Annotated in this window: 61 protein-coding genes and 2 tRNA genes (1 of these 63 running past the window's edge); 5 read left to right on the top strand and 58 right to left on the bottom strand. The window is 32.2% G+C overall.

Annotated features, from left to right (window positions below; genetic code table 11):
- From N3C_RS01975 to N3C_RS01890, 18 genes are all read right to left on the bottom strand, one after another.
- On the bottom strand, positions 1 to 580 hold the beginning of the coding sequence (locus N3C_RS01975; RefSeq protein ID WP_074364399.1) for a penicillin-binding transpeptidase domain-containing protein. Its footprint begins 2,258 nt before the window's first position; only the first 580 of its 2,838 coding nucleotides appear in the window; the start codon lies at positions 578 to 580; its stop codon lies beyond the left edge, outside the window.
- A gap of 12 nt (positions 581 to 592) precedes the next feature.
- The gene (gene mreD / locus N3C_RS01970) at positions 593 to 1,081 is read right to left on the bottom strand and encodes a rod shape-determining protein MreD (RefSeq protein ID WP_074364398.1); all 489 of its coding nucleotides are present in this window, start codon (positions 1,079 to 1,081) and stop codon (positions 593 to 595) included.
- Positions 1,078 to 1,941 carry a rod shape-determining protein MreC gene (mreC, locus tag N3C_RS01965; RefSeq protein ID WP_074364397.1) on the bottom strand — a complete coding sequence of 288 codons (864 nt, stop codon included), beginning with the start codon at positions 1,939 to 1,941 and terminating at the stop codon, positions 1,078 to 1,080. Before mreC ends, mreD begins: the two co-directional genes overlap by 4 nt.
- 2 nt (positions 1,942 to 1,943) lie before the next feature.
- Positions 1,944 to 2,957, bottom strand: a complete 1,014-nt coding sequence (locus tag N3C_RS01960) for a rod shape-determining protein (protein ID WP_074364396.1) — start codon at positions 2,955 to 2,957, stop codon at positions 1,944 to 1,946.
- 17 nt (positions 2,958 to 2,974) lie between these two features.
- The gene (gene radC, locus N3C_RS01955) at positions 2,975 to 3,661 is read right to left on the bottom strand and encodes a RadC family protein (protein ID WP_074364395.1); all 687 of its coding nucleotides are present in this window, start codon (positions 3,659 to 3,661) and stop codon (positions 2,975 to 2,977) included.
- Between the two features lie 13 nt (positions 3,662 to 3,674).
- Positions 3,675 to 4,250: a Maf-like protein gene (locus N3C_RS01950; RefSeq protein ID WP_074364394.1), complete on the bottom strand. Its 576-nt coding sequence runs from the start codon at positions 4,248 to 4,250 to the stop codon at positions 3,675 to 3,677.
- A 13-nt stretch (positions 4,251 to 4,263) separates the two neighbouring features.
- Positions 4,264 to 4,527, bottom strand: coding sequence for a DUF4321 domain-containing protein (locus N3C_RS01945; RefSeq protein WP_143312572.1), 264 nt, complete (start codon positions 4,525 to 4,527; stop codon positions 4,264 to 4,266).
- Positions 4,528 to 4,733: 206 nt separating this feature from the next.
- Positions 4,734 to 5,450 carry a hypothetical protein gene (locus tag N3C_RS01940; protein WP_074364392.1) on the bottom strand — a complete coding sequence of 239 codons (717 nt, stop codon included), beginning with the start codon at positions 5,448 to 5,450 and terminating at the stop codon, positions 4,734 to 4,736.
- A gap of 171 nt (positions 5,451 to 5,621) precedes the next feature.
- Positions 5,622 to 6,143: a GNAT family N-acetyltransferase gene (locus N3C_RS01935; protein WP_074364391.1), complete on the bottom strand. Its 522-nt coding sequence runs from the start codon at positions 6,141 to 6,143 to the stop codon at positions 5,622 to 5,624.
- Between the two features lie 79 nt (positions 6,144 to 6,222).
- The gene (locus N3C_RS15550) at positions 6,223 to 6,402 is read right to left on the bottom strand and encodes a hypothetical protein (RefSeq protein WP_441294404.1); all 180 of its coding nucleotides are present in this window, start codon (positions 6,400 to 6,402) and stop codon (positions 6,223 to 6,225) included.
- 87 nt (positions 6,403 to 6,489) lie between these two features.
- Positions 6,490 to 6,572, bottom strand: a tRNA-Leu gene (locus N3C_RS01925).
- A gap of 295 nt (positions 6,573 to 6,867) precedes the next feature.
- Positions 6,868 to 7,443 carry a lytic transglycosylase domain-containing protein gene (locus N3C_RS01920; protein ID WP_074364390.1) on the bottom strand — a complete coding sequence of 192 codons (576 nt, stop codon included), beginning with the start codon at positions 7,441 to 7,443 and terminating at the stop codon, positions 6,868 to 6,870.
- A gap of 17 nt (positions 7,444 to 7,460) precedes the next feature.
- The gene (gene coaE / locus N3C_RS01915; protein ID WP_074364389.1) at positions 7,461 to 8,063 is read right to left on the bottom strand and encodes a dephospho-CoA kinase; all 603 of its coding nucleotides are present in this window, start codon (positions 8,061 to 8,063) and stop codon (positions 7,461 to 7,463) included.
- Between the two features lie 53 nt (positions 8,064 to 8,116).
- On the bottom strand, positions 8,117 to 10,756 hold the full coding sequence (polA, locus tag N3C_RS01910; RefSeq protein ID WP_074364388.1) for a DNA polymerase I: 2,640 nt from the start codon (positions 10,754 to 10,756) through the stop codon (positions 8,117 to 8,119).
- 362 nt (positions 10,757 to 11,118) lie between these two features.
- Positions 11,119 to 11,301 (bottom strand): nucleotidyl cyclase domain-containing protein, encoded by a 183-nt coding sequence (locus tag N3C_RS01905; RefSeq protein ID WP_074364387.1) that lies wholly within the window; start codon positions 11,299 to 11,301, stop codon positions 11,119 to 11,121.
- Positions 11,301 to 11,585, bottom strand: coding sequence for a hypothetical protein (locus tag N3C_RS01900; RefSeq protein WP_074364386.1), 285 nt, complete (start codon positions 11,583 to 11,585; stop codon positions 11,301 to 11,303). The genes N3C_RS01905 and N3C_RS01900 overlap by 1 nt, the downstream gene beginning before the upstream one ends.
- Before the next feature lie 243 nt (positions 11,586 to 11,828).
- Positions 11,829 to 12,830, bottom strand: coding sequence for a GGGtGRT protein (locus tag N3C_RS01895; protein WP_074364385.1), 1,002 nt, complete (start codon positions 12,828 to 12,830; stop codon positions 11,829 to 11,831).
- 20 nt (positions 12,831 to 12,850) lie between these two features.
- The gene (locus N3C_RS01890) at positions 12,851 to 13,543 is read right to left on the bottom strand and encodes an iron-sulfur cluster assembly scaffold protein (RefSeq protein ID WP_074364384.1); all 693 of its coding nucleotides are present in this window, start codon (positions 13,541 to 13,543) and stop codon (positions 12,851 to 12,853) included.
- Positions 13,544 to 13,841: 298 nt separating this feature from the next.
- Between N3C_RS01890 and N3C_RS01885 the strand changes: the two genes are divergently transcribed.
- Positions 13,842 to 13,925: transfer RNA gene (locus N3C_RS01885), tRNA-Leu, on the top strand.
- A 100-nt stretch (positions 13,926 to 14,025) separates the two neighbouring features.
- Here N3C_RS01885 and N3C_RS01880 read toward each other — a convergent pair.
- From N3C_RS01880 to N3C_RS01840, 9 genes are all read right to left on the bottom strand, one after another.
- Entirely contained in the window at positions 14,026 to 14,391 is a 366-nt protein-coding gene (locus tag N3C_RS01880) for a hypothetical protein (protein ID WP_074364383.1), read from the bottom strand.
- Between the two features lie 83 nt (positions 14,392 to 14,474).
- Positions 14,475 to 15,134, bottom strand: coding sequence for a flagellar brake protein (locus N3C_RS01875; protein ID WP_074364382.1), 660 nt, complete (start codon positions 15,132 to 15,134; stop codon positions 14,475 to 14,477).
- Between the two features lie 213 nt (positions 15,135 to 15,347).
- A complete protein-coding gene (gene ehuA / locus N3C_RS01870) occupies positions 15,348 to 16,121 on the bottom strand; it encodes an ectoine/hydroxyectoine ABC transporter ATP-binding protein EhuA (RefSeq protein WP_074364381.1) in 774 nt (257 codons plus the stop codon).
- A 13-nt stretch (positions 16,122 to 16,134) separates the two neighbouring features.
- Positions 16,135 to 16,800: an amino acid ABC transporter permease gene (locus N3C_RS01865; RefSeq protein WP_074364380.1), complete on the bottom strand. Its 666-nt coding sequence runs from the start codon at positions 16,798 to 16,800 to the stop codon at positions 16,135 to 16,137.
- Positions 16,801 to 16,855: 55 nt separating this feature from the next.
- Entirely contained in the window at positions 16,856 to 17,668 is an 813-nt protein-coding gene (locus N3C_RS01860; RefSeq protein ID WP_074364379.1) for an amino acid ABC transporter substrate-binding protein, read from the bottom strand.
- Between the two features lie 183 nt (positions 17,669 to 17,851).
- Complete coding sequence (locus tag N3C_RS01855) at positions 17,852 to 18,808, bottom strand: acyl-CoA dehydratase activase (RefSeq protein WP_074364378.1); 957 nt, start codon at positions 18,806 to 18,808, stop codon at positions 17,852 to 17,854.
- Positions 18,796 to 19,887: a 2-hydroxyglutaryl-CoA dehydratase gene (locus tag N3C_RS01850; RefSeq protein WP_074364377.1), complete on the bottom strand. Its 1,092-nt coding sequence runs from the start codon at positions 19,885 to 19,887 to the stop codon at positions 18,796 to 18,798. Before N3C_RS01850 ends, N3C_RS01855 begins: the two co-directional genes overlap by 13 nt.
- Positions 19,829 to 20,779 (bottom strand): acyl-CoA dehydratase activase-related protein, encoded by a 951-nt coding sequence (locus N3C_RS01845; protein WP_074364376.1) that lies wholly within the window; start codon positions 20,777 to 20,779, stop codon positions 19,829 to 19,831. Before N3C_RS01845 ends, N3C_RS01850 begins: the two co-directional genes overlap by 59 nt.
- 145 nt (positions 20,780 to 20,924) lie before the next feature.
- Positions 20,925 to 21,875 carry an N-acetylmuramoyl-L-alanine amidase gene (locus N3C_RS01840; RefSeq protein ID WP_074364375.1) on the bottom strand — a complete coding sequence of 317 codons (951 nt, stop codon included), beginning with the start codon at positions 21,873 to 21,875 and terminating at the stop codon, positions 20,925 to 20,927.
- A gap of 156 nt (positions 21,876 to 22,031) precedes the next feature.
- Between N3C_RS01840 and N3C_RS01835 the strand changes: the two genes are divergently transcribed.
- Complete coding sequence (locus N3C_RS01835) at positions 22,032 to 22,505, top strand: DUF4883 family protein (RefSeq protein WP_074364374.1); 474 nt, start codon at positions 22,032 to 22,034, stop codon at positions 22,503 to 22,505.
- Between the two features lie 95 nt (positions 22,506 to 22,600).
- Positions 22,601 to 23,431: a PHP domain-containing protein gene (locus N3C_RS01830; protein ID WP_074364373.1), complete on the top strand. Its 831-nt coding sequence runs from the start codon at positions 22,601 to 22,603 to the stop codon at positions 23,429 to 23,431.
- Positions 23,432 to 23,462: 31 nt separating this feature from the next.
- Here N3C_RS01830 and N3C_RS01825 read toward each other — a convergent pair whose 3' ends face one another.
- The 22 genes from N3C_RS01825 to N3C_RS01720 form a co-directional block, all read right to left on the bottom strand.
- Entirely contained in the window at positions 23,463 to 24,398 is a 936-nt protein-coding gene (locus N3C_RS01825) for a magnesium transporter CorA family protein (RefSeq protein WP_074364372.1), read from the bottom strand.
- 17 nt (positions 24,399 to 24,415) lie between these two features.
- Positions 24,416 to 24,964, bottom strand: coding sequence for a 5-formyltetrahydrofolate cyclo-ligase (locus tag N3C_RS01820; RefSeq protein WP_074364371.1), 549 nt, complete (start codon positions 24,962 to 24,964; stop codon positions 24,416 to 24,418).
- On the bottom strand, positions 24,957 to 25,874 hold the full coding sequence (gene hprK, locus N3C_RS01815; RefSeq protein WP_074364370.1) for an HPr(Ser) kinase/phosphatase: 918 nt from the start codon (positions 25,872 to 25,874) through the stop codon (positions 24,957 to 24,959). The genes N3C_RS01820 and hprK overlap by 8 nt, the downstream gene beginning before the upstream one ends.
- A 43-nt stretch (positions 25,875 to 25,917) precedes the next feature.
- Positions 25,918 to 26,097 (bottom strand): DUF896 domain-containing protein, encoded by a 180-nt coding sequence (locus N3C_RS01810; RefSeq protein WP_074364369.1) that lies wholly within the window; start codon positions 26,095 to 26,097, stop codon positions 25,918 to 25,920.
- A gap of 565 nt (positions 26,098 to 26,662) precedes the next feature.
- Positions 26,663 to 27,064, bottom strand: a complete 402-nt coding sequence (locus N3C_RS01805) for a hypothetical protein (RefSeq protein ID WP_074364368.1) — start codon at positions 27,062 to 27,064, stop codon at positions 26,663 to 26,665.
- A 22-nt stretch (positions 27,065 to 27,086) separates the two neighbouring features.
- Positions 27,087 to 27,335, bottom strand: coding sequence for a DUF1292 domain-containing protein (locus N3C_RS01800; RefSeq protein WP_074364367.1), 249 nt, complete (start codon positions 27,333 to 27,335; stop codon positions 27,087 to 27,089).
- Positions 27,336 to 27,550: 215 nt separating this feature from the next.
- Complete coding sequence (locus N3C_RS01795) at positions 27,551 to 28,045, bottom strand: hypothetical protein (RefSeq protein ID WP_074364366.1); 495 nt, start codon at positions 28,043 to 28,045, stop codon at positions 27,551 to 27,553.
- A gap of 135 nt (positions 28,046 to 28,180) precedes the next feature.
- A complete protein-coding gene (gene def, locus N3C_RS01790) occupies positions 28,181 to 28,642 on the bottom strand; it encodes a peptide deformylase (RefSeq protein WP_074364365.1) in 462 nt (153 codons plus the stop codon).
- 181 nt (positions 28,643 to 28,823) lie between these two features.
- The gene (locus tag N3C_RS01785) at positions 28,824 to 29,471 is read right to left on the bottom strand and encodes a V-type ATP synthase subunit D (protein ID WP_074364364.1); all 648 of its coding nucleotides are present in this window, start codon (positions 29,469 to 29,471) and stop codon (positions 28,824 to 28,826) included.
- A gap of 2 nt (positions 29,472 to 29,473) precedes the next feature.
- A complete protein-coding gene (locus tag N3C_RS01780; protein WP_074364363.1) occupies positions 29,474 to 30,856 on the bottom strand; it encodes a V-type ATP synthase subunit B in 1,383 nt (460 codons plus the stop codon).
- Positions 30,849 to 32,621: an ATP synthase subunit A gene (locus tag N3C_RS01775; RefSeq protein ID WP_074364362.1), complete on the bottom strand. Its 1,773-nt coding sequence runs from the start codon at positions 32,619 to 32,621 to the stop codon at positions 30,849 to 30,851. Before N3C_RS01775 ends, N3C_RS01780 begins: the two co-directional genes overlap by 8 nt.
- Before the next feature lie 37 nt (positions 32,622 to 32,658).
- Positions 32,659 to 32,982 (bottom strand): V-type ATP synthase subunit F, encoded by a 324-nt coding sequence (locus tag N3C_RS01770; RefSeq protein WP_178377752.1) that lies wholly within the window; start codon positions 32,980 to 32,982, stop codon positions 32,659 to 32,661.
- A complete protein-coding gene (locus N3C_RS01765; RefSeq protein ID WP_074364360.1) occupies positions 32,969 to 33,970 on the bottom strand; it encodes a V-type ATP synthase subunit C in 1,002 nt (333 codons plus the stop codon). The genes N3C_RS01770 and N3C_RS01765 overlap by 14 nt, the downstream gene beginning before the upstream one ends.
- A 43-nt stretch (positions 33,971 to 34,013) precedes the next feature.
- On the bottom strand, positions 34,014 to 34,613 hold the full coding sequence (locus tag N3C_RS01760; protein WP_074364359.1) for a V-type ATP synthase subunit E: 600 nt from the start codon (positions 34,611 to 34,613) through the stop codon (positions 34,014 to 34,016).
- A 33-nt stretch (positions 34,614 to 34,646) separates the two neighbouring features.
- A complete protein-coding gene (locus N3C_RS01755; RefSeq protein WP_074364358.1) occupies positions 34,647 to 35,129 on the bottom strand; it encodes a V-type ATP synthase subunit K in 483 nt (160 codons plus the stop codon).
- Between the two features lie 14 nt (positions 35,130 to 35,143).
- Positions 35,144 to 37,108: a V-type ATP synthase subunit I gene (locus N3C_RS01750; protein ID WP_074364357.1), complete on the bottom strand. Its 1,965-nt coding sequence runs from the start codon at positions 37,106 to 37,108 to the stop codon at positions 35,144 to 35,146.
- Positions 37,095 to 37,421, bottom strand: a complete 327-nt coding sequence (locus tag N3C_RS01745) for a hypothetical protein (RefSeq protein ID WP_074364356.1) — start codon at positions 37,419 to 37,421, stop codon at positions 37,095 to 37,097. The genes N3C_RS01750 and N3C_RS01745 overlap by 14 nt, the downstream gene beginning before the upstream one ends.
- Positions 37,422 to 37,567: 146 nt before the next feature.
- A complete protein-coding gene (locus N3C_RS01740; protein ID WP_074364355.1) occupies positions 37,568 to 39,256 on the bottom strand; it encodes a B12-binding domain-containing radical SAM protein in 1,689 nt (562 codons plus the stop codon).
- Positions 39,225 to 39,800 carry a hypothetical protein gene (locus N3C_RS01735; RefSeq protein WP_074364354.1) on the bottom strand — a complete coding sequence of 192 codons (576 nt, stop codon included), beginning with the start codon at positions 39,798 to 39,800 and terminating at the stop codon, positions 39,225 to 39,227. Before N3C_RS01735 ends, N3C_RS01740 begins: the two co-directional genes overlap by 32 nt.
- Before the next feature lie 171 nt (positions 39,801 to 39,971).
- Positions 39,972 to 41,288 (bottom strand): PQQ-dependent sugar dehydrogenase family protein, encoded by a 1,317-nt coding sequence (locus N3C_RS01730; RefSeq protein ID WP_074364353.1) that lies wholly within the window; start codon positions 41,286 to 41,288, stop codon positions 39,972 to 39,974.
- A 90-nt stretch (positions 41,289 to 41,378) separates the two neighbouring features.
- Positions 41,379 to 41,900, bottom strand: a complete 522-nt coding sequence (locus N3C_RS01725; protein ID WP_074364352.1) for a hypothetical protein — start codon at positions 41,898 to 41,900, stop codon at positions 41,379 to 41,381.
- Between the two features lie 208 nt (positions 41,901 to 42,108).
- On the bottom strand, positions 42,109 to 43,224 hold the full coding sequence (locus N3C_RS01720; protein WP_074364351.1) for an aminopeptidase: 1,116 nt from the start codon (positions 43,222 to 43,224) through the stop codon (positions 42,109 to 42,111).
- A 221-nt stretch (positions 43,225 to 43,445) separates the two neighbouring features.
- Here N3C_RS01720 and spoVB point away from each other — a divergent pair, with 221 nt between their 5' ends.
- Positions 43,446 to 44,951 carry a stage V sporulation protein B gene (spoVB, locus tag N3C_RS01715; RefSeq protein WP_074364350.1) on the top strand — a complete coding sequence of 502 codons (1,506 nt, stop codon included), beginning with the start codon at positions 43,446 to 43,448 and terminating at the stop codon, positions 44,949 to 44,951.
- A gap of 1 nt (position 44,952) precedes the next feature.
- Here the strand turns inward: spoVB and N3C_RS01710 are convergent, their stop codons facing one another.
- The 5 genes from N3C_RS01710 to N3C_RS01690 form a co-directional block, all read right to left on the bottom strand.
- Entirely contained in the window at positions 44,953 to 46,563 is a 1,611-nt protein-coding gene (locus tag N3C_RS01710; RefSeq protein ID WP_074364349.1) for a putative polysaccharide biosynthesis protein, read from the bottom strand.
- A gap of 67 nt (positions 46,564 to 46,630) precedes the next feature.
- A complete protein-coding gene (locus tag N3C_RS01705; protein ID WP_074364348.1) occupies positions 46,631 to 47,584 on the bottom strand; it encodes an RluA family pseudouridine synthase in 954 nt (317 codons plus the stop codon).
- A 21-nt stretch (positions 47,585 to 47,605) separates the two neighbouring features.
- Positions 47,606 to 48,808: a M20 metallopeptidase family protein gene (locus N3C_RS01700; protein WP_074364347.1), complete on the bottom strand. Its 1,203-nt coding sequence runs from the start codon at positions 48,806 to 48,808 to the stop codon at positions 47,606 to 47,608.
- A 47-nt stretch (positions 48,809 to 48,855) separates the two neighbouring features.
- A complete protein-coding gene (locus tag N3C_RS01695) occupies positions 48,856 to 50,943 on the bottom strand; it encodes a cell division FtsA domain-containing protein (protein ID WP_074364346.1) in 2,088 nt (695 codons plus the stop codon).
- A gap of 194 nt (positions 50,944 to 51,137) precedes the next feature.
- On the bottom strand, positions 51,138 to 53,135 hold the full coding sequence (locus tag N3C_RS01690; protein ID WP_083604387.1) for an ATP-dependent helicase: 1,998 nt from the start codon (positions 53,133 to 53,135) through the stop codon (positions 51,138 to 51,140).
- A gap of 152 nt (positions 53,136 to 53,287) precedes the next feature.
- Here N3C_RS01690 and N3C_RS01685 point away from each other — a divergent pair, with 152 nt between their 5' ends.
- Complete coding sequence (locus tag N3C_RS01685; RefSeq protein WP_074364344.1) at positions 53,288 to 54,763, top strand: nicotinate phosphoribosyltransferase; 1,476 nt, start codon at positions 53,288 to 53,290, stop codon at positions 54,761 to 54,763.
- 55 nt (positions 54,764 to 54,818) lie between these two features.
- Here N3C_RS01685 and ndk read toward each other — a convergent pair whose 3' ends face one another.
- The 4 genes from ndk to N3C_RS01665 form a co-directional block, all read right to left on the bottom strand.
- Complete coding sequence (gene ndk / locus N3C_RS01680; protein ID WP_074364343.1) at positions 54,819 to 55,220, bottom strand: nucleoside-diphosphate kinase; 402 nt, start codon at positions 55,218 to 55,220, stop codon at positions 54,819 to 54,821.
- Positions 55,221 to 55,245: 25 nt separating this feature from the next.
- The gene (locus N3C_RS01675) at positions 55,246 to 55,467 is read right to left on the bottom strand and encodes a hypothetical protein (RefSeq protein ID WP_074364342.1); all 222 of its coding nucleotides are present in this window, start codon (positions 55,465 to 55,467) and stop codon (positions 55,246 to 55,248) included.
- A gap of 260 nt (positions 55,468 to 55,727) precedes the next feature.
- Positions 55,728 to 57,188, bottom strand: coding sequence for an aminoacyl-histidine dipeptidase (locus N3C_RS01670; protein WP_074364341.1), 1,461 nt, complete (start codon positions 57,186 to 57,188; stop codon positions 55,728 to 55,730).
- A gap of 149 nt (positions 57,189 to 57,337) precedes the next feature.
- A complete protein-coding gene (locus tag N3C_RS01665) occupies positions 57,338 to 57,649 on the bottom strand; it encodes a hypothetical protein (protein ID WP_074364340.1) in 312 nt (103 codons plus the stop codon).
- Positions 57,650 to 57,671: the final 22 nt, after the last annotated feature.

Genomic DNA, 57,671 nt, shown 5'->3' with positions numbered 1-57,671 from the left:
AATAATAAAATACGTCTTCAGCACTTATCTTCATTAGTTTTTCATTTATTTTTTCCTTCTGTTCGTCAGTGAGTTCATTAGAAGAAATTTTGGGATATAATTCTGCTCTAACAACATCATTTAATCCTCTTTCAGTTTTAAAAAACAACTCTAAAGCTCTTTTCGTATCTGGATCATCGGTATTAAATTCAAATCTAAAGGGTTCTACCTGAAGCTGAAACTCATCTAATAATTGATCTTGAGCTCCATCTGATTCTGTATTATCCTTTGAAGCTTCATCTAATAGTCTAAAAACCTCTTTAAAGGTATTAAAAAACTGTTCTTTTCCTTCTTCACTTTCCATATAAACTAAATTGTAACTTTGTATGTTTGTAGCTAAAACTTCACCATTTTTGTCCAATATTTTCCCTCTTGGAGCAGCTTCAGGTACTTGTCTAATAGATTTGGTATTTGCTCTATCGGTATAATCTTCACCTTTAATTACTTGTAAGTAGAATAATCTTAAGATTATTAAGGAAAAGAATATCGCCATAATAACTATCAATCCAGTATATCGATTAAATTTCTTATTTATCTTCATGGAGTATCCCCCTTAAAACTTCCATTGTTTTTTCATAAAAGGTTTTTGTAACAACTTGTAAAGGAACTTATATAAAAATATACCCAAAACCATAGTATATATGGAAGTAAATACTACAGAATAAATTTCTATTGTTATTCCAATAATGTGAAAGATACCAAAAACTAAAACTCCTTTTAACATGGAAAGTCCAAAAAGTGACAAAACAGGAATCAATAATTTTTCTCTAAATATGTTATCTCCTATTAGCACTGATAATATACAAAGGAGGATATTTACTAAAGGATTTATTCCTATTACTTGACATAAATATAAATCTTGAAGTAATCCTGAAATAACGCCTACTTCTATGGCATCCCAATAATCATTGTTTATCGAATAAAAAATTATAAACATAAACAAAGAACTAGGGTAATAATCTTTGATCGCAAAAAAAGGCAGAAGTGTATTATCTATTATAAATAGACATACACATATTAAAATCACCATTAGTCTTCTCATTGTTGTAATTCCTCCCCTATATACTTTTCAGCGGACCTATCTTTAGGAAGAATCACAAAAACCTCTTCTAATCGGTTTAAATCAACATAAGGCTTTACTATGGCCGTTTTCATAACCCTAGATTTGTCTTCCTGCACCTCAATGACTTCACCGATTCTTATGCCCTTTGGATAAATATAACCATCACCAGATGTAACAATAACATCTCCCACTTTAATTTGAGAATCCATAGAAATAAAATCAAGTATGGCTAATACATCCTGATTTCCATCTTTATACCCTCTCAATATACCTGTGTCACCAGTATTTTGATCTTTAGCTCCTACTCCTATATTTTCATTGGATATACTTTGTACAATGGACCAAGTATCACTGGCTACTGTAACTTGACCAACTAGTCCCTGAGCTGTAGCTACAACTCTTCCTTTAATTACACCATCCTTAATACCCTTATCTATAACATATCCATCTAGTACATTATTACCACTAACACTTAAAATTTCACTTACAACATAATCATACTGATTATTTCTCTTTGTATAATCTAAAATTTTTGCCAATCTTTCATTTTCACTTTTTACCACATCATACATGAGTGCTTTTTCTTCCAGCTCAGCATTTCTTTCTCTAAGGGCTTCATTTTCATTTTTTATTTCTTTAAAGTTAAAAATAAAGCTAAAAAAGCTATTAATATTATCATTAATGCTATAAAAAAAACCTTGGATGCTGTTTAGTACAGACCCTGCTCCATTTTCCAATATTGTTTTATTTTCTCTTTTAACACTAGCAGCTATAAGTACTAAAAACGTAACTGACAGTATTACAACTACTACTGCCAGTTTATTTTTTAAAAACTTCATTTTTATCCTCTCTTCTTGCTTATTCTGTCAAAGTACTCTAGAGCTTTACCAGCACCTAAGGCTACACAATCCAATGGAGACTCAGCTATGTGTACAGGCATATGGGTTTCTGAATTTATCAACTTATCAAGACCTCTTAATAAGGCTCCTCCACCAGCGAGCATAATACCCTTTTCCATTATATCTGCAGCTAATTCTGGTGGTGTTTTTTCCAAGGTTGTTTTAATAGCATCTATAATTGAAGCAATGGTTTCTTTTAATGCACTTCTGATTTGAGATTCAGTAATAGTTATAGTTTTTGGAAGACCTGAAACTAGATCTCTTCCCTTTATATCCATTGTTTTTTCTTCTTCTCCTGTATCATAGGCAGATCCTAATTCCATCTTTACTGTTTCCGCTGTTCTTTCTCCAATCATCAGATTATACTCTTTTTTAATATAATTAATTATAGCCTGATCTAAATCATCTCCTGCTACTCTTAAAGACTTACTTGTAACAATACCTTCAAGAGAAATAACAGCAACTTCAGTAGTACCACCACCAATATCAACTATCATACTTCCCGTTGGTTCATCTACAGGAAGACCCGCTCCTATAGCAGCTGCCATTGGTTCCTCCATTAGGACCACTTCCTTAGCCCCTGCCTGTTTTGCAGCTTCATCTATGGCTCTTTTTTCAACCTCAGTAACCCCTGAAGGGAAGCATACAATAATTCTTGGACTAGCAAAAGTATTTCTACCTATTACTTTACTAATAAACTTTTTCAACATAATTTGAGTGATATCGAAATCTGCAATAACTCCATCTTTCATTGGTCTTATAGCCACAATATTTCCAGGAGTTCTACCTATCATCTTTTTTGCTTCTTCTCCTACTGCTAAAACCTTCTTGTTAATACTATTTATAGCTACAACAGAAGGTTCTCTAAGTAAGATCCCCTTTCCTTTAACATATACCAAAGTATTTGCTGTACCTAAATCTATTCCCATATCTCTAGAAATTGAAAATAATCCCATTGTCGTTCTCCTTTCAATTACAATATTCCTTTTTCTTTCATACTTATATAAGAACCATTACCTATTATGATATGATCCAAAATTTGTATACCTATTAACTTACCACATTCTGTCAATCTGTGGGTTATATTTACATCTTCATTGCTTGGTGTAGGATCTCCAGAAGGATGATTGTGACATATTATTATAGAAGCGGCATTTCGCTTTATAGCTTCTATAAAAACTTCCCTAGGATGTACTATAGAAGTATTAAGACTACCTACAAAAACATCTTTCATCAATATTACTCTATTTTTTGTATTAACTAGAATAATCCTCAAAACCTCTTGCTTTAGAGTTCTCATAGACTCCATCACCAAATCCGCCACCGCTGAAGGTGAGTTTACGCTGTACTCCTCACCGGATTTATAAGACCTAAAGCGCTTTGAAATTTCCGCTAATGCTAAAAGTTGAGCAGCCTTAGCTTTCTTAATACCTTTTAACTTCATAAAATCCTGGGCATTAGAAGTCAGTAGGCCATTAAGCCCACCTGTCTCTATTAGTATTCTGTTACAAAGCTCAATTATGTTCTCTCCCTTGCTCCCACTCCTTAATATTATTGCTAACAATTCACTATTGGAGAGATTTTCAGGCCCGTATCTAAATAACCTTTCCCTAGGCCTTTCATTTAGTGGTAAATCCATAATCTTAATTGCTTTATCCATAAACCTACTCCCTTTACAGATTTACCCCTATCCCCTTTAATATGTTCTTAAGCTTATTTATAGGAAGACCAACAACGTTATAATAACATCCATTAATCTTCTCTACAAAAACTCCGCCATAACCCTGTATACCGTATGCTCCGGCTTTATCCATAGGTTCTCCAGTATGTACATATCTTTCCATTTCCTCTTGAGTTAACTTAGAAAATGTTACTTCTGTCTTTGCATAATCACTTACTAATTGGGAATTATTAGTATTTAACACTGTTAATCCTGAAAAAACTTCATGAGTTCTACCGCTAAGCTTTTTCAGCATAGCTATAGCCTCTTCTCCGTCTTTTGGCTTACCTAATACAACACCATCTAAAGCAACTATAGTATCACAGGCTATAATTACAGCATCATCCTTAATCTTTTGTGCAGCTGCATAAGCTTTTCCTCTAGATAATTGGATGACATAATTACTATAGTCTCCTTGAAATTCAATGCTGCTTTCATCAAAGTCGCTTACTATAACAGAGAAGTCGTCTACCAGCTTAGTAAGTAGCTCCTGCCTTCTTTCTGAAGCAGAGGCTAATATTATTTTCATGTTTCATCACTTCCTAGTATTTTCTATATAGTATTATTGCCAAAATTATACCAACTATAGACATAACATTTAACTTTAAATTTACTCCTAAGCTTAAAGCGAAAACTCCTAAATTTAATGTTACCGGCGAAGCTGTACCAATAGTATATACGTGATTCATAAAATTTAGTGCGCTAATATTGGCTAACATTTCACCTAAAAGACTACCGGTAAGAGCTCCCAATAATACGAAAAAAATAAAAAAAGCCGTAGATTTCCCTGAACCTTTCAAATCCATCCCTCTCTATTGAATAATCAAGCATTTATAATTTGTCGTCAACAACCTTTTTTATGGTTATGACATAAAAATTTCACTTGTTTACTCATTGATATTACATCTTTTATAGTTTATCATTTAATAAAAGTATAAACAAGTATGTTTGTACAGTTAAACAAAAAATTCACAATAAAATTTTATTAAAAAAGCGCTGCTTAATGCAACGCTTAACTTGCTTTTTTTGTCCCTATTTTCAAGATTACTTTATATATAAATAAATAACCTTCTTCTACCTTACTATTATCAATTTCTTCCGGTAATGAGTTAATATAAGCTTTATATTCTTCAATCAAATTATTTTTTTCACCATTCTTTTCTAATTTTGCTGCTTCTTTTTCAAACCAGTTTTTATATTCCTCTGTCTTCACTGATGCAGCATTACTTTGACTTAATGCATTTAGTATCTGCAAATGCCCCTTTATTATCTCCACTAAAAAATTATTAAACTTTTCACTAGTATCTACCACATAAGTAACCTTTGAATTTGGTATACTTTGCAGATCCAATTTATTCTTTACACTATCATATTCTGATTCCATAAATATACCCACAAATACCCTGAACTTTCCTTCTTCTTCCACCATAAAGGGTACACCCACAGCCTTGAGACTTTCCTTTTGCATCTTAGCATTATTTTCAACTCCGTAATAACCAGCTTGGACTAATATAAAATTATAACTATTGGAACTGGTTTTATCCCTTTTCTGTTGAGTATTTGCTTCTCCTCCACTAGTTTGAGAATTTGTCTTATTACCACTCTTTAGAAACATATTAGATAGTAGGGTGCCAATAAGTACAGCTGCTAAAACTATGCTTAATAACATAACTACAAAAGACATCTTATCTCCTTTTTTCCTTCTATAATCGTATCTTGTGTATTTCATTTTATCACCTCACTTAATCTCTTAAAATAACAATTTCAAAATATCTTAGAAATAAATTGAACCTATTGTTTTAAAAAATACATCTCCATACATAATATTAAATATCTGGTATTCATATGTCACAAAAAACCCGACATCCTTTGTCGGGCATTGAAGCTTTTTTTAAAATTATTAGCATTGACTTTTTTCTAGTCGCTTAAATATTAACATATCTCTTTCTTTTCCCTTAATATTAAAAAAGTTCCTCGAGATTCTATGCAACACAAAGCTGTTTTTTGTCCAGAACTTAATAGCTTCCTTGCTTCCATCTATAATACTAGTATAAAAATTATATATACCAAAATTCTTTTCAAAATACTTAATTGTTTCTAATAAAATTCTACTACCTAAGCCTTCTCCCCTAAGATTACAATCTAATATAAAACACCCTATAAAAACATCATTAGGTTTTTTAAATTCTACTCTACCTTTAAGTATACCAACAAGCTTGTTATTCTTAATAACTTTTAAAAAGAATTCATTTTCGCTCATATAATATTCCAAAAATCTATCATCAAGCTCCGATATATCTGTCCACAATTCACTGTTCTTCGAATTCATCTCTTCCTGCATCCAATCCTTTATTATTTGCACATCTTCTTTTTCCACACTACTCAATCTTATATCATCTATAAGCAATTCAATATCAAACATTATAATATCACCTCACTTTTATAAATAATATTTCTACGCAAATAATGATTTTTCCTGCTCTTTTAAATCTATTTTTCAATTAACCTTTTGATTTCATATACGATACTTTTATCAAAAAAGCAAAAAGAGAGGTTTTACCCTCTCCAATAATCTTAGTTATATCCAAAATACCGGTACTCCAATTTTGACACCTATCTCTCGATAGGTGGGTGTCCTCATAGATGTCTCTATCGCCTTCAATGCCGTAATAAAGTCTCATAAGATGGTACATATCAACATCAGGATATTGGACTCCCGTTTCTTTAATGTAGGTTCAAAATAAGAGCTTAACGTATATTTCAGAATTTGGTGCGAGAGACGGGACTTGAACCCGTACGGTCTCCCACACGCCCCTCAAACGTGCGCGTCTGCCGATTCCGCCACTCTCGCATATTCTTAGTTACAGTGAAAGTTCTTCAACTTATTACACTGCCCTCTAACAAGTACCATTCTACTACGGTTTTTTTTAAACGTCAATAGGTAAATTATGATATATTCCTTTGTGTTAAAAAGGTGTTGATGAATAAAATTTCAAATTAAAACTTCTAAATATGTTTTGATAATAAAATGTTGATGGAAAAGTATTTTCAGTCCATCAACATTTAATAAAAGATAGCCATATATTTTTACATTAAGTAACGGTAAACTTTTTTTATTTAATAATCACTTAATTACATCAAATATTCTATGAGATATTCAATTTATTCTTATACAAAAACTTATATATGTTATAATTTGCTTCAATCTTTTTTACATACTTATTCGTTTCTTCATAAGGTATATAGTCTAGTTTCTTCCCATCAAGAGAATACTGCTTATTCTCTAACCAATTGTTAACTCTACCTCTTCCAGCATTATAAGATGCTAGTATTAAATCTAAGTTATCACCAAACTCTTCTCTGAGGTTATTTATATACCAGCACCCCATCTTTATATTTGTTTCTGGATCATATAACATTTTTTCTTCATAGTTTTCAATTTTCATTTTACTAGCTATCCACTTACCGGTTTCACCTGTTATTTGCATAAGCCCTCTAGCATCTTTATGAGAATTCGCCTCTACATTAAAATTACTCTCTGTTTTAATCATTGCCGCCACTACATATGGATCAATATTATACTGATTAGCATATTTCTTTATATACTCCTCATATTTTAATGGATACAGTATATAGGCCATCCTTCTTGCAGCTACAAATAGAGCAGCCAAAACTAAAATTACAAATATACTTGAACTTACTTTTCTTTTTCTTTTTTTCATTTTATACCTCAGTCAGACTACTTTATATAAACTTTAATAACATTCATAATTTCTTCTACCTGTTCCCTCATGTACTTTAAATCTTTATCATTATCTATGATAAAATCAACGTACTTCTTTTTTTCTTCCAAGCTCATTTGTGAATTAATTCTATTCATAGCCTGTTCTAAACTAATATTATCTCTTTTTCTTAATCTTTCAATTTGGGTGTTCTTTTCAACCCAAACTAAAATATTCATGTCCATCTGCTTATGTATCCCTTGCTCAATCAAAGTTGCAGCATCTACAATACATATTTTTATGCCGGACTTTTCAAGTTCATCAATCCTTTTAAAAATTTCTTCTTTAATTGGTGGCAGCATTATATTATCTAACTTTAATCTTTCGCTGCTATATTTAAAAATGTAGTTACCTAAAGCTTTTCTATCTAAACTGCCGTCTTCTTTAAAGAAATGATCTCCAAAAGTACTTCTTATTTTCTCAAGAAGTTCAGGATATAAAATAAGCACTTCTCTAGCTATTACATCTGCATCGATAACGTTGATTCCAAGCTCGGTAAAAGCCTTAGATACTGTGCTTTTTCCTGATGCAATTCCTCCGGTAAGACCTATTTTAATCAATTCATTCACCCTTTCTAGCTTAGGTCTTTCACTTTAAATTTCATTGAAAGATCTTATTTTGCATCGTACCAAGTAGCTCCAACGCTTATATCAACTTCCAAAGGTACCGATAATTTTAATACACCTTCCATTTCTTTTCTAACCAGTTCCTTTATTTCTTCTTCTTCATCCTTATATACATTTAATATAAGTTCGTCATGAACTTGAAGAATTAAAGTAGACTTGTAGTTTCCTTCCTTGAGCTTGTTGTACACATTAACCATGGCAAGCTTAATTATATCCGCTGCGCTACCTTGTATAGGAGCATTCATGGCTAATCTTTCTCCTAGTGCCTTAGTAATCTTGTTAGTAGCATTAACCTCCGGCACATATCTTCTTCTGTTAAGAATAGTGGTAACATACCCCTTCTTTTGAGCCTCTTCAATTACAGAATTCATATATCTTTTTACTCCTGGATAACTTTCAAAATAGGTATCCATATAACTTTTTGCTTCTTTCTTGCTTATTTTCAAATCCTTCGCTAAGCTAAAATCACTTATTCCATAAACTATACCAAAATTAACAGCCTTAGCCCTGCTTCTCATTAATGATGTTACTTCATCTATCGGAACCTTAAACACGTATGATGCGGTTTTTGTATGGAAATCTTTATGTCCTAAAAAGGCTGCAATTAGATTTTCATCTTGACACATATGTGCAAGAACTCTAAGTTCAATTTGAGAGTAATCCGCTGAAAGAATAACACAATTTTCATCATTAGGTTGAAAAACTTTCCTAATCTCTTTACCCATTTCATACTTTATAGGTATATTTTGCAGATTAGGTTCCGTACTAGAAAGTCTTCCTGTGGTAGTCACTGTCTGGTTGAAGTTTGAATGTATTCTTCCATCCTCTTCTAAAACATTTTTTAAACCTTCCACATAAGTAGAATATATTTTTGCTATCTGCCTGTAGTATAGAATCTTCTCCACTATTGGATGTTTGTCAGAAAGCTCCTCTAAAACTTCAGCATTGGTGGAATATCCAGTTTTTGTCTTTTTTATTACAGGCAAATCTAATTTTTCAAATAAAATTTTCCCAAGCTGTTTAGGAGAATTTATATTAAATTCCTCATCCGCTAACTCATATATTTTCTTTTGTGTACTTTCTATTTCTGATTTAAACTTTACAGAAAGTTCTTCTAGCATATCATAGCTTACCTTAAAACCATTAGCCTCCATACTAGCTAACACCCTTGATAAAGGAAGCTCAATATCATAATAGAGCTTTTCCATTTCAAATTCCTTTATTTTTTCTGCCATCTTACTATAAAGCTCTGATAGGTACATATTTTGTTTTACTTCATATTCTAATCCTGCACCCTTTACATCCTTACCTATATACTCTCTAATTAAATCTATTAAAGGATAATCCCCTTTTGATGAATCTATAATATAAGCCGCCAGCTTTATATCAAAATCTAATCCTTCCACTTCAACTCCTAGCTTTTTCAAAGCAGTATAAGAGTTTTTCATGTCATAACCTACTTTTTTTAATGAAGACTCTGAAAAAATTCTAGATAATAAACCCACCATTTCTTCCCTATTAGACTCAATAAGCTTCTTTACTTCAACAACATAGTTTTCCTTTTCATCTGTAGTTAAGATAAAGTAATTCATTTGAAGCTTGCCATAAACAGTTTCATTTTCTATATAGGGTGTTATGTATAAGATTCCTTTATAACCATCTAACTTTTCCGTAAGCTTTTTAAGCTCTTCTATCTCACTGATAATTTCATAGTTACACTCTAAATCATCTTCAAGACTACTTTCAGCATCTGAATTTTCAGCAGGAAATTTATCCAGCAAGGACTTAAATTGCATTTTAAAGAAGAACTTTCTAATTCCTTCTAAATCAAAGCTATTCTTAGACTTAATATCATCCAAATCAATTTCTATAGGAACATCTCTTATAATGGTAGCAAGTTTTTTACTAAAAATCGCACTTTCCCTATTTTCTATTAAGGTTTCTTTTAATTTTTTTCTAGTAATATTCTCTATATTGTCTAGCAAATTTTCTATGCTTCCATATTCCTGAATTAACTTGTAAGCAGTCTTTTCACCAATTCCAGGAACACCGGGTATATTATCTGAAGCATCACCCATTAAGCCCTTTACATCTATAAACTGGCTTGGTGTAACTCCATATACTTCTATCATCTTATTTTTATCATAAATTTCTTTTTCTGTTATACCCTTTTTAGTAATAATAACTTTAGTATTATCACTGGCTAATTGAAGAGCATCTCTATCCCCTGTTAATATATAAACCTCCATGCCTTTATCCTCTGCAAATTTTGAAAGGGTTCCTATAAGGTCATCTGCTTCAAAACCATCTATCTCAAAAATATTAATACTCATCATTTTTAAAAGTTCCTTGAGAGGTTCAAACTGCTCATGAAGCTCTTGAGGCATCTTTTTTCTTCCAGCCTTATATTCTGTGTACTCCTTATGTCTAAAGGTTGGAGCCTTTCTATCAAAAGTAGCAACGATATAATCTGGCCCTATTTCCTCTTTAATTTTTAATAACATATTTGTAAATCCATAAATAGCATTTGTATGTAAACCCTCTGAATTTGTAAGAGGTGGTAATGCATAAAAAGCTCTATTCATTAAACTGTGCCCATCTAAGATTAACAACTTTTCCATAATCATTCCTCCGACAAGTCTTTGGTAATATTATTTCCTAATATAGGAAAATTATTTACTCTATGTTATTATTGTAACCTTTATTAGTTTTTTAGTCTACCACAAATATGCCTGAATACTACTTTCATTTCGACATTAGTAAAAGTAAAAAAGGTCGTTAGTGTAACCATCGACCTTTCACTTTCCATTTAACATTAACCTATTTTTAATCTTTCTCATAGAAGGATAGAACTGCTCTTTTAATAAATATTCATTCCATTCATTTTCATCAGTTACTGAAATCCATACTAATTCTAAAATTTTTCTATGACTTACAGTTTCACTACCTACTTTTTCAAAACTATCTTTCAGTGGTACACATAAAAAAGTTACATACCTTTGATATAGAGTTTTTCCATTGCTTCCATGTAATTATCATCACTCGGAAAGTGAGCCACCCCGACTGATATGGTTGTAGGATACAAGCAATTTTTAGTTTCTTTCTCTACAGCTTTCCTTACTTTTTCAGCCAACTTTATTGAATCTTTCTTATCAATGTCTTTGAAAACCACTAAATATTATTATATCTTTTTAGGTTATCATCATCTATAAACAATACCTCAAAGCCTCTTTTCTCCTTTGAATATCCCCCTAGAAATCCAGAAAGAAATAATCTTCCAGCACCATAATTTTGAATGCCTGATACATCATCAATAAAGGCAAGTTCATTTGATGCTCTATAAGACTTAAGAGTTTTTCTGATATTACTTGTAAATGTTCCTATTATGTGTCCTATTATTCTTCTTGAATAATCTTCATTGTTTTTACTTAATGCAGAAAGATTATTTAACAACATTTCATAAAAGTCTTCAATTTAAATAAACTTTCATAGTAATTTTTTACTTAACAATTAATAATAGTATATAATTTCATGTTTTAATTACAAATACATATCATTACATATAACAAGTATTAATATTTCACATAACTTACAAATCAAAAAGCCCCGTATAAAGTCATTTACTAAATACGGGGCTTTTGATTTACTTCTTTTCCTCTTAAATTTAATGAGTTTTACAAAATTTTATTTGTATTTTTATTACTTATTTAAAGCCTCTTCAATAGCAACAGCTACAGCAACAGTTGCTCCAACCATTGGGTTGTTACCCATTCCGATAAGACCCATCATTTCAACGTGAGCTGGAACGGATGAAGATCCTGCAAACTGTGCATCAGAGTGCATTCTTCCCATAGTATCTGTCATACCGTAGGAAGCTGGACCTGCAGCCATGTTATCTGGGTGAAGTGTTCTTCCTGTACCACCACCGGAAGCAACTGAGAAGTACTTCTTACCTAGTTCGATACATTCCTTCTTATATGTACCTGCTACTGGATGCTGGAATCTTGTTGGGTTAGTGGAGTTTCCTGTTATAGAAACGTCAACACCTTCCTTGTGCATTATAGCAACACCTTCTCTAACATCGTCTGCTCCATAGCATCTAACCTTAGCTCTTTCTCCATTGGAGTAAGCAGTTTCATTAACAATTTCAAGCTTTCCTGTAAAATAATCAAACTTAGTTTGAACATATGTAAATCCATTGATTCTTGAAATTATCATTGCAGCGTCTTTTCCAAGACCGTTAAGTATAACTCTTAAAGGTTCCTTTCTTACTCTGTTAGCTGATTTAGCTATACCAATAGCACCTTCAGCTGCAGCAAAGGATTCATGTCCTGCAAGGAATGCAAAGCACTTGGTTTCTTCTCTTAAAAGCATTGCTGCTAGATTTCCGTGTCCAAGACCAACCTTTCTGTCATCTGCAACAGATCCTGGTATACAGAAAGACTGTAAGCCTTCTCCTATTGCTTCTGCAGCTTCCGCAGCCTTTTTGCAGCCCTTCTTAATTGCAATAGCAGCACCTACAATGTAAGCCCAACATGCATTTTCAAAAGCGATTGGCTGAATTCCTTTAACCATATTATAAACATCTATACCTGCTTCATCACAAATAGCCTTAGCTTCCTCAATGGAATTTATACCGTATTTGTTTAATGCAGCGTTAATTTGATTAATTCTTCTATCATAACTTTCAAATAATGGCATTTATATTCTTCCTCCTTCTCTTATTCTTGTCTTGGATCAATGTACTTAGCAGCTTCAGCAAATCTACCATAAGTACCTGTTGCTGCCTTCATTGCTTCGTTAGCATCAACGCCCTTTTTAACAGCGTCCATCATTTTTCCAAGGGAAATGAACTCATAACCAATAACTTGATCATTTTCATCTAAAGCTAGTTTAGTAACATACCCTTCAGCCATTTCTAAATATCTAGTTCCCTTAACCTTAGTTCCGTACATAGTACCAACTTGGCTTCTAAGTCCTTTTCCTAAGTCTTCTAGAGCTGCTCCTACTGGTAGTCCACCTTCTGAGAAAGCACTTTGAGTTCTTCCATAAACTATCTGTAAGAATAACTCTCTCATAGCTGTATTTATAGCATCACAAACTAAGTCTGTGTTTAGTGCTTCTAATAATGTCTTTCCAGGAAGAATTTCTGATGCCATAGCTGCTGAATGAGTCATACCTGAACATCCAATAGTTTCAACTAGAGCCTCTTCAATTATTCCATCCTTAACGTTTAGTGTAAGCTTACAAGCACCCTGTTGTGGAGCACACCAGCCCACACCATGTGTTAAACCTGATATATCTTTTATTTCTTTAGCTTGTACCCATTTTCCTTCTTGAGGAATTGGTGCTGGTCCATGGTTTGGTCCCTTAGCTACACATACCATGTTCTCAACTTCATGTGAATAAATCATAAAATTATCTCCTTCCTTATTTATGGTATTTAAGCAAGTGCAGTTTGTCGCCTACCGGCAATTTTTAATCACATAGGGTGAAATTTTTAACAACTGACCACATATATTTTAGCAAATATACTCGGAACTAACAATCTTTTTATTACAAAAATCATTTTTTTGCTACAAGAGATAAAGTTACTACAAGTTCTATCCAGTTTTTATTAAGCTATCTACTGAAATATTACTTTCAAATAAATTATTTTTAAAAATAAATATTGACATATTAAAAACTACGTGGTAATATTACTATTGTCCCGCCGAAGTGGTGGAACTGGCAGACGCGCTGGACTCAAAATCCAGTGGTAGCAATACCGTGCGGGTTCGACTCCCGCCTTCGGCATTTAGATAACTCTTAGGTTTACCTAAGAGTTATTTTTATTTGCAAATAAATAGAAGCAAGAAGTATTTTCTCCTGCTCCCTTTATAAATTTAGAAATATATTAATTTTGCAAAGAACTAGTACTATATAAGACCTTTATATTGCTAGTCAACGTGGATTTTATAAGCAATATAGATTGATATATATCTTCTTTTATCTTAGATAGTTCAATCTTATAATAACAAGTTGGAATACCATATAATTCAATGTAACTCCCCATATCATATATGTTAAATTGATTTATTAATACTGAAGAATCTGCAATATATAGAGAACTATTTTTTATAATGGAAGAAGCAATAGCTATAACAGTAGCTTTTTTATATTTGCTTATTATATGTTTTTTCATTTTCAAATGAAATATGAAATCATTGAGCATATTATAGGATAACTTCCTAGGTATGCTAAAATCTAACAATATTATCATAAAGATCCTCTTACATTGCTATATATTATTATATTATTAGTTGTAATAAATCTATTCTAATAAGCTCAACATAATACTATAAATTATACTACGTTTTTAAGTTTATCAATCACATATGCATCTATTAGTTCAACATGTTCTCTTTTTATATCTATAAATTCCAATACTGTTTTCTTATTATTAACAGCATCTTCTATTCTAGATACATTACATAAAGCCACAATTTCTTCTTCATTCATTCTAAAAGAAATTATCGCTTGCTTTTTCTCTGAATCATTTTCATATGTAATAAGCGAAACTCCTCCGGCACTAATATCTACAGTAAAGGACCTTTTCATCTTTTTTAACCATAGTGGCTCTACTTCAGATATTCGTTCATAATTTTTATTTTCAGGTAAAAAATAATAATCTATATCTATTACTGTTTGTAGTCTTTTAAACTGCCTTCTTTCAATAGCAGTAATTACCTTAGGATTACTTATTAAAAGAATCTGGACATCATTATTAAAGGAACTTCCTAAAACAACAGAAGAACATCTAACTGCTTTATTTTTTGATGCACAAAAAAATTCAAAGTAATCCTTTTCATTTAATTGTGTATAATTCTTTTGTTTTACAGAAACAGCAACAGCTAAACATCCCTTGTGAACCTTTACTAAAGTTCCAGAAAATAAATTTTTATCTTCATTTAATAAACTTAATACATCACCTTCTTTAATTCCACTTAAATCCAGTGTATCCATAAAAGCCTCCTTTCTCAGTATTTAGAATTGAGAAGTAATCTAAAATATAATTTAAAATTTAATTTTTTTAAATATTATTCTACAAATATTCTGAAAAATCCTTCTTTCGCCGGTAAATTTTTTCATAAGTTTGACAATTCATTGACAACAAAAAATACTTCTAAGTAGATAATCTAATTTTTAATTAATTAGACTTTCTACTTTAGAAGTATTCTATTCTTTCTTTGCCAGCATATAGTTATTTAAGAAAGCTTTCGTTCTTTCATTTTTGGGATTGTGAAAAATCTCATCCGGTGTCCCCTCTTCTATAATAAGGCCTTGATCCATAAAAATAACTCTATCTGAAACTTCTCTAGCAAAATTCATTTCATGAGTAACTACAATCATGGTCATATCTTCTGCAGCCAACTCTTTCATAACCTTTAATACTTCACCGGTAAGCTCTGGATCTAAGGCGGAAGTAGGTTCATCAAAAAGCAATATGTCTGGTTTCATAGCTAAAGCTCTAGCTATAGCTACTCTTTGTTTCTGACCTCCAGACAATTGATAAGGATAAGCCTCTGCCTTATCTGCTAATCCTACCTTTTCTAAAAGTTTAATGGCAAGATCCTTAGCCTCTGCCTTATTCATTCCTGCTACATGAACCGGAGCATCTATTATATTTTTCAACACAGAATAGTGAGGAAATAGCACAAAATTTTGAAAAACCATTCCTAACTTTAATCGCATTTTCCTTAATTCTTTGTTATTAGGGTAAAATAGTTTTCCATTATCATCAGCATAAACTAAAGATTCCTTTTCTAATGTGATTTTCCCCTTATCTATAGTTTCTAGGAGATTTAAGCATCTTAACATTGTACTTTTACCAGAGCCTGAAGGTCCTATTACAGATATTACTTCACCTTTATTAATATTAAAGGAAATTCCCTTTAATATTTGTCTACTGCCAAAACTCTTATATATATTTTCTACTGCTAACATTTCCATGCTTTCTCATCTCCTATCTATAATAATCTAATTTACACTCTATAAAATGGAATACTTTTGTAACAGCACCGTTCATTATAAGGTAAAAAAGGCCAGCAACTATAAGAGGTACTGTTGAAAAATGTCTACTAGCTGAATTTTGAGCAACTTTAAAAAGCTCCGAAACACCAATAACTTGAACTAAAACTGTATCCTTTACCAAAGTTATCACTTCATTGCTACTAGCAGGTAATATTCGCTTAATCACTTGCGGAAGAATTATTCTAAAAAAGGTTTGTACCTTAGTATAGCCTAATACCGACGCTGCTTCATATTGATCCTTTTCTATAGAACTTATTCCACCTCTGTAGATTTCTGCAAAATAGGCTGCATAATTTAAGGTAAAAGCAAAAATGGCAGCAGAAAATCTATCAATATTTATGTCTTCAAAGATATATGATGGCGCAAAGTATACAAACATAATTTGCAACATCAACGGAGTTCCTCTCATAACTAAAATATAAAATTGTGTAGGCAATCTTAAAACTGGATTGGAAGACATTCTAGCAAAGGCTACTAATAAGCCTAGAGGTATAGAAAATAATAAAGTTAATGCAAAAACCTCTAAAGTTGTACCTGTTCCCTTTAATAATTGTTCTAATAGTGATGCAAAATCCGGCCAACTACCGTAACTTAACATAATCATTCCCCTTCGTTATTATCACATTATAAAGCCGGTATAATACCGGCATAGTTTATTTACCTATAGTTGTAATATCCTCTCCAAACCACTCTTTAGATATTTCAGCAATTTTTCCATCCTTAGCCATTTCTTTTAGGATTTCTTGAAACTTTTCCATCAAGGCTTTATCGCCTTTTCTGAAACCTATACCATATTCTTCAGCTCCTAAACCTTCATCAATAATCTTGTAGCTCTTATCCTTCTTTTCAATATAGTATTTAGCCACAACTTCATCCATAAGAACTGAATCTACGCCACCTTTTTCTAAATCCATTAGAGCAGTCATGTTGTCTTTAAATTCTACAACTTCCTTTAAAGAATCTTTAAACTCCTGATATTTATCTAAGGCATCTGCTGCACTTGAAGCGGATTGTAATGCTAAGGTCTTACCTGCTAAATCCCCCATATCATTTATATTAGAATTACTATTGACAACTATAACTTGTCTATTTTTCATGTAAGGTTCACTAAATAAAACCTGCTTCTTTCTATCTTCATTTATAGTAAAGCCATTCCAGATAGCGTCTATATTTCCGGTATTCAATTCTTGCTCCTTTGCATCCCAGTTAATAGGCTGTACCTTTAGTTCTATACCTAATCTTTTACAAGCTTCTCTTGCTAAATCAATATCAAAACCTACAATGTCTCCCTTATCGTCTGTAAATCCCATAGGAGGGAAACTAGCGTCTAATCCTAATACGAACTCCTTCTTTTCTTGAACCTTAGTCCAAGAATCATCTACACCATCGCTCTTCTTCCCACATCCTGATAAAATTCCTAAAGAAAGAACAGCTGTTAATAAAATAGCAGTTATTTTCTTTTTCATAATATATATCCCCCTTAAATTATCGTAAATTAATCTTTTTATTTCATTTCGATAATAATATTATACTTTAAAACTTTACTTTAGTAAAGTGCTAAATTTAAAAAATCCTTATTTTTAAAAAATATCAAAACAACCCCTGTTCATTAAAAGCAAACAGGGGTTTAAAATTATATATTAAGAACATTATACTGCTAGCTTATTACTCCACTTTCCACATCGATCTCCTGAAGATCCTACATTTTTATCTCCATCATATATAGCTACAACTTCACACCTATTACTACAGCCATTACATTCAAAACTTCTAGATTTAAATTCTCTTTCATAAATATCAAAGCCTTTAAAATCAGTACGACCTTTTTTCTCCACAGCTTCCTTAGCTAATATAGCTGCTCCAATGGCACCCATCACATTATAATTTTCAGGTACAATAACTTCACTATTAAGAGCTTCTTCAAAAGCCTTCTTCATTCCTTTATTAGCTGCAACTCCTCCTTGAAAGAAAATTTTACTTTCTATTTGCTTTCCCTTTCCTACATTGCTTAAATAATTTCTAACTAGTGCATCGCAAAGTCCCTTAATTATATCACATTCATCATATCCTAACTGCTGTTTATGTATCATATCTGATTCAGCAAAAACAGCACACCGACCTGCTATTCTTAAAGAGTTTTTTCCTCTTAGAGCATATTCACCAAACTCCTCAATAGGTATTCCTAATCTCTCTGCTTGTCTGTCTAAAAAGGAACCAGTCCCCGCTGCACAAACGGTATTCATAGCAAAGTCTGTTACTATACCATCCTTTAATATAATTATTTTTGAATCTTGACCACCTATTTCTATAATTGTTTTTACAGAAGGATCTAAGGCAAGAGCCGCTACAGAATGAGCGGTAATTTCATTTTTCACAGCATCTCCTCCAACTATATAAGAAGCAATAACCCTACCACTGCCTGTAGTACCAACCGCCGCAATTTCCTCATCCTTATACTTATCCTTCAGTATTTTAAATCCTTCCTGAATAGCCTTTATAGGTCTTCCCATAGTTCTTAAATACAGTTTATCAATTACCTTCAAATCTTTATCTAAAATAACTAAGTCTGTGCTTACAGATCCTACATCTACTCCTAAATAATACATCTTCTATTTCTCCTCTCTAACAAATCAATAAAAGCTTCTATACGTGTTATGTAGCCTGCTTCTCCAGTAAGTTCATCTACCACAAGAGTCATTATAGGAAAATTCTTATCTTTAGATATGCTAGGCAATATAGATTTAGATACAATTTCTGGCATACATCCAAAAGGGAATATTTGAATAGCTCCATCACAGCCATGCCTTTGGGATAATACTGCTTCACCTATACATTCCCTGCCATGACCTCCAATATAATGAGGTAAATATTCTCTAGAGGCTCTCCTTATATCTAAAGACTGAAGTTTCATCGGTGACATTAAGAGATTTTTTACCCACCAACTAGGATACAAAGTCCTAATGGTGCTTACCCCAAGATCCATCAGTTTATCTTCTATAAATAAATTTGAAAAAGGTTCTATTATAGTATAAATCTCACCTATTATAGCTACCTTTATAGGTTGCCTACTCTTATCTATAAGTATGTCATTTGATACTTTCTTATAGCATTTTATTAAAGATAGCATTTCTTTGGTATTTTCAGCTTCTTTAAGGCTATTTTTTAAATTGTATAGTGTTTTTTTACATTCTCCCCTATTTATCTCATATCCTGCCTTAAATCTTAAGCTTTTTTCCAGTTCATCTATAGAATTTATTATCTTAACCGCATTAAACAAAGCTTTAATTTTTTCACTTTTGCTTAAGGGGCTGTTATCTGAAATAAGCCTTATTCTCTTAAGTAGTTCTTCCTTTCCAATATCTCTTGGAGAATCAATAACTATTAGATTTGCCTTTGGATTAAGCTTTTTCAAAATATTAATTTGAAGTTCACAGTACTCGCCATATCTACATGGTCCACAGCTTCCTGTTATAACGAAAGTGTCCGCTCCTTTTTCCATTGCTTCTACATAGTTTCCTATCATTATTTTAAAAGGTAAACATATTTCCTCAGGAGAGTACTTACACCCTATTTCTAAAGTTCTTTTACTCGTTTCCTCTGGAAAAACATAATCAATTTTTAGACCACTAAATAATGCCTTTGCAGCTAAGGCTGTATTCCCCAAATTCGGAACACTTACTTTCAAGAGACACCCTCCTTTCCAACATATCACAAAAAGCCTCTATCCTAGTATCCATACCTGCATCCCCTGTATGCTCATCTATTTTAAGTACCATAAAAGGAAAATCTTTTATTTCTCCTTTTATTAGTTCTATTACGATAGAATCTATTCCACAAGCAAAGGATGAAATATAAATAATACCATCCACTGACCCTTTTTCATAAAATGATATAGCAGCACCATAAGAGTTTTTTGCAAAATTCCAGAAAGGCTTTTTATAAAGTCTTTTTATCTTTTCTTCTATTTCTTCTCTTTGCAAATTTTCTTCTGTAATTACTCCTACATTCAATTTATTAAGTTTGCTTTTTAAATTCATATTGACATAATTATCGTATATATTGTAAGGATGTCCTATCAATGCTACCTTAAGTGGATAGTTTAAGTCATTGAAGCCTATACATTCATTTTCAAAAAAATATAATGACTTTTTATAAGCATTTATTATTTCTCTTCTACTGAAATTTAACATCTTTCCCACTGACATTAACCATCGAAGAATCTCTTCTCTACTTTCCATATTAGCTGGAGTTTCTGTTATTGCAGGCAAACCTTCTATGCTATTTTTTAGCATTTCTATCAAGCCACAGAATTTAGGACAAATAAACTCCCTAGGGGCCACCTTCATAATTCTTGGCGTAATTATAAGATCACATTTATCCTTTAACCAGTGAACATGACCATGAAATATTTTCACCGGTAAACATGCATCATCCACACAAGCATTAACCCCTCTATCCAATATCTCCCGATTTGTCTCTGGAGAAATTATGTATTCAATCCCTAATTCCTTTAGAAAAGCTTCTATACCGAAACCATATTTCCAATAAAGTAATCCCTTAGGTATTCCAACAACCACAAGTTAACCTCCTGACTATAAATATCATACTTTTTTTAGTCTTGCTAATTTTTATGAAAATTATTCATAATAAAACAAAACAATGCCGCCAGTTAAATAAAAATACTGACAGCATTGGAAATTACTTAATTTATCAAGAATAAAATTAACCTATTAGTTGTTTCCAAGTATTAGGACCTACTATACCATCTACTAGAATACCCCTATTTTTTTGAAAGTTCATCACAACATTTTTAGTTATTGGCCCAAATATTCCATCAACTCCTACAGACAGTCTCCATTGTACATATCTGGTAGCAACAGCATTAGCATTACCTTGCTTGAGTAATGGCTTACCAAGAATTGTATTTAATCTATTCCAAGTCTGAGTTCCAGCAATTCCGTCTACAGTTATAGCCATAATTCGCTGAAATCTTTTTACCGCTTCAGTAGTCCTTATTCCATATATACCATCCTCTTGAAGAACTTTTCCTTCATGATCACTTATCTTCAATCTATTTAATACTTGCTGTAGTTTTAAGATATCACTGGAACCTTTTTTCTGGTTATCACTTTTATCCTGACTGTTATTTTTTGCTCCATCATTAATAATTTTTTGACCGGTTAAACCTGTAACTATAGCACTAGCCATAGCATCAGCATTATATCTACTCATATCTTCCTTAGAGTCTACAAAGGCACATTCTATGAGTATAGCTGGAGCCACAGTATTTCTAATAACATAAAGCCAGTTCCCCTCTTTTACTCCTCTATTAACAAAGCCTAATGCTACAATTTCATTTAACACCTTTTTAGCTATTGCTTTCCCTGCTTCAGATGTAGCAAATACCTCGCTTCCTCGACCTCCACCAGCATTAAAATGTATAGACGCAAAGACATCAACCTTATTATCATTGGCCTTTTTCACTCTTTGATACAAAGAATTAGCTACACTAGTAGCAGAGCTAGGTGTACACAATATTACTGTATGTCCTAAAATTCTTAGTTTATCAATTACTCTAGTACCTACTTCTTTATTAAGCTCATCTTCTCGCCTTATACCAGAAGCTCCAGTATCACCGCTTACATTGTGTCCAATATCTATTCCAAATTTCATAATTAAAATCACCTCTTCATTTTATAAATGCTTTTGTACATATTTCATACTATTCAAAGAGTGCTTACAAGGTTAAATTATCCTATGCAAATATGCTGTAATAATTTTCATGTCTATTACATATGTTAATGTAAAAAATAATGAAAAGGTGGTATTATGAAAAAACTTGCAACTATTTTACTACTGATCTCCATCTTTGCAATTTCTATTGGCTGTTCTAAGGATCGACTAAAGTATACTTTAAACCGTCAAAAGCCTAATACATATTACTACACCGATATGTTAGTAAAAGAAATTAAAATCAATGGTATTTCTAATGTATTAACTCTTGAAACAAACCTTAATAAAGAAAGGAATCTAAAGGATGAGGATATAAAATCCTTGATTAATTTTTTCAATCTCATAAAAACAAAAAACTTCTTAGCTTCTTCTCCTAAACTTCCAAAAAAACCAGAATTTAAATTTTATATATCTAGTGGTAATGAAAAGTATGTAATAAATGTGTATAATGAAAAATATATAAGTGTTCATCCTTGGGATGGTAATTACCCTATGGATTATATAGATATGACAGATATGAAACCACTATATAATTTATACTACTTTTGTAAATATATATTCGAAGAATAATCTCTTAACCTTTAACATCAGCCCTTATTTAGGAGAAGTAAGTATCTTCTCTTACCATTGATGAATGTAATCTAAAAGACATAGGAGGAAATAATATGAATATAAAAGCTGATTTACATCTACATACTACCGCTTCTGATGGGAAATTATCACCTTCAGAATTGGTTAATCTTGCTTATAAAGAAGGATTAAATATAATTGCTATTACTGATCATGATACCACTGAAGGTATAGATGATGCTTTGCTAGCGGCAGAAACTTTATCTATTAAGGTTATCCCCGGTATAGAACTATCCACTCAACATAATGGTGAAACAGTTCATATACTTGGTTACTTTAGAGATAATAATTACAAGAAAGAAGGATTTCAAAAATACCTACAGGATATGAAAGCCCACCGCATATATCGTGGCAAAGAAATTATAAGAAGATTAAAGGAATATTTTGATATTAGCTTAGATTACGGAAGTCTTCTTAAAGAAGCAAAGGGAGTTATAGCAAGACCACATATTGCCCGGGCAATAATAGAAGCTGGCTACAATTACTCTTGGGAATATATCTTTGACAAAATATTAAGCAGCAACAGTCCAGCCTATGTACCTAATAAAAAACTATCTACAGAGGATGGTATTAAACTACTAAAAAGTGTTAATGCTATAGTAGTTTTAGCTCATCCTGTACTAGTAAAGAAAACTCCTTGTGAAGAGCTAATAAAACTGGACTTTCATGGAATTGAAGCCATTTATCCATTAAACTCTGAATATGATACAAACCGTTATATTAATTTAGCCCTTAATAATAAAAAATTAGTCACTGCTGGTTCAGATTATCACGGGGGCGATGCTGGAGATGTAAAACATGGCTATATTGGTAAGATAAATTATAATGAAGCTCATTTACAAGAATTTTTAAAATTTTTAAAGTAAACAAGGAAGTAGCATCTGCTACTTCCTTAACTCATATCCACTTGTTTCTTTTAAAAATTTTAATTAGGAGCACCTCAACTAGTAACATAATACCGATAGCTATATAGAAACCATAATTTTTATTTTTTAGCGGAATGTAATTAAAACTCATTCCAAAAATTCCACTGAGAATTTCAAAAGGTAATAAAACCGTTGCAACGATAGTAAAAACTTTCATTAATCCATTGGTTCTATTTGCTATCTCTGACTCATAAGCCTCTCTAACCAAGGCTAATCCTTGTACTAGAACTTCTTGAGCCTGAATTAGCTTTTCTACCTTGTTATTTATATTTTCAAAATACTTTATATTATCATTTTCAATAATTTTATCACTTAATAAAAGACTATCCCCAATATATCTTAAGGGACTTAAGTATTTTCTTATCTTATATACCTGTCTTCTCAAAGTAATTAAATCTCTTCCATGCTCTTCTGTTGGATTTTTTAATATATCAATTTCTATTTTGTCTGATTTAGCTTCCAAACTAGAAATAACTTTATGATTTTTACTAATAATTCTGTCAAGAATATAATATAACAAAATACTTGGTCTACAATTTTCCTTTAAAATAATACAATTTTTACATTGGTAGACATCTTCTAACAGACCAGAAATTATGTCTGAATGACCCTTAGATATAGTTATAATATAATCCTTTCCAAGATAGATATTTAGCTCTTTTGATATGATTTCATCTTCTTCAAAATCTAGAACATTAAAAATTATAAATAAGTAACTATCATAAATATCTATTTTTGAAGAATGACTAATACATTTACATTCCTCTAGAGTCTCTGGTGCCAATGATATTTTTTTAGCCAATGTATCGATTTCTTTAGCGTCGCATATTATCCAATAAAAACTCCGTCCTAGACTCCAATTTGAGGATACATCTGCAAATTTGTTTAAAATATCATATACTTTCATAAGATCATCCTTTAGAGTCAATCCGTTATTATTCCATCAAGTCTCACATCAAAAGGTTCCATAGGTACCTCTGATAATAACTGAAATTTATAGGCTAAAGCAATTTTTGGTGTATTGTTCCTTAAATGCACTAAGTACCTATCGTACATTCCAGCACCATATCCTATTCTTCCACCCTTTTCATCAAAGGCTACACCAGGTACTAGCACTAAGTCTATTTCCTGTGGTGCTACAATATTAGTTTCTATCAAAGGTGGCTCTAGTATACCATATTTATTTTTCTCTAACTGTCCAAAATTATCAATTAAAACTGCCACCATACCTTCTTGCATTGATAGAATAACGGGAACGGATACCTTTTTCCCATGCTGAAGTGCATGTTTAATGATCTTATGAGTATCAACTTCATTATTATAACTGACAAATACAAATAGATTTTTACACTTTTTATACTGGCTGCTTTCAATTACTTTTGAAAAAATTATCTCGTCCCTAGCTACTTTATCTTCCTTAGATAAATCATTTATTTTTTTCAATATTTTTTTTCTAATATCTTTCTTATTCATTTTTCTTATTAACTATAGCCGTTCTCCTACTAATAGTATCTATAGGGGATTCCTTAGACATCAAACTATATCTGTAATTTACAGCAGCAGCCTCTATAATTACCGCAACATTTCGGCCCGGTCTTATTGGTACTACAATTTTTCTTGTAGGTACATTTAAGATTTCAATGTAGTCATTATCTACACCTAGACGATCATAATTGCCATCAGACTTCCATTGTTCAAGACAAATTACAATGTCTATTGCCTTAGTGTCCTGTATAGAACTGAGACCATACAGTGCAGGTACATCAATTATGCCCATACCTCTTACTTCCAGCATCCCAAAGGTAATATAGGGGGAAGTTCCCATTAAAACACCATCTACTTCTTTTATATCAACGGCATCGTCTGCCACCAATCTATGACCTCTTTTTATCAGTTCTAGAGCACTTTCACTCTTTCCAATACCACTTTCTCCAGTAATTAATATTCCTATACCGTAAACATCTACTAGAACCCCATGCATTCTTGTTTCTGGTGCTAATTTATCAGTAAGATAATTAGTTAGGACCCCAATAAACTTTGTAGAACTCTTAGGAGTTCTTAAAAGCCACCTACCATTTTTACTAGCATACTCTAGGATCTCTGGTTGAGGTTCCAAGTTTCTAGTAATTATAATGCAAGGAGTATCAAAACTAAAGAATTTTTTCAGCCTTTTTTTTCTTATTTCAGGCTGCATAGCATCTAAAAAACTCCATTCTGCCATACCTATAATTTGTATTCTTTCCTTTGCAAAGTAATTATAAAAGCCTGAAAATTGCAAACCAGGTCTATTAAAGTCACTAACAGTAATTTCGTTATCTTCTTTACCTTGAACTAATACTTCTAAATTTAAATCCTTAATTAATGTACCTACATTTACAGGCATAAGTCATTCTCATCCCTTTCATTTTCACTAGTCAAAAAGTTACCTACTTAGTTTTTCTTTCTATAGTTTCTAGCTGAGCCCTTAAATTATTTTTAAAAGCATCTATATATTTTCTTCTAAGCCTTTGTTGTTCTTCCAATTCCTCACTTGTCAGTCCTACTTCCTTGCTTTTTTTATATAAAAAATTTATTCTGTTTACCATATCATTAAAACTCTGCTCCATGCTACCTTCCTCCTTCGAACATTCAATGTTTATATTATATCATAAGGAGTAAAGCGAAAAAAGTAGCACTCTTATGGATACAGCCTTGTTTTAAGAAAGTGTTTATAAAAGCTTGTACAAATTTTTATAAACTCTTATTTTAAAACTAGAGAAAAAATAAAAAGTACTTCACCTTTGAAAGGCGAAGTACTGTAATTTGTCCATATCTTCTCCCAATATGCCGATATGCTTATTCATTCATACCCGCCAACTCGCAGGTGGGTCCTCCTCATCTTAACGCTGTTGTCTTCCGATTGAATGCTAAGAGCCTCAAGCTATTAGCTCAATACATCAATTCGATGTTGAAGCCTAACATTATTAAGAGTTTTGGTGGTCCCATTTTAATTATGTCGGTTGAATGCTATAAGCGATTCGTACACATCAGGATAAACTGTAATTTAATTATATCACATCACTGTCATACTGCAACATTAATATAACAAAGTTTACATATTATATATCCACTTACTTCTATTTATCTATAAATAACTGTGTAAATCTTTACATTTCTTTATTTCTAACAAGTTTACATATCCAAATCATCTAGGATTTCTTCTATATCACAATTCTTATCCTTTTCATAAATTACTGCAACAAATTCACTATAATCATAGGTATCTTCATCAGTTTCATAGGTAATATATTGAGCTTGAACATCAAATTCATCTATTAAATCTTCTATAACCTCTCCTGTATTATCTATAGCTATTTCATTTAAGTATGGTAGAAAATATTCTTCATACCACTCTTCAGACTCTTCCTCCTCTTCACATTCATCATTGGCATAAGCTTTAGCTGCCTCTAATTCATCTCTATCAAAATCATAGAAAAATCTCAATACTAATACTCCATCCTCAGATTTGATTTCTTCTACTTCTGATAAATCATTATCTTCAAGAAATGATATTATTTTATTCTTATCAATCATATTATTTAATCCTCCATTTTAATTATTCTTTTTCAGTATATGCCTTATATTGATTTTGTACCTTTTCAAATTCTTTTTCATCTTCCACAAAATTATACACTGGACTGCCATTTTCATCATCGATTCTAAAAGCAAAGGCATCATCATCATTACCATCCAGTGGGGCTAAAATCATATAATCCTTATCATCAACCTTAAGTCTAGCAACTACTTCAAATTCAACCTTTTCCCCTGATTCATCCTTAAAAGCCATTATTTCTTTTTCTTTCAATTAAAACACCCCAATCCTCAAAATTATTTTAACCTTCCTTATTTATAGCTTTGCCCAAGATCTTAACTTTTATCATCAAAGCTTAAATGAATAACAGAATTAATTGTACCACAACTTACCATGGAAAGGGAATAACTTCATTTCTTTAGAATTAATTATTTTAATATTGAAAAAGATGTACCCCACTAAAATAGTGAAGTACATCTTATATTATATTATCTATTCAAAGCAAATTCTTTTCTTCCTGCTTTTGCTAAAGCTTTTACTACAGGATAAGTAATGATTACATCTACACAATGATGAAACATTGTCCCTATTGCTACAATATAGGAATTTGCATTAAATCCTACTAGCGGTATTATTACTATAGCTTCTGTTAATCCATGGAGAGGTGCTGTGATTAAAGCTACCTTTACATATGAAACATCCTTTTTCAAAAGATATGCCCCTACTAGACCAACTATAATATGCATCGATGCCCTTGCAACCACTGGACTTGGTGTTCCAGCTATCTTAAAACCAATAGTAGAGCCTATTCCAACCATGGCGGAAGCAGCTGGTCCCAAGAACATTGATAAAAACATAGGCACATGGGAAGCTGGTGTCATTGTAAAAGCTGGACCTATTGGTATTTTTGGTAAATACATTGGAATTATTATGGTTAATGCTATTAATAAAGCTGTTTGAGTTAATTTTCTAACTCTTTCCATTATACATCCCCCGTTTCTAGTGTATATACCGCAGTATACTACAACACCATTCACTTGTAAATAGTATTTTGAAATGTAATTGATTACTTAAATAAAAAAATAATGGTAAAAAACTTACCATTATTATGATAATCACTATTTTAACTTGTATATTTTTCTAGACTTGTCCATGTACATAATTCCATCTAAATGATCTATCTCATGGCAGAAGGCCTTAGCTAATAAACCATCAGCAGTATATTCAACTAACTTATTTTTAGGTGTTAAGCCCCTCACTATAACCTTCTCTGGTCTTAACACTTCCCCTTCAAATCCTTCATAACTTAGGCATCCTTCTATACTTAACTCTTCCCCTTCAGCTTCCACAATTTCCGGATTTATAAGTATAATAGCATCGCTACCATCTCTTAAATCTATTAATATAACTCTTTTTAGCACTCCAATTTGAGGAGCTGCAAGTCCTATACCATCACAATTGTATAATGTATCTTTCATATCTTTAATTAATTCTTTAATATCCTTATCTATCTTTTCTACCTTTTCACAAGGAGTCTTTAAAATTTCATTTCCATATTGAAGTATTTCTCTAATTGCCATAATTTCTATAAATTTAAGCTGTTCTCCTGCTTCTTAACAGCTTAAATTATCCCTCCCAACTTTTTATGCTCTTTTATTATTATATATTATTTAACCTTTTATGTCCAAGAAAACTTATGACAAATAAGTTCATTGTTTTAATTATGAAAAGAAAGCTAACCCTGTAGGGTTAGCTTTCTAATTAATTATTCTGAGGCTCCAATACCATAGATTTTACTTTCATAAGTCTTATAATATTGCTTCTCTCATTTTCATCTAGCTTCATCTTTATATATCTTATAGTTTCCTGTAGTTGTGGTATTGTAGCATATTCAAGGGCATTTACTCTTCTTCTTGTCTTTTCTATTTCATCTGCCATAAGCTGACAAGATTTTTCTACCTCTGCTAATTCTAAAAGTTTTGGTAGAATACCATAAAGCTTATCTATAGCAGAATCTAGTTCTCCAGAAGTAGAAGCAAAGCCATAGGGGTATATGCTGCCTTGATCTTCTTCCATCTGTCGTTTAAAAGTCATCACTGGCACTTTAACGCTCATGATGTTTTTACTTGAAACTTCTAAGCCTATTCTTTCCTTAGGATACATTACAGCTTCCTCTAACATCTCAGAAGACATAACAGCTCTTGCCATCAAGAATTCATTTAGAGATTGACCTAATTCCTTTTCCACATCTAGTCTTAACTTCTCATTATATTTTACCAAATCTATAAATCTGCGCATGAGCTCATCTTGTTTATCCTTTAAAAGCTTATGTCCTCTAACTGCAGTAACCAGTCTCTTTTTTAGATTAGTGAGCTCCATTCTTGTAGGATTGACATTAAGTCTAGCCATACTTAATCATCCTCTCTCTCAGGCAGATACTTTTCTAAATATTCATCTCTAATTCTCTTAAGCTCTGTTCTTGGAAGTATGGATAAAAGCTTCCAACCAAGATTTAAGGTTTCTTCTATAGTTCTGTTTGTAGTAAAGCCTTGAGATACATATTCCTTTTCAAAGGCTTCAGCAAACTTAGCATATAGCTTATCTGTATCTGAAAGGGCAGATTCACCAAGTATAGCTGACAATTCCTTAGCCTGCTTACCTTGAGCATAAGCAGCAAAAAGCTGGTTCATAGTATCAGCATGATCTTCTCTAGTCTTTCCTCTTCCTATACCCTTATCCTTAAGTCTTGAAAGGGATGGTAAAACATCTATTGGAGGCATAACACCTTTTCTATAAAGCTCTCTGCTTAATATTATCTGACCTTCTGTAATATATCCTGTAAGGTCTGGTATTGGGTGAGTCTTATCATCTTCTGGCATTGTTAGAATTGGAATCTGAGTAATAGACCCTTCTTTTCCTCTTATTCTTCCTGCTCTTTCATAAAGATTTGCCAAGTCTGTATATAGGTATCCTGGATATCCTCTTCTTCCTGGAACTTCCTTTCTAGCTGCAGAAACTTCTCTTAAAGCTTCTGCATAGTTTGTCATATCTGTCATTATAACTAGAACGTGCATACCCTTTTCGAAGGCTAAGAACTCTGCAGTAGTAAGAGCCATTCTTGGTGTAGAAATTCTTTCTACCGCTGGGTCATTAGCTAGGTTCATAAATAGCACTGTTCTATCAATAGCTCCTGTCTTTGTGAAGTCATCAATAAAGAATTGAGCTTCCTCAAAGGTTATACCGATAGCTGCAAATACAACGGCAAATTTGGAGTCTGAATTAAGAACTCTTGCCTGTCTTGTAATCTGAGCAGCAAGTTCTGCATGCGGTAGTCCAGAACCAGAGAATACCGGTAATTTTTGTCCTCTAACCAATGTATTCAATCCATCTATAGCAGATATACCAGTTTGAATGAATTCATCAGGATAGTCTCTAGATACAGGGTTCATTGGTACACCATTGATATCAGCCTTTTTCTCAGCTATTAGCTTTGGACCATTGTCCTTTGGTCTACCAAGACCGTCAAATACTCTTCCTAACATATCCTCAGAAAGTGATACTTCTAAAGGTCTGCCTAAAAAGCGGGCCTTACTGTCTCTTAAATTTATACCTGCTGGTCCTTCAAAAAGCTGAACAACAGCTTTATCTTCATTTACTTCAAGCACTCTACCACGTCGAATTTCTCCATTAATGAGCTCAATTTCAACCAATTCATCGAATTTGGCTCCTTCAACTTGCTCAACCACCATCAAAGGACCAACAACTTCTTTAACGGTTTTATATTCCTTAAGCATTTAATATCCCTCCTTCACCGATAAGTCTCTCCACTGCTGCCTTTACTTCTTCAGCAACGGCATCCATTCTTTCTAACTCAGTTTCAGGGATATATTTAGCTCTAGCAATTTTATCTCTTTCTTCTAAGGCAAGTATATCCTTTAAATATACACCAGCATCTAATGCCTTATTTGCCCAATCTTCAAAGGATAATACTAGCTGAAGCATCTTGTACTGTTTAGCAAAGGAGGCATAGGAGTCAACTTCATGGAAAGCATTTTGCTGCAAGTAGTCTTCTCTTATGGATCTTGCAATTTCAAGTTTTAACTGGTCTCTTTCAGAAAGAGCATCATAACCTACTAATCTAACAATTTCTTGTAGCTCTGCTTCTTCCTGTAGCATCGCCATAGCTCTTACTCTTAGCTTAGTCCAGTTTTCTCCTACATTCTCATCCATCCAGTCACTAACTTTTTCTAGATACAAGGAGTAGGAATTTAACCAGTTTATAGCTGGGAAATGTCTTCTATAAGCTAGCTGTGAATCTAGTCCCCAGAATACCTTAACTATTCTTAGTGTAGCCTGAGTAACTGGTTCTGAAAGGTCTCCTCCTGGAGGTGATACGGCACCAATTGCTGTTAAGGCCCCTTCCCTTTCTCCTTCTCCTAAGCAAATAACCTTTCCAGCTCTTTCATAGAACTCTGCAAGTCTTGAGCTAAGATATGCTGGATATCCTTCTTCACCTGGCATTTCTTCAAGTCTACCGGACATTTCTCTAAGAGCCTCTGCCCATCTAGATGTAGAGTCTGCCATTAAGGCTACAGAATAACCCATATCTCTGAAATATTCTGCTATAGTAATACCAGTATAAATAGAAGCTTCTCTAGCTGCAACCGGCATGTTAGAAGTATTTGCTATAAGAACTGTTCTCTTCATCAAGGATTCTCCAGTTTTTGGATCTTTCAATTCTGGGAATTCGTTAAGAACATCTGTCATTTCGTTACCACGTTCACCGCAACCAACATAAACAACTATCTCCACATCTGCCCATTTAGCCAACTGATGTTGTACTACAGTCTTACCACTACCGAAAGGTCCTGGAACACATGCAGTACCACCCTTTGTTACTGGGAAGAAGGTGTCAATAACTCTCTGTCCTGTAACCATAGGTGCCACAGGATTTAATTTTTGCTTTATTGGTCTAGCTTTTCTAACTGGCCACTTTTGCATTAAAGTAAGTTCTCTATCACCTTTAACTGTCTTAACTACAGCTACCTTATCCGTTACCTTATAGTCTCCTTCCTTGATGTATGTAAGCTCACCTTCAACACCATAAGGAACTAAGATTCTATGTTCAATTACTGAGGTTTCTTGAACTACACCAATTATATCGCCAGCGCTTACTTTATCCCCTACCTTTTTTGTAGGAGTAAAGTGCCATACTCTCTCTCTATCTAAAGGATTAACCTCCACTCCTCTATCAAGGAAATCACCAATTTTATCTTGAATAGCATTAAGTGGTCTTTGAATACCATCAAACATGGCTTCCAAAAGTCCTGGTCCAAGTTCTACGCTTAGAGGTTCTCCTGTTGTATAAACAGGTTCCCCTGGTCCAAGGCCTGTAGTCTCTTCATATACCTGAATAGAAGCTCTATCGCCTCTCATTTCAATTATTTCACCAATAAGACGTTTTTCACTAACTCTAACAACGTCATAAACACTTGCGTCCTCCATGCCCTCTGCAATAACAAGAGGTCCGGAAACCTTGACTATTCTACCCGTCTTCAAGTTACCTACCTACCTTCCTTTATCATCTATAAAACTATTACTTACTATCTAAAATATTTACACCAACCGCTTTTTCCACATTATCTCTAATTTTTTGCAATCCTATGTTAAGACTTCCTTGATTGCTTGGTATCAAAATTATTGAAGGTAGCACAGCTCTATTGTATCTAGCTATAGTTTCTTCAATATTTTTTGCCACCTGTTCAGTTATGAAGATTACAGCATATTGATTTGCAGCCAAGCGTTCTACAGTCTTTTTTGCTTCTTCATCATCATAAACAGGGAATACCTCAATTCCTATGGCCTTAAAGGCTAAAACCGAATCTTTATCTCCAACAACAGCTATCTTATACATAGTTATCACGCAGCCTTTCTCTAATAACCCCTGCATCCATACCATTAATCTTACCTACCATTATCATCCTGATAAGCTTTATTTCATTTTCCTTTGCAAAAATATATGCAATTAATGGCTCAGGCCCAAAACTTACATACTTAGCATCCTTCATGATTTTTACAATATAATCATCAGTAAACTTTTCCAACCCGTTTAAGGAACCTGTTTTTATATAATCTTCAACGCCTAGCCTTAATGGTTCTATATAATCTACGTAAGAAAGCTTTCCTGCTATAGTTTCTATATTATCCATTAGCAAGGAAATAAAGTTATCTTTATCAGTGTTTCCACCTTCTATAAGCACTTCTTCTAAAAACTTTCTATCCTTGTTTTGCTTTTTTACTCTTATCAAGGATTTTACGTTGGTAAGATCAATGAGAGATTTTACATATTTTTCTACAAAGCGGTTTTCAATTCCAATAGCTATATCAAGCATATGCTTGAACATATATCTATCAGCTATTATGTCAATTCTTTGAGGGTCCTTTGTATTAATAAAGTCCCTCTCAATTTCCTCTATGGCGCTGCGCATAGTTTGCGGTAAATCACTATAACTTTCATTTAATACCGCAGCTTTCAATTTATCCACTTCTACCATTCCAATAGGAAGTAGAAGATGAGAAAAGTCTTGCTTTAAAGCTTTAGCCTTAAGTAATACTTTTATGTTGTGATAATCATATCTTACACTCATAACATCTACTACGGACTTTTCTGGACTAATTTCATACATCAGTTTATAAATTCTTTTAAGTTCAGAACTTAACATTTCTTCGTAGTCCTCAGCCCTTTTTACATGAGACATATGAGCAGCATACTCAGATTCCTGCAATACCTTTACTGCATCCAATGGACTATTACTGTCTATCATTCTATCTAACTTAGACCTATCCAGTAAGCGGGTTTCCAGAACTCTGAGTCTTGGTATAACACTAGTAAATACCATATTATTCATGTACTGCCCTCCTCAGTTACTGAAAGAACTCATTAACTGTTCTTTATCCAAATAATATATTTGCCACTTCATGCTCCAAGTTATCCTTGGCCAAATCTAACAGTGCCTCGAAGGTATAGTTTAAATCGATTTTGCCTTTCTCAACTATAAAACCTCCAGCAAAATCTCCATGTTCAGAGCTTAACTTAAGGTTAGCCTTCTTACCTTCTGAGCTTAAAATTTTATTTACTTCATCCAATAAAGCTTGATCTATTATATCTGCATCCTTTTTAGATATTCTAATTTTCTCATCTCCCTTTAAATCAAGAGCAACTAAACTATTTTTAACAAAGTTTACGTACTGCTCCTTAGGAAGGGCTTTCATTTTCTCTAAAGCTTGATTGAATACCTTTGAAATAACCTGCTGCTTAGCAGCTAACTTTTTATTTCTTACTTCAATAGTTGCAGAAGAAATGATTCTTTCTTTTTTAATAGCTGCATCTTTTTTTGCTTTTTCTATCATTGCTGCCTTTTCACTTTCAGCCTTAGCAACACTTTTAGAAACTATTGAAGCTTCCTCGTCTTTAGCTTCCTTTAAAATTGCATCTCTTTCATTCTCTGCATCCTTAATTATCTTATTGATAATAACATTTATATCAGACATTGCTTCACATCCTTAAATTTGATTATATCAGCTTTAGAAGTTTGCACTGAATACTAGAAGCATTGACATAACGAAACCTAAAAGTGCATAAGTTTCAACCATTGCAGCATATATAATACCCTTTATATTATGTTCTGGCTTCTTTGCTAATATAGCTATACCTGCTGCAGCCGCCTTACCCTGTGCAATAGCAGACCATAAACCTACTATAGCAATTGGAAGACATGCCATTAAATAATATAATCCTTGTTGTAAACTAATATTTGCATCGATTCTTAAGAAAACTAAAAGACCTATAACAAATCCATAAAGACCTTGTGTACCTGGTAACAATTCAAGAACTAAAGACTTACCAAACTTTTCTGGCTGTTCTGTCATTAAACCTGCTGCTGCTTGACCTACAAGACCAACACCTTTTGCTGAACCTACACCTGCCATACCAACAGCTAAAGCAACACCTAGAACTGCAAGTATGAAACCTCCATTATTTTCGAATAAAAATTGAACAAAATTCATTATAACTTCCTCCTCTAATCTCTGTTAATTTTTAAATAGTTATTTATCATCTTAAAAGGTGAAAAAGCTCTGCCTCCACCTTCATAGAACTTTCCGAAATACTCAACATATTGCAGTCTACAAGTGTGCACATATGCACCTAGCATTGATAGGAATATGTTGAATAAATGAAAGAATACAAAGAATATTGGTCCTATTATAAAGATAGCCCATCCTGGGAACATCCTTATAATCAAGTTAAAGGCATTTGCTAACTGTCCACCAGCTAAACCTAGAGCCATTAATCTTGTATAAGAAACCAAGTCTCCAACATATCCAGATATTCCATAAAGATTGTATAAACCTGATCCTATTCTAGCTCCAAAATTTTTAATATCTCTTGCACTCATTAATACTATAATAGCCATACCAATGATCATCACATATTTTGCTATGTTTATAGCAGTAGCTGATAGGCCAATCATACCTCCACCAATGAATAAACCTGCTCCAACCAAAGCCATAACCCAAGAACCAACATCGTATAGAGCTCCTAAAGGATCTCCATCTCTAATCATCATGTAAGCTTTAATACCTAAGCCAAAGAAGATGTGTACTACGCCCATACCTAAAGAAAGGACTAATACTTTATTAATATCATCAATTGGATTTATTATTGGAGTTAGATTCAATATATCTCCAAAGAAAGAACCAAACAATATACCAAAGAAAATGGTTGGTATACTTAACCAAAAGAAAAACTTTAGCATTTTTTCTTTGCCTTCATCAAGCTTAAAGCACTTTAATATAATAGCACTACCTATTAAGACTAAAAGTCCATAACCGGCATCTGCCACCATCATACCAAAGAATATTAGATAAAATGGTGCCAAAAGCGGTGTAGGATCTATTTCATTATATCTAGGCATACTATACATTTCAGTAATATTCTCAAAATTCTTAAATACAAGATTATTCTTTAACTTAATAGGTGCCTCCTCTATATCCTTTTCTTCTACCGCTTCAAAGGATAAATAATAGCTTTCACCTAAAGCTTCTTTGATAATACTTTCCAATTCATCATTGCTATCTACTGGCGTCCAGCCTGCTATAGCTACAACCCTGTTTGTTTTTAAGAAATTTTTAGGAGCTTCCATTCTTAAAAGAATGTTAGAATAGTATTCATGAGCCATTTCAAATACTTCTATCTTCTCTTCTTGAGACTTAATAGAATTTATGACTTCTTCCTTTTCTAATAGCAACTTTTCAATGCTATCCTTAAAGTCTGAAATAACCTGAGAAGGTGTTGCACTATAAGGAAGATTAAGCTGACTGAATCCATTCTGTTTTAAAAACTCTAATACAGCCTCTTCCTTCTCCTTGTGACTGATAACAATAAAATAGGTATTCTTACTATCCCTATTAACTACTTCTGTATATATCTCACCTATATTTTGATCCAAGTCTTGAATTAACAGCTGTTCACCTTCCTTAGCTATAGAGCCAATAAATACCTTTGAATATTTAGTGGTCTTCAAATCCTCTAAAGCAGCATTCAAAGGCGACCAAGGCTCTAAAACTTCTATTTCTGTTTTAATTTTAGATACTTCGCTATCAATAGCTGCTATTCTTTGCTCCTTTTCTGTAAGCTCATTAACAAGACCTTGCCAATCACTACTTTCCACCATATTTTTTAGTTCATTAAAGGTCATCTCCTTTTTACCTTCCTTTAAACTCTGAAGTAAAGATTTTGGTGGTATGTAATTTCTTAAAAACTCAAGAGAATGCTTAATTTTTGAGAGCTTCTCTTCACATTCATTGTAGTGGGAGGCTATTGCATCCTTATTCAAATCCTTTAGATTTTCAAATTCCTGCAGAATTTCTTCTTTTTGAAGATTAATAAATTCTGCTCCTTGGAATTTTTGAAGCTCTTCAAGGATTTTTTCTTTATCGGATTCAAAAACTAGCAACGTAAATTTATTCATCTTAACTATTGCCATTAGAATTCACTATCCTCTCAATCACCATGTTAATAGCCTTATCAAATTTAACACCAGTTAAATTTAATATAGCTTCTTCTTCCTGACGGCCTTTTTCCATGATAGGCTCAACCTCCTGCTGTCCTTCTTTAACAGCAGTGTCCATTATCTTGCTAACCTCACTATTAGCCTCAGCAATAATTCTTGCATACTCCTCATTAGCCTTTTCCTCAGCTTTTTTTATGATTTCTTTTTTAGAAGCTAGAGCCTGGCTAACAATTTCTTCTGCCTGCTTTTCTGCATCCTTTAAATTACTAATAACTTCAAACGCCAAAGTCTCACCACCTTTTTTCTATAATTCCTAGTTGTAAATATATACAATATTGCTTTATATAGTATTTATTACAACTTTGCTTTATAATTATTATATTGTCTTTACAACCGGATTTCAATGTATTAACCTTCCATTTATGATTTTCATCACAAAATTTCTTCATTATAAAATGTTTTCACTGACTCTTCTTCATTGTTATACACCAAAAAACATTTTTTATAAATAATTTTTCCTTTTTCTATAAAGGCATTAATATCTATATTATATCCTTGTATATACACCCTCTTTATGGTAGTCATGCCATATTTATTAACAAGCAAATCTTTTATGATTTTTTCTTCCTCTTTAGATACATTTTTATCTAAGAAATCTGGAATCCAACTTCTTTTATTAAATCTAAAATAATCATATTTGATAAGATCTTTTAAAACATTGAGATCTTCTCCAACACATTCTTTATAAAAATCTATAAATATTCTATAATACTCCACTCCAGAAATACTCCTATTAAAGTAACCCTTACTTTGGAAATACTCCGCAAGATTTAAGAAAAAATCAAAGGCACTATTAAAATTAGGCATAATATACTGTAATATATTGCCGAAATTTTGGCTGTTATAATATTTATCGACTACTGCCTCCACTTTCTTTAGTATTACTAATTGATCATATGATATGTAATTATTTCTTATAATTTCATAAGGCGGATATGGAGAATAAACCATGCCCCACTTTTTTTCTTCCTCCTTCATCTTTGAACCCTTTAAGAGCTTCAAAAATCCTAATTGTATCACATGAGGTCCAAAACTATAAACCTCATTAAAAGATTCCTTGAAAGATTCATAACTTTCACCGGGCAAGCCTGCTATTAAATCTAAATGAAGATGAATATTATCAGCTAACCTCAGTTGTCTTACCCTATGGGCTAACTTATCTATATTCATAGTCCTGTTTATGTTCTTAACAACTTCTTCATTAGTGCTTTGTACACCTATTTCAAATTGGAATCTACCCTTAGGTACAGATCTTAGTAATTCTATATCTTCCTCCCTTAGTAAATCCGCCGATATTTCAAAATGAAAACGGGTGTTGGTATCTGCATCTTTTAGAAATTGCCATAGTTTACGGGCATAATCCCTATTAGCATTAAAGGTTCTGTCCACAAATTTAACTAAGCTTACTCCCCTTTCCATCAATAAGGTAAGCTCTTTCTTTACCAAGTCTAGATTCCTAAGTCTAACTCCTTTTATTGTTGAAGATAGACAGTACTTACAGTTAAAAGGGCACCCCCTACTAGCTTCATAATAAATAATTTTATTTTTAAATTCATATTCATTGCTATAAGGAAAGGGTAGTTGATCCATATCTAAAAAATTAAGGTTATTCTTTCCGTTTATATTTCCATTCTCATCCCTATAAAAAAGCCCAGGAATATCTTCAATACTACCCCCATTTAGTTTATATAGAATAAAGCGCCTAAAAGTCTCTTCCCCTTCACCCTCTATTAAATAATCTCCATCTACACTATCTAAAAATTTTCTTACATCAAAGGATACCTCTGGTCCTCCATATAGAATTTCTATATTTGGATTTACCTTCTTTATTAACTTTGACAATTTTATAACCATTTCAATATTCCATATATAACATGAGAAGCCTATCACTTCTGGGTTTTCCGCTATGAGTGCCTCCAAAATATTTTCTAAGCGATCATTTATAGAAAATTCTTTAATGCTACATTCATAGTCTAAGTCTTTAGTGTACTCTCTTAAATATCTAACTGCCAAGTTAGTATGAACATACTTAGCATTTAATGCTGTCAATACTAGTTTCATCTTTATGCTTTCCTTTCTTTTTCCTTCTAGCCCTGATGAAGAATATATTATTTCCTTCCTTCTCCTCTACTATGTCAAAATAAGGATAAATAATCTTTTTAACCTTGGAAAACTCTAGTTTCACTACAGGATTCCTATTTCTAATATTTACGATTTCACTTTCACCATTATTAAAAAGCACCTCTACTTCTAAATCCACTAGCTGCCCGAAGGATTTTTTTAAATCCCACAAAAGTATTTCTCCATCTTCACTAATATAATTGCAAACTTCCTTTATAAGCTTTTTTCTTTTCTTAGAATTATGCAGGAGATTTAGGGTAAAAAATAAAATAGCAGTGTCATAACACTCTTTCTCTATTAGCCTCTTTTCTTCTTCCATAATGTAATCTAGAGCTACTTCATCAAAGCTCTCCCTACACATTTTGTATATTATACCATAGTTTTTTACACCTATATCTATTACATCACCTTTTATTTTCAAATTTCTCATATCTATTTTTATATATTCCTTTTTTTCTACATAAAATTCTTTTTTCCTTCTCATAAACTATACCACCTTAATATTATAACTTTTTTTACTCATAATTTACAATTTAAAGAATTACTCATATATATTTCAACATAGAAAAAAAGAATTCCTCCATATAATGGAAGGATTCTTTTTTTCTACACTTTTTTATTAAGTGAAAAAATAATTATAAATTATGACCTATGCTCATATCATATTAATTATTCCTTTTTTAGAGCCTATAAATTTCCATTTCCAAAGAACAATAACTATTAAAATGAAAATAAATAATATTACGTATATTAAAACAACTTTATAACTAACCTTTATAGCTTCATTATTTGGTGTTAATTTTATAAGTAAACCTTGATTTTTTTCCAATAATAACATATTACCATTATACATCTCTAAGTGGATTATTTCACTGTTTTTTCCCAGTTTTAATTTTTCTTCAACTATCCCCTTATTATCTATACTAAAGAGTATTTTATTGGAATTATCATAAAAGAACATGGAGTCTTTCTTACCAAAAGTACCTTTTCTATCAATAGTCATTGCCGTTAATGAATTAACAGACTTATGTTGATAATAAGGCGCTGGAGGATTAGTAGATGGATGCTTTTGCAATATGAAGGAAAGCTTATCTCCAGAAGCACTTTTAAATCTAGGACTAGTAATAGGATCACCGCCGCTATAATCCGGCCAACCATACCAAGTATCTGACTTTAATTCATAAATGTAATCTACATCTCCCTGCACTGCTCTGAAACCTCGCGGTTCCATACCTCCTACCACTGCAAAAATTTTTCCTATACTGTCATAATCCATAGCCTTAACATTCCTTACACCCCAGCAGTATAAAAAGCTTTCCTTGTTTTTAGGATTATATACAATAACAGAAGCGTTCCCTGGAAAATGACCAGATATTTTTTGTCCAGGGGTATTTTTAGTATTAAAAGGTATAAAGGCACCATAGTTTTTATTTACTTTATCAGTAATAGTTATATCTTTAGGTGAAATATCATAATTAAAGGGATATTTACTTTTCCACTTATTATCTAGACCTACTACACCAGAATTTGTAGCAGCACCTATAGCTATATAGATTTTATCTTCCTTTAACATAAGTTTACATTCACCATAGTCTCCGAAGTTTGGTATATCCTCCATTAGCACTTCTCTTTTATGGTTTACTATATCAAAGCTAATAAGAATTGGTCCATTTATTATGTACAGTTTATTATCATAAAATTGTAAAGATCTTATGTCTCCATTATCAAACTTACACAATGCGTAACTTTTTCCATTTCTCTCTATTACCTGAATTCTATCTTTAAAGGCTATATAAATGTTTTTGTTATCTGTTGTAAAATCTTTAGCTTCTTTAACACCAGCTGTTAATATATCATATTTCACTTCATCAGGTTCAGTAAGTATGTTAGAAGAATCATTATACATCTTAACTAAAAAATATGAAAAGCCTAGTAATACAATGGTTATGGTAACAAATAAAATCTTTTTCATCTTTCCTCCACTTTCAATTAGTTCCCATCACCATATGTATATTTAAGGTCTTTTGTTTTAATGAATTAAAAAAACTGCTATTAGCAGTTTTTATAGTACATCTTTATTTAAATATTCTGTTACACTGTTATATGCTTTATGCGTATTTGCATTTTTCAAGAAAACTTTAACCTTTTTATTAGAAAAGTTCATAATATATCCATCTTTACTTCTTTCATTACAAACAAGATAACCTTCTGCATAATTTCCAAGTATTGAATAATTATAAATACATATGCTTTCTTCATATAAATCTATATTCATAAGCCCTCTACTTTCAATATCATTAACCTTCATAAGTTGACCATTTTCAATGGTGTGTATAGTCAAAGGTTTTTTACTTCCGTCTTTGTTATATCCTTTATAAGCAACGTATTTTCCTTTAATCTCATTACTTTCTGTATCAGAAACCACTATGTTAATACTTAAATCATCTTTATCTATAAGAGATTTTTTCTTTAAAGTATCCTTTATTTTATAACATTCCTTTAAGGCAACATTAACCTTTAGTTTGTATAAGCCTTTACCTATTAAGCTTTGCTCTGAACAAACAGTTACTGTCTTATTGAACATTTAAATACACCTAACCCTTTTTTTAATATAATTAAAACTTCCATTCAAACCATGAAATATTATATAATATTATATATTTTTTTGCAACTCAAAGTTACAAAAAATAGGATCCTAACTATAATTACTAACTCATTACATTTATAAGTTAATTTTTATAGTAGAATCCTATATAGTAAATTATATTTATATATTTTTCAGGATTTAGAATTTATTTTAAGTTTTCAGGATTTAAAGGTTTTAACTCATCTATTACAAACAAGCCGTCTTTTCTAATAAGCACATCGTCAAAGTAAATTTCTCCACCGCCATATTCTGGCCTCTGAATATAAACAAGATCCCAATGTACTGCAGACCTGTTACCATTATCACAATCATCATAGGCATTACCTGGAGTAAAGTGTATGGAACCTGCAATTTTTTCATCAAAAAGGGTATCCTTCATTGGATGGAGTATAAATGGATTTACACCAATAGCAAATTCACCTATATATCTAGCTCCTTCATCAGTATCAAATATTTTATTTATTCTTTCTGTATCGTTAGCAGTAGCATTGATTATCTTTCCATCCTTAAATTCTAACCTAATATTTTCAAAAGTGAACCCTTCCCGTAAGGCAGGTGTATTGTATGTAATATAGCCATTTACTGAATCTTTCACTGGAGCAGTATAAACTTCACCATCAGGAATATTAAGCTTTCCATCGCATTTTATACCTGGCATACCTTTAATAGAAAAGCTTAAGTCTGTACCTTCGCCTTTAATATGTACCTTATCTGTTTTATTGATCAGTTCCACTAAAGCGTCCATAGCCTTAGACATCTTGCTGTAATCTAGAGTACATACTTGGAAGTAAAAATCTTCAAAAGCTTCTGTGCTCATAGATGCTGATTGAGCCATAGAATATGTAGGATATCTAAGCACTACCCATCTAGTTTTAGGAACTCTTATTTCGCCATGAACCTTTCTCCAAAATAACTTAGAATATATAGCCATCTTTTCTGCAGGCACATCTGAAAGTTCTGCTGAATTAAGTCCACCACGAACTCCTATATAAACATCCATATCAGACATTCTTTCAGCTTCATACTTAGCCATTAAAGACATCTGTTCTTCTGTACAATCCATATATAAGGCTCTGTTAACGCTATTTTGCTTTATAGTAACAAAAGGAATTCCTCCAGCCATATATGTCTGTTTAACCAATTCTGTTACAAAGGATTCATCAATATCATAAGCTTCTATTAATACCTTATCTCCCTTTTTAACAGAACAGGAATAGTTGATTAAGTTCTCTGCTAATTTAATCATTCTTGAATCTTTCAACTGTCACACCTCCGTAAATTGATTACAAGAATATAATATATCAATATATCTACACAAAAACAATAGAGATTTCACATCTTCTATAGAATCCCTCTACAAAAATACCTTAATAGCTCTTTACACACTAGAATATATTCCTTTCTTATAGAATACATATAATTATTAGCAATACATAGGGAGTGAGACATAAATCCAATAATATCCTTATTGGTACTTAAATTATGAAAAAAGATTCTTTCGTCGCAAACTCTATATTACTTATAATGTCTAACCTAACTACAGGGGTTCTTGGTTTTATTTTTTCAATTATGCTCTCAAGAGAACTAGGCGCTGAGGGTATGGGGCTTTATGGACTAGTAATGCCGGTTTACAATCTTTTTATCTGTCTTATATGCGGTGGTATTGTAACTGCTGTTTCAAAGATATCTGCAGAATACTATGCAAATAAAGACTACACTAACTTAAAGAAAACCATTAAAACTACTTTCTCCTTCAACCTATTTTGGTCTACTTTTGTAGTAATTATAGTATTTCTTTTCTCTAGACAAATTAGTAAATATATAATAAAGGATATAAGAACCCTAAACGCTCTACGATTTACCTGTCCAGCTATGGTATTTATTGCATTCTCAAATACCTTAAAGGGTTACTTTTATGGTACTTCTAAGGTAGGTGTACCAGCCTTTATTGACATTTTTGAAAAATCCGTAAGAATACTTATCATATACACTCTCTTTACTCGCATTAATCTAACTTCTGTTACCGCTACCGTTACTGCAGCTTATGCAGCACTATGTATAGGAGAGGCTATTTCCTTAATTTCTTTATACATATACTACAAAATAGATGAAAAAAAGCTTAAGCATTTTTCTGTACGGTCAGAAAGCAAGGCTCAACTTTTATTTAATATATTAGTTATATCCCTACCCTTATGTTTAAATGGCTTTCTTTCCACCGCTTTATCAACCATATCTACTTTGGTCGTTCCTAGACGGTTAGTAATGTCCGGCATTGAGTATAAAGAAGCCTTGTCTCTTATTGGTAAGTTTACCGGTATGTCCTTAAACATTGTGCTCTTTCCTCAAATCGTTATAGGATCCATCTCTACCCTACTAATACCGGACTTATCTCAAAGCATAAGCAAGAAAGACTATTATGCAGTAAGTGAAAGAATATCCTCTGTATTAAAGCTTTCTTTCTTGTTAGGAATATCAACTATGGTCATTTGTCTAGTATGCGGAGGTAGCCTTGGCCAAATGTTTTATAATCGTTCAGACCTTGGACCATACATTAAATTTGCATCTATCAGCTGCCCTTTATTCTTTACTGCCTCAACCACATTTGGAGTATTAAATGGACTAGGTAAACAGAGCATTATACTACGTAATTCCATGCTAGTATCTGTGTTAGAAGTTATAATATTATATATTTTTACCGCAATTCCTTCTATCAACATTTTTGGATACGGCCTAAGCTTAATTATAACTTCAATTTTAACTTTAGTTCTAAACTTAAAGGTTATCTTAGATGAAATCGAGATTAGCTTCAACGGCTTTGATCTTATAGTGAATTTACTTATAGCCCTTTTACTCTACTATGTAATGAATATACTTAATGGCGTCACCGATAGCCTGTCTGTAACAAAAAATATACTGCTTATAACTTTAGGTTTTTCATTACCCTTTGCAGGCAGCTACATATTAAAATATTCAAAAAAAAGAGGGTGATTTATTTCATCCTCTTTTTCATAAAAGTAGGTATAAATTTCATAACCTTAGGTGATATTGAATTCACATCATTCTTAGTAATACCGCCAAGACAAATCATCACGTAAGCGTAAATAAACACTGCAACCATCATAGAAATCATAGTTGGCAGAACATAAGTTACCCTTGAAGGATTTTTTAACAGAAAAATATCAAAAGGTTTATACACAATAAAGGCAATTAATGCCATTACTACAGATGCCATCAAAGGCCTTATAGAATACCTTAAGATTGGCAACTTAAATCTTGTAGTATTCTTTATATAATAATAGTTAATAATTAAAGGTACTACAAAACACATTATATTACCTGCTACTGATCCAAATTGATTAATTGATGGAATTGCCATTAGAATGTAGCTTGTAATAATCTTTACTACTACACCGATAACCATAGAGCCTGTTACAACATGCATCTTACCAAGTCCCTGCAAGATAGTAGTTTGAATTTGTACTATGGACATAAGAATAACAATTATACAAGCCAATTTCATTAGTTTTGCTCCATCAATAGCAGAAGGAAAAAGCATTCCGTATATAGGCTTACTTAATACAGCAAGTCCAATAGCAGAAGGAATAACTATAATAAAACAAATCTTTATAGCTTGATTTATCTTTTCTTGAGCAGTCCTTCTATCATTTACTGCCATAGCCGCAGAGATTGCTGGTAGCACCGCTGCACTTAAGGCTGAAACAATTGCTATTGGTACATTTATCAAGGAATTTGTTTGACCTATGGTTCCATACATTTCCTTAGCAAATTTTTTGGAGTACCCTCCCACCATAAGTCTTTTAACTGCTATCAAAGAATCGATGAAGTTACCACCTTGCTGCAATCCTACGCTTAAAGTAATAGGTATTCCATAGGTGAGCAATTTTCTAAATAATGTTTTATTAGATAATCTTTTAACCTTTGATAAATCTGTACCTTTTGGAATTCTAAACTTCTTATTTTTTTCATACTTGATAATTAAGTATATACAAGCAACCAAAGCTCCTAAAGTAGTTCCTACTGTAGCACCAGCAACACCAGCACTAATGCTTGTTTTTATAAGTAAAGCAGCACAAAGTAAACTAAATACTGTATTTACTATCTGTTCAACAATTTGAGATACTCCTGTTGGGGTCATATTAGCCCGACCTTGAAAGTAGCCCCTATAAGCAGACATTACAGAAGTTATTAGCACTGTAGGAGCTAATACCATAATAGCCAACTTAGAATCTTCATGACCTGCCCTTGATGTAATTGGTCCTGCAATAAGAACCATTACTAAGGACATAACAAAGCCTAAAACTAAAAGCATAAATCTAGCCATCTTAAAACTTTTCACAGCATCCTTATAATTATTTTGAGCTATTAGTTCTGAAACCAGCTTTGAAATGGCTACTGGTATTCCAGAATTAGTAAGAACATATATAAAGGTAAATATGGTATATGTAAAATTATAGGAACCAATAGCAGCTTGAGGAAGTATAAAATTTAATAGTGGTAAATATAATAATGATACTAACTTAACAATCAAGCTTGCTGCTGAAAGTACAGCAAAGCCTTTACTTGTAGACTGTTCTTTCATAAAACCCAAAACCTTTCTAACGGTAAACAATTGACTTCAATGTATTCCATTAAAGTCAATTGCCTACCTAAAATTTAAATACATCCTTTTTAATCTTTTTAAATATAGGCGGTAAACTTTCCGCTATCGTCTTGTTTTCCATATACTTTAACTTATCCTTACAGTCAGTAAAAGTAACCTTGAAAGCATATAAGAACTGATAATCTAGACCAAACTTATTATAGAAAAAAGAATTTAGCTTTTTATCACCGTATTTTCCGTCGCCTATTATAGGATTGCCAAGATGTGAAAGGTGAGCTCTTAATTGATGGCTTCTACCAGTTAATAGATCTATTTCTATAAAAGAAAATAATCCATCGCTTTGCACCGTTTTAACTTCCATAGCTATCTTCTTGCCCTTCTTTATTGGTGCATCATATATTTTTGAAATATTATTATCTTCATCTTTCAGAATATAGGCCTCATGAATACCATCCTTAATACGTCCCTTAACCAAGGCACAATAATATTTTTTTATTTTTCTTTCTCTTATCATTTCATTAAGTAATTTTAAAGCCTCAAAATTCTTACCAAAAATAACTATTCCAGAAGTATTTCTGTCCAATCTATTACAAGGTGCTGGGGTAAAGGTAATCTCCTTTTCTGGGTTATAGTCTCCTTTTTCCATAAGATAGGATAATACCATATCTGTGAGAGTAGGTTCACCGTTGTTGCTATCTGAATGAACCAATAAATTAGGTTTCTTTTCAACTAATAGCATATTTTCATCCTCATAGGTTATCTTTAGATCTGTATCAATCTTTATAAAATCCACCTTTTTAGGTTCCTTTGAGGAAATATTTATTAGTAATTCATCACCTTCTACTAAAGAATACTTTTCCTTAGCTTTCTTACCATTTACCTTTACCTGCCCAGTACGTATACCCTTAAAAATTGCACTCAAAGGTACATCCTTAAGATACTTTCTCAAAAACTTATCTAATCTCTGTCCCGCTTCATTTGGTCCTATTACTATATTCATCCCTTGCCTCCTAAATTGCCTTTATTCTGTTTCTCCCATTAAATAATCATAAGCTATTTTACATTGTATTGCCACTCCAATAGGAAGACAGTTTTCATCAATATCAAAGAAGCTTCCGTGGGCAGGATGGATAATACCTTTTTCTCTATTTCCACAACCTAGGTAATAAAAGGCTCCTGGTCTTTCCATAGAGAAGTAGGCAAAACTCTCCACTCCCATACTTGGTTCTTCTAAATCTATAATATTGTCTTCCCCTATGATATTTATAGCACATTCCCTTACCTTTTCAACCATAAAATCATCATTATAAAGACAAGGATAGCTTTCTTCAATATTGATTTCACAGTAACCTCTCATAGCTTTAACTATTCCTTCAACGGTTTCTGTGACTCTTTTTATTGCATATTCCCTATGCTCTGTCTTTAAGGTCCTTATTATACCACTTATATTGACTTCCTCTGGAATAATATTTTGGGCGCTGCCTCCATGTATGGAACCTACGGTAATAACTGCAGGATCTGTGGGGGGAATCTCCCTGCTTACTATGCTTTGCAACGCTAGTATTACATTACTAGCAATAACTACTGGATCTACGGCTCTGTCAGGATGAGCTCCATGTCCTCCTTTTCCTATTATCCTTATATTGAAAGGATTTGATGCCGCATTTACAACTCCCTTTTTTATCCCTATCTTACCACATTCTATATTTTCCGATACATGAAGGCCAACTACAGCATCTACCTTAGGTTTTTCCAGCACACCTTCCTTAATCATGTAGCTGGCTCCACCAAGGGTTTCTTCTGCCGGTTCAAAAAGTAACTTGACATTTCCTTTTAAAGTAGACTTTATACTATTTAAAATTTTGGCTGTACCCATTAATATAGTAATATGTGCATCATGTCCACAGGCATGCATTTTACCGTCAACTTGAGAAGAATATTCACATTTCTTTTTATCTTTTAAGGGCAATGCATCCATATCCGCTCTTAAAGCTATAGTTTTACAAGACCCATCAACTACATCGCCACCCTTAATAATAGCGCAAATACCTGTCTTCGCACTATCTACATAGGGTATCCCTTCTTCTTCCAAAAAAGCCTTAATCTTTGCAGAAGTTATAAACTCCTCAAAACCTAGCTCCGGGTTTTTGTGAAAATCCCTTCTCCAAGCAACTAATTTATTATATATATCTGCAGCAGATTTTAAAAAGTCTACTTTTTCCATGATACTGTCACTCCTATACTTATGATCTGAACTTTAACAGGACCTTACTATTCCCACCTAATCTCTATTACATCTCCATCCTTCAGTTCATCATAGTATCCCGCTTGTTTACCGTTTAATTTTAACACCAAGGTACCTTTAACTCTAGTTCTATCAAAGTCAATGTAATTGAATATATCAATAAAAATATACTTATCCTTGCCCTTTAATATGACTTCTTCTGAGTTTACTTTAACAGTAACAGTATTATTCTCCTTCTTTTCTTCTATTTTTGCATCATCTATATCCATCACATTCTGCTCTTCATCTTCCATAGATTTTTCATTCTGATTTAATTCCTCTTTTTCCTCTGTTACTGTGTCTCCATTATTAGAACTTATAGTATTAACTACTTCTGCTTCAATTATTTTATCCCCTTCTTTAATAATATAATCATAGGAAATCTCCTCATTATCCACATAAAATTTAGATTCAGGGGACACCTTTTCCAAATAATATTTAATAAAATCGCCTAAGGTTCTTGGATAAATTATTTCAACATTATCATTTTCTTCAATGACAGTATCAAATTCAACTCTTTGTCCATTTATTATAGCTATAGGATCCATATTATAAAGTTTATTATTAAAATAGAAGCTTATAGATGTATAAGTGCTTACATAATCCATTACTTTAGGCTCTGCATTTTTACCATCTTTAGCATATTTAAGTTCTATTATATCTCCCTCTTTAATAGATGTATCTACAGAAGCCTTTTTAGAATTTACCTTAATACTTGCATTTTCACACATACCACCAAAAGCGATACGCTTAGTGCCATTTAGTGTAAACTTAACATTCCTGCCGTTCCTACCAATTAAAACCTTTGGGTTTATACCAGCTTGTAGTATTACATCCATAACAGTATGTTTATTGTAATTAAATAAACTTACCACTGTATCATTTATAGTTACATCAATAAAATCTTGCCCCATTTTCTTTATGGAAACCAAAGCTATTCCTAACACTGTTACACCTATACTGCCAAGTTTATATTTAGGTGGACATACACAACTTTCAATAGTTTCCCTTTCCTTTATAGCTATCCTCTGTGGAGGTAGATTTAGTTTTTGTGCTAAATAATCTATAAGCATAGGAGTATGAGCTCCTCCCCCCACAAGGAAAACCGCATTAGGAGACTTACCTCCATTTAATTCGATTATTTTATTGCCTATTTCATCACAAGCCTTTTTTACGGTAGGTGTAATAGCCTTTAAAATTTCTTCCCTACTTACTTGATTATCCAAACCTAAGATGTCAGTATAGGTAATATATTCTTTTTCCATGCATTCTCTTTTTATTCTTTCTGCAGTGTTAAAATCCACCAAGTAATTTTGAGCTATTGTTTCAGTAACCTCATCACCGGCAATAGAAACCATGCCATAGGCTGTAATAGTATCTTTACTACTGATAGCTATATCGGAGGTTCCTGCCCCAATATCTACTAAAGCCAAATTTAACAACCTTAAATTTTGTGGTATAGCTGCTTCCATAGCTGCAATTGGTTCCAAAGTTAAACTGCTAACCTCTAACCCAACTCTGTCCATGACTGCATAAAGACTATCTACTACGGATCTTGGGAGAAAAGTAGCAATTATTTCTGCTCCTATACTCTCACCCTTATGTGAAAGTAAGTTATGTATAACGTAGCCATTGAGATAATAATTTCTAACACTATAACCAACACAATAGAGTTTTCCTTGAGTATCCCGGTTAACTTCGTCCTCTGCCTTTTTCACCGCAGTTAACTCTAAGCTTCTTATAAGCTCTCTATCAATTTCTTTATCCTCATCAATCATTAAGTTTGCTTTAGCTACAGTGGTTCTCAAAAATCTACCAGCCGCTGCTATAGCAACTCTTTTTAGTTTAAAATTCAAATCACTCTCTAATTGATTTTTTAATTTACTAACCCCAGCAGCTACTAAAGAGATATCATGTATTTGCCCATCTATCATGGCTCTTTCTTCATGCTCTACGTAGTATTCCTGAATTACGTGAAACTTTTTTCCTTGTAATATACCTACTGTTCCTATTATAGATCTTGTACCAATATCCAAGGAGAATATTATTTCACTAGGATTAACTTTTATATCCATAACTTCTACCTCATTCTTTAGCAAATACTTTGAAAGCTCATATTCATTGAATATGAGCTACATATTTCCAATTTTTACAACCTATTTTTTACTAAATTCACTGTTAAGCTGCAAAAATTGTTCATCTACATACTTATTAAAATTATAGTACATAGAAGAAAAACATTCAATAAATTTATGGTAAATGCTTTTATTTAGCCCATTTTCTTTAATGTATTTTGAAGCTTCACTTTGTTCATATCAAAATGTCTTATAAAACCATCATCGAATCTTATACCCATTTCTCCATTATTAATACTGATTATCTCTCCTTTTCCAAAGGAATCATGTATAACTTTAGAACCAATTAAAAACTCTACCGTTCTATCTATTATGTCACTTATGCCACATTCATAAATAAAAGGTGATATCTCTTTAGACTTTCCTCTCATATACTCACATAGGCTTAAATATAAATTTTCCTTAGCTCTTGTAATAGCCACATAAAACAATCTTCTCTCCTCTTCTATATAGCTTTCTTTTCCTTCTCTTTTACAAGGAATGTTTCCATCCACACAATTTATTACATAAACATTTTTAAATTCCATACCTTTTACTCCATGAATAGTGCTTAGAATTACAGTATCCTCATTGTCAGTGCTTTTCTTACTTAACTCTTCTCCAACCTGCTTTACATGTAGAAGAAAACTTTCTATATCAGTAAAGTCCTTTACTGCTTCCTTAAACTCATTAATTATTTCATCTACTTCTTCTATAGAAAGGCCATATTTTTGACAATAGCTTATGATATACTTGCTGTATTCTAACTTTGTCAATATATAATCCGTTAGCTCAGAAAGTGGATATTTTCTTATATTAATTACGTCTTTCTTAAGCCTCTGCAGCTCCTTATATTGAAAGATGGGAAGAGAGCATATATTACAAAGTATATCAAAGCAATCTTCTTTATATTTATATCCAGAAAGTTTCTCTAGATTAACCTTACTAATATATCTAAAGGGCTTATTTATGATCCTTTTAAAAGATTCCCTATTAGTTAAATCATGACTTAACATCATATAACTTAATAAATCCTTACATATGCTATGATCAAAAAAGTTATAAGCCTTATCTAGTAAACGAAAGGGAACCTTATTTTTTATAAAAGCATCTATAAAGGATCTCGCTTCCATATTGGTCCTATACAAAACCGCATTATCACTGAAACTTTCCTTTTTTTCATTAACCCTTTTAAGGATCCTTTTAGCTATACCATCACTTTGCCCCCTCTCATCAAAATATCTTTCAGTAAAAATACAACCTTCAAAAATACTGCATGAGGTAAATCTTTTTTTATTTCTAATTTTATTATTATCAATGAGCTTAGCAGACATCTCTACAATATTTTTTACACTGCGGTAGTTTACCATTAGAAACTTCTTTACACCCTTTTCAAAGTTTTCATTAAAAATAACCATATAATCTGGCCTAGCACCTCTAAAGCCATATATGCATTGGTCCTCATCTCCTACCGCAAATAGAGAATTACCCTTACATAGCTTTTTTAAAATATCAATTTGAAGCTGATCGCAATCCTGAAATTCATCCACTAGTATAAATTTAAATTGCTTTCTATACCCTTCTAATAATTGATGTTTTTTATTAAAAAGTTCTAAGGTTTGTAGCTGCAAATCATCAAAGTCTAATAATCCTTTATAGCTTTTATACTCCTCGTAGCCTTTAATACATTGCTGTAAAATATTCAAATTAATATTTTGTTCCAATTGATCTAACGTTTTATATCCAGTTTTATAAGCGGATATGTAATTTAGTATATCTCTTATACGCTCTTCATTCACTTCTTCAACATAGCTTTTTAGTACTTTTTCAATTATATAATACTCTTCCCTTTCACTTATTATTTTTATTTTTCCTCTATCATTTCTTAGTATGCTGTAACATAAAGAATGAAAAGTTCCAAAGTAAGGAGTCTGGCTTTCAGTATATAATTTTTTAAATCTTTCCTTCATATTTATTGCCGCTGCTCTAGTAAAGGTTATTATTACTATATTTTTAGGATCAATGGACATCTCTTTTATTAAGTAGCCAGTTCTATTTATTATTACAGTAGTTTTACCACTACCCGGTGAGGCTACAACAAGGATGTTTTTTTCTTTAGCTCTTACAATTTCTTCTTGATACTTATCTAACATATTTATTTCCTTCCTTATAAATAATAAGTAGAAAGCAATTAATTTTAGAGTCTTCTATGATTATTGCCTCATTGAAAATTTTAAAAACATTGTAAAGTATAGATATTAGTATTAAAATAATAATTAAGCAAATTTATGTAGAGGAGAACATTATGAAGGAAGCAATTTTTAGTATCAAAAATGAAAGAAATTTAACAATGTTAGTAGACTTCTACGAACTAACCATGGGAAATGGTTATTTGAAAAATGGAGTTGGAGATAAGATTGCTTATTTTGATATGTTTTTTAGAAGAGTTCCTGACGGTGGTGGTTACTGCATAATGGCAGGAGTCCAGCAACTAATTGAATATCTATCAAGTCTTAAATTTACAGAAGAAGATATTGAATATCTTAGATCTAAGAGATTATTTTGTGAAGAATTCTTAGATTATCTTAAGAACTTTAAGTTCACTTGTGATGTTTGGGCCGTTCCTGAAGGTCATCCAGTTTTCCCAAATGAACCTTTAATTACTGTAAGAGGTCCTGTAATTCAAGCTCAATTTATAGAAACAATGATACTACTAACTATAAATCATCAAACTTTAATAGCTACAAAAGCCAATAGAATATGCAGAGCAGCCAATGGTAAACCGGTAATGGAATTTGGTTCAAGAAGAGCCCAAGGCTATGACGGAGCTATATATGGTGCAAGAGCTGCAGTAATAGGAGGATGTTCCTCAACCGCTTGTACTATAGCTGATGAAATGTTTGGGGTACCTGCCGTTGGTACTATGGCCCACAGCTGGGTTCAATTATTTGATACCGAATATGAGGCCTTTAAGGCTTGGGCAGAAGCTTATCCAAATGACTGCACTCTATTAGTAGATACCTACAACGTACTAAAATCTGGTATACCTAATGCTATAAAAGTATTTGATGAAATTTTAAAACCTCAAGGAATACGACCAAAGGGAGTTAGAATTGACAGCGGAGATATAACCTACCTTACCAATAAGTCTCGTGAAATGCTAGATGCAGCAGGCTATGAAGATGTAAAAATTATTGTTTCTAATTCATTAGATGAACATATTATAAGAGACGTACAGAACCAAGGTGCTAAGATAGATAGCTTTGGTGTAGGTGAAAGATTAATCACTGCTAAATCTGAACCGGTATTTGGTGGAGTATATAAACTAGTTGCTGTGGAAAAAGATAATACCATAATTCCAAAGATTAAAATTAGCGAAAGCCAGGAGAAAATAACCAATCCAGGCTTTAAGAAGGTATTTAGAATTTATGATAAAAACTCAGACAAGGCTATAGCAGATTTAATAACCTTAGCAGATGAAGTAATAGATGAAAATAAACCTTTGGTTATTTTTGATCCTGTTTATACTTGGAAAAGAAAAAAGCTCAAAAATTTCTATATTAAAGAACTACAAGTAAAAATATTTGATAAGGGTCAACCTGTCTATACTAGCCCCGATGTAATGACCATTAGAGATTTTGCAAAAAAAGAAACAGAAAAACTTTGGCCTGAAGTATTAAGATTTGAGAATCCTCATACATATTATGTAGATTTATCACAAAAACTTTGGAATTTAAAGCAGGAACTTTTAATGGAATTAGCAGATGCAGAAGAGGAATAATGTAAGAAAAAAGGTTGATGATTACTAAAATCAATCATCAACCTTTTTCTTTATTTTAATTTCCAAACCAAATTTTAATTTCTCTTTCTGCATTTTCTACACTATCGGAGGCATGCACTAGATTTCTAGTTTTATGGTTAGAATACATACCCCTTATACTTGCTAAATCAGAAACCAAAGGATCCTTATCTCCATTTATCTTTCTTACCATTTCGATAGCATTTTCTCCTTCAACTATCATAGCAACTATTTTACCTTCAATAATATAGTTTATTAAAGTTTCAAAGTATGGTCTTCCCTTATGTTCTTCATAATGTTTTTCTGCTATTTCCCTATCTGGTTGTAGCATCTTTAAATCAGTAATCCTTAGTGTTCTTTTTTCATAAGCGCTAATTACCTCCCCAATCAGCCCCCTCTCAACTGCATCTGGTTTAATTAGCACTAATGTTCTTTCCATAAAATTTGCCCTCCATGTCATTATATTAAAAATAATTTTTCACATAAATTCTTTCCAAAAATTCTCTATCCTCTTCTTTATCATACACTTCATCCAAATTAATTATATCCTTAATATTAATAGACTTTATTGTATTAATTTTCTTAAAAGGACATCCTGAACCATTATTTTCATATTCATAGAAAGGACATTCCTTAAAGCAAGCCACTTTCTCTTCCAGTGTAGATAAAAATGGACATTGACACATATTTACCCCCCCAATAAAAATAATCTAAAAAACCCATCTATATCATATTTTATATTATTATCCAATCTATTATAAACAGTATAGCAACCAATTTAAATATTATCAATACCGTTATGTAAACTTTTTCATATTTTTTAATTTTATATTATGTTAAATTTTATATAATTATTCATTTAAATAGAATTAATGCAACATAATGTATAATTAACACTGATTATACATTATGTTAGCAAAAATTACAATATATAAATTAATTTTTATTATTTTAAAATTTTAAGCACATTTAGTAAATATTCCCACATTCTTTTTACAGAAGATATACTCATTCTTTCTTCAGGAGTGTGAACATCATAAAGATTAGGTCCGAAGGATATCATATCTATATCTGGGAACTTTTCTTTAAATAGTCCACATTCTACCCCAGCATGTATAGCAACTATTTCTGCATCCTTGCCATACATTTCCTTATAAACCTTTTTGAAAACTTCCCTTATCTTTGATTCACTATCATATTGCCATTCAGGATATTCAGAGTGAGTGGTGATCTCTGCTCCAAGAGCCTGTGCTAAAATAGCTGTTTGCTTTACAATATCCTCTTTTAAACTTTTAATAGAGCTTCTAACAGAGCTTTCATAGATTATACTATTTTCATTAGTGCGAACAATTCCAAGGTTGGAGGAACTTTGAACTAAACCTTCAATATCCATGCTCATAGTCTGGATACCATTAGGTATCATATATAAAAGCTTAACTGCATTATCTCTGCACTTTCTAGAAAGGACCTCTTGAACACATTCTTCGCTCTCTTCAAGCTGTAAAACTAGTCCTGGATCAGCTTTTCTATATTCATTTTTCAAAATAGAATTCCACTTAGATATTGTCTTGCTTAGAACTTCAATCTCATCTGCTTTTACTAAAATAAAGGCATCTGCTTCCCTTGGAATAGCATTATCCTTAGCACCACCATTTACTTCTGATAATTTATAATCCACATTATAAATTAAATCTACAAGAACTCTTCCAAGTATTTTATTTGCATTACCCCTTTGCTTAATAATATCCATACCAGAGTGTCCGCCTTTAAGCCCTCTTACCATTAACTTATATTTCTTATATTCATCCTGTTTAACTGCTTCTTTTTCTAGCTTTAGTTCTACCTTAGTTCTTAAACCTCCAGCGCAGCTTACTAGTAATTGACCTTCCTCTTCATTATCGATATTTATAAGAATTCTCCCCTGTATATGTTTAGGATCTAAGTTTCTTGCTCCGCTCATTCCTGTTTCCTCATCGGTAGTAAGTAAAACTTCCAATGGAGGATGTGGAATATCTTCAGAATCTAACAGAGCTAAAGCATAAGCTACTGCAATTCCGTTATCTGCTCCTAAGGTAGTGCCATTAGCCTTTACAAAATCCCCTTCTACAATTAGCTCTATAGGGTCCACCTCAAAATTATGAACTTTTGAATTGTTCTTTTCACAAACCATATCCATATGCCCTTGAATAACCACTATAGGTGAATTCTCATAGCCTTTTGAAGCTTCCTTTTTAATAATTACATTGTAAGAGGAATCCTGAATAACCTCTAAGTTTTTGCTTTTTGCAAAAGCAACTAAGTAATCACTTATTGCTTTTTCATTACCAGAGCCTCTTGGAATTTTTGAAATCTCCTCAAAATAGTAAAATACCTTTTCCGGTTCAAGACCTTTTAATACTTCTGTCATAATATCACCCTTCCATGATTGTCTTCATTATAAAAACATCTTAACATAATATAACTTTAAATCAAACTAGGTATATTTATATATTTTAAAAGCTGACAAAGTTATATTGCTTTGTCAGCTCTTTTCTATAGTTTACATCCTATCCTATTTTATCTTATCCTTAAATATATAGCTAAAACTTCCTTCATGTGCTTACTATCCTCTTCAACACAATGTATATTATATACATTACCCTCTAACTTAGTGTGAAAATTTCTAAATCCCTGTGTTTTTAAGTAGTCCTCTATATCTTCTACCTTTTCTCCTTGAGCTACTAAGGTCTTGTGGCCAATAAAATCATCATTAACATAAACTTCGTATTCATCATGAGCCATTTTTGAATATTGGTCTTCGTTATTATTAGCGTTAATCACGAAAGGAGACGGCCAAAGCCCTCCAAAACCATTACCAAATATCTTCATAATAGCACCCCTTTTTTAGAGA

It is taken from the genome of Clostridium sp. N3C (assembly GCF_900095445.1).
Lineage (GTDB): Bacteria > Bacillota > Clostridia > Clostridiales > Clostridiaceae > Clostridium_AU.
The sequence above is the reverse complement of the archived record's forward strand: the minus strand, read 5'-3'. Positions and strand labels throughout refer to the sequence as shown.

Bases quoted from the DNA above. Each gene is read 5' to 3' on its own strand.
- N3C_RS01740 (WP_074364355.1), bottom strand. From the start codon at position 39,256: ATGAAACTAGTATTGACAGCATTAAATGCTAAGTATGTTCATACTAAC.
- N3C_RS01900 (WP_074364386.1), bottom strand. From the start codon at position 11,585: ATGTTGTTAAATAATCTTTCTGCATTAAGTAAAAACAATGAAGATTAT.
- N3C_RS01810 (WP_074364369.1), bottom strand. From the start codon at position 26,097: ATGGAGCAGAGTTTTAATGATATGGTAAACAGAATAAATTTTTTATAT.
- N3C_RS01950 (WP_074364394.1), bottom strand. From the start codon at position 4,250: ATGAAAATAATATTAGCCTCTGCTTCAGAAAGAAGGCAGGAGCTACTT.
- N3C_RS01665 (WP_074364340.1), bottom strand. From the start codon at position 57,649: ATGAAGATATTTGGTAATGGTTTTGGAGGGCTTTGGCCGTCTCCTTTC.
- N3C_RS01860 (WP_074364379.1), bottom strand. From the start codon at position 17,668: ATGAAAAAGAAAATAACTGCTATTTTATTAACAGCTGTTCTTTCTTTA.
- N3C_RS01825 (WP_074364372.1), bottom strand. From the start codon at position 24,398: ATGAAAGTATATGATATTTTAAACAAATTTGCAGATGTATCCTCAAAT.
- N3C_RS01940 (WP_074364392.1), bottom strand. From the start codon at position 5,450: ATGAAATACACAAGATACGATTATAGAAGGAAAAAAGGAGATAAGATG.
- N3C_RS01865 (WP_074364380.1), bottom strand. From the start codon at position 16,800: ATGTTAAGTTACGGTAGTTGGCCGGATTTTGCATCACTATTAGAACAA.
- N3C_RS01690 (WP_083604387.1), bottom strand. From the start codon at position 53,135: ATGTTAGATAAGTATCAAGAAGAAATTGTAAGAGCTAAAGAAAAAAAC.
- N3C_RS01685 (WP_074364344.1), top strand. From the start codon at position 53,288: ATGAAGGAAGCAATTTTTAGTATCAAAAATGAAAGAAATTTAACAATG.
- ehuA (WP_074364381.1), bottom strand. From the start codon at position 16,121: ATGGAAATGTTAGCAGTAGAAAATATATATAAGAGTTTTGGCAGTAGA.
- hprK (WP_074364370.1), bottom strand. From the start codon at position 25,874: ATGCCTGTAAATGTAGGTACATTAATTAAGGATTTAAATTTAGAAGTA.
- spoVB (WP_074364350.1), top strand. From the start codon at position 43,446: ATGAAAAAAGATTCTTTCGTCGCAAACTCTATATTACTTATAATGTCT.
- N3C_RS01830 (WP_074364373.1), top strand. From the start codon at position 22,601: ATGAATATAAAAGCTGATTTACATCTACATACTACCGCTTCTGATGGG.
- N3C_RS01835 (WP_074364374.1), top strand. From the start codon at position 22,032: ATGAAAAAACTTGCAACTATTTTACTACTGATCTCCATCTTTGCAATT.
- N3C_RS01695 (WP_074364346.1), bottom strand. From the start codon at position 50,943: ATGGATATAAAAGTTAATCCTAGTGAAATAATATTCTCCTTGGATATT.
- N3C_RS01945 (WP_143312572.1), bottom strand. From the start codon at position 4,527: ATGGATTTGAAAGGTTCAGGGAAATCTACGGCTTTTTTTATTTTTTTC.
- N3C_RS01725 (WP_074364352.1), bottom strand. From the start codon at position 41,900: ATGTTCAATAAGACAGTAACTGTTTGTTCAGAGCAAAGCTTAATAGGT.
- N3C_RS01730 (WP_074364353.1), bottom strand. From the start codon at position 41,288: ATGAAAAAGATTTTATTTGTTACCATAACCATTGTATTACTAGGCTTT.
- N3C_RS01805 (WP_074364368.1), bottom strand. From the start codon at position 27,064: ATGATTGATAAGAATAAAATAATATCATTTCTTGAAGATAATGATTTA.
- N3C_RS01875 (WP_074364382.1), bottom strand. From the start codon at position 15,134: ATGGATACACTGGATTTAAGTGGAATTAAAGAAGGTGATGTATTAAGT.
- def (WP_074364365.1), bottom strand. From the start codon at position 28,642: ATGGCAATTAGAGAAATACTTCAATATGGAAATGAAATTTTAAAGACT.
- N3C_RS01780 (WP_074364363.1), bottom strand. From the start codon at position 30,856: ATGCTTAAGGAATATAAAACCGTTAAAGAAGTTGTTGGTCCTTTGATG.
- ndk (WP_074364343.1), bottom strand. From the start codon at position 55,220: ATGGAAAGAACATTAGTGCTAATTAAACCAGATGCAGTTGAGAGGGGG.
- mreC (WP_074364397.1), bottom strand. From the start codon at position 1,941: ATGAAGTTTTTAAAAAATAAACTGGCAGTAGTAGTTGTAATACTGTCA.
- N3C_RS01760 (WP_074364359.1), bottom strand. From the start codon at position 34,613: ATGTCTGATATAAATGTTATTATCAATAAGATAATTAAGGATGCAGAG.
- N3C_RS01960 (WP_074364396.1), bottom strand. From the start codon at position 2,957: ATGGGATTATTTTCAATTTCTAGAGATATGGGAATAGATTTAGGTACA.
- radC (WP_074364395.1), bottom strand. From the start codon at position 3,661: ATGGATAAAGCAATTAAGATTATGGATTTACCACTAAATGAAAGGCCT.
- N3C_RS01795 (WP_074364366.1), bottom strand. From the start codon at position 28,045: ATGGAAAGAGTTAGAAAATTAACTCAAACAGCTTTATTAATAGCATTA.
- N3C_RS01895 (WP_074364385.1), bottom strand. From the start codon at position 12,830: ATGCCATTATTTGAAAGTTATGATAGAAGAATTAATCAAATTAACGCT.
- N3C_RS01735 (WP_074364354.1), bottom strand. From the start codon at position 39,800: ATGAGAAGGAAAAAAGAATTTTATGTAGAAAAAAAGGAATATATAAAA.
- N3C_RS15550 (WP_441294404.1), bottom strand. From the start codon at position 6,402: ATGAGACTTTATTACGGCATTGAAGGCGATAGAGACATCTATGAGGAC.
- mreD (WP_074364398.1), bottom strand. From the start codon at position 1,081: ATGAGAAGACTAATGGTGATTTTAATATGTGTATGTCTATTTATAATA.
- N3C_RS01890 (WP_074364384.1), bottom strand. From the start codon at position 13,543: ATGATTTATTCACATGAAGTTGAGAACATGGTATGTGTAGCTAAGGGA.
- N3C_RS01855 (WP_074364378.1), bottom strand. From the start codon at position 18,808: ATGTATTATTTAGGAGTAGATGTAGGATCTGTAAGCACAGACTTAGTT.
- N3C_RS01785 (WP_074364364.1), bottom strand. From the start codon at position 29,471: ATGGCTAGACTTAATGTCAATCCTACAAGAATGGAGCTCACTAATCTA.
- N3C_RS01675 (WP_074364342.1), bottom strand. From the start codon at position 55,467: ATGTGTCAATGTCCATTTTTATCTACACTGGAAGAGAAAGTGGCTTGC.
- N3C_RS01750 (WP_074364357.1), bottom strand. From the start codon at position 37,108: ATGGCAATAGTTAAGATGAATAAATTTACGTTGCTAGTTTTTGAATCC.
- N3C_RS01670 (WP_074364341.1), bottom strand. From the start codon at position 57,188: ATGACAGAAGTATTAAAAGGTCTTGAACCGGAAAAGGTATTTTACTAT.
- N3C_RS01705 (WP_074364348.1), bottom strand. From the start codon at position 47,584: ATGAATATAGTAATAGGACCAAATGAAGCGGGACAGAGATTAGATAAG.
- polA (WP_074364388.1), bottom strand. From the start codon at position 10,756: ATGATTATGGAAAAGTTGTTAATCTTAGATGGGCACAGTTTAATGAAT.
- N3C_RS01880 (WP_074364383.1), bottom strand. From the start codon at position 14,391: ATGATAATATTGTTAGATTTTAGCATACCTAGGAAGTTATCCTATAAT.
- N3C_RS01755 (WP_074364358.1), bottom strand. From the start codon at position 35,129: ATGAATTTTGTTCAATTTTTATTCGAAAATAATGGAGGTTTCATACTT.
- N3C_RS01840 (WP_074364375.1), bottom strand. From the start codon at position 21,875: ATGAAATTTGGAATAGATATTGGACACAATGTAAGCGGTGATACTGGA.
- N3C_RS01935 (WP_074364391.1), bottom strand. From the start codon at position 6,143: ATGTTTGATATTGAATTGCTTATAGATGATATAAGATTGAGTAGTGTG.
- N3C_RS01820 (WP_074364371.1), bottom strand. From the start codon at position 24,964: ATGAATAAGAAAGATATTAGAAAAAAAATATTGAAAAAAATAAATGAT.
- N3C_RS01700 (WP_074364347.1), bottom strand. From the start codon at position 48,808: ATGGAAAAAGTAGACTTTTTAAAATCTGCTGCAGATATATATAATAAA.
- N3C_RS01710 (WP_074364349.1), bottom strand. From the start codon at position 46,563: ATGAAAGAACAGTCTACAAGTAAAGGCTTTGCTGTACTTTCAGCAGCA.
- N3C_RS01920 (WP_074364390.1), bottom strand. From the start codon at position 7,443: ATGAAAAAAAGAAAAAGAAAAGTAAGTTCAAGTATATTTGTAATTTTA.
- N3C_RS01765 (WP_074364360.1), bottom strand. From the start codon at position 33,970: ATGAATAATATGGTATTTACTAGTGTTATACCAAGACTCAGAGTTCTG.